Source organism: Thermococcus sp., from assembly GCF_027011145.1.
Classification (GTDB): Archaea; Methanobacteriota_B; Thermococci; order Thermococcales; family Thermococcaceae; genus Thermococcus.
This window is the reverse complement of the sequence record NZ_JALVAO010000042.1, coordinates 1-53,996: the sequence shown is the minus strand read 5'-3', so window position 1 is coordinate 53,996 and position 53,996 is coordinate 1. Positions and strand designations below refer to the sequence as shown.

The 53,996-nt window shown below is 52.3% G+C and carries 62 protein-coding genes and 2 tRNA genes (1 of these 64 running past the window's edge); 26 read left to right on the top strand and 38 right to left on the bottom strand.

Features of this window, described 5'->3' with window-relative positions:
• The 3 genes in view from MVG27_RS05160 to hxlAB are tightly spaced (at most 5 nt apart) and all read right to left on the bottom strand, a layout consistent with a single transcriptional unit that may run on beyond the window.
• Window positions 1-435 carry the 5' portion of a TIGR02253 family HAD-type hydrolase gene (locus tag MVG27_RS05160; RefSeq protein WP_297469227.1) on the bottom strand. Its footprint begins 210 nt before the window's first position, so the window shows 435 of its 645 coding nt (coding positions 1-435); it begins with the start codon at window positions 433-435; its stop codon lies beyond the left edge, outside the window.
• Entirely contained in the window at window positions 416-1,180 is a 765-nt protein-coding gene (locus tag MVG27_RS05155) for a hypothetical protein (protein WP_297550061.1), read from the bottom strand. The genes MVG27_RS05160 and MVG27_RS05155 overlap by 20 nt, the downstream gene beginning before the upstream one ends.
• 5 nt (window positions 1,181-1,185) lie before the next feature.
• On the bottom strand, window positions 1,186-2,406 hold the full coding sequence (gene hxlAB / locus MVG27_RS05150; protein ID WP_297550018.1) for a bifunctional 3-hexulose-6-phosphate synthase/6-phospho-3-hexuloisomerase: 1,221 nt from the start codon (window positions 2,404-2,406) through the stop codon (window positions 1,186-1,188).
• 138 nt (window positions 2,407-2,544) lie between these two features.
• Here hxlAB and MVG27_RS05145 point away from each other — a divergent pair, with 138 nt between their 5' ends.
• Genes MVG27_RS05145 through MVG27_RS05135 form a run of 3 tightly spaced genes read left to right on the top strand, consistent with a single transcriptional unit; the run spans window position 2,545 to window position 3,804 of the window.
• Window positions 2,545-3,270, top strand: coding sequence for an arginase family protein (locus MVG27_RS05145; RefSeq protein WP_297550016.1), 726 nt, complete (start codon window positions 2,545-2,547; stop codon window positions 3,268-3,270).
• A 4-nt stretch (window positions 3,271-3,274) separates the two neighbouring features.
• Window positions 3,275-3,595, top strand: a complete 321-nt coding sequence (locus MVG27_RS05140; protein WP_297550014.1) for an Sjogren's syndrome/scleroderma autoantigen 1 family protein — start codon at window positions 3,275-3,277, stop codon at window positions 3,593-3,595.
• Entirely contained in the window at window positions 3,592-3,804 is a 213-nt protein-coding gene (locus MVG27_RS05135) for a helix-turn-helix domain-containing protein (protein WP_297550012.1), read from the top strand. The genes MVG27_RS05140 and MVG27_RS05135 overlap by 4 nt, the downstream gene beginning before the upstream one ends.
• Before the next feature lie 54 nt (window positions 3,805-3,858).
• On the opposite strand, the gene trmBL2 is transcribed toward MVG27_RS05135, so the two are convergent.
• The 3 genes from trmBL2 to MVG27_RS05120 form a co-directional block, all read right to left on the bottom strand.
• Window positions 3,859-4,653, bottom strand: coding sequence for an HTH-type transcriptional regulator TrmBL2 (gene trmBL2, locus MVG27_RS05130; RefSeq protein ID WP_297062289.1), 795 nt, complete (start codon window positions 4,651-4,653; stop codon window positions 3,859-3,861).
• Between the two features lie 298 nt (window positions 4,654-4,951).
• Window positions 4,952-8,626, bottom strand: coding sequence for a reverse gyrase (gene rgy / locus MVG27_RS05125; protein ID WP_297550010.1), 3,675 nt, complete (start codon window positions 8,624-8,626; stop codon window positions 4,952-4,954).
• Between the two features lie 37 nt (window positions 8,627-8,663).
• On the bottom strand, window positions 8,664-9,164 hold the full coding sequence (locus tag MVG27_RS05120) for a hypothetical protein (RefSeq protein WP_297550059.1): 501 nt from the start codon (window positions 9,162-9,164) through the stop codon (window positions 8,664-8,666).
• 94 nt (window positions 9,165-9,258) lie between these two features.
• Here MVG27_RS05120 and MVG27_RS05115 point away from each other — a divergent pair, with 94 nt between their 5' ends.
• Together MVG27_RS05115 and MVG27_RS05110 are read left to right on the top strand one after the other, a co-directional pair.
• On the top strand, window positions 9,259-9,495 hold the full coding sequence (locus tag MVG27_RS05115; RefSeq protein WP_297550057.1) for a hypothetical protein: 237 nt from the start codon (window positions 9,259-9,261) through the stop codon (window positions 9,493-9,495).
• A 154-nt stretch (window positions 9,496-9,649) separates the two neighbouring features.
• Window positions 9,650-10,348: an acetate--CoA ligase family protein gene (locus MVG27_RS05110; protein WP_297550008.1), complete on the top strand. Its 699-nt coding sequence runs from the start codon at window positions 9,650-9,652 to the stop codon at window positions 10,346-10,348.
• A gap of 86 nt (window positions 10,349-10,434) precedes the next feature.
• Here the strand turns inward: MVG27_RS05110 and MVG27_RS05105 are convergent.
• Both MVG27_RS05105 and MVG27_RS05100 read right to left on the bottom strand, forming a co-directional pair.
• Window positions 10,435-10,509 (bottom strand) — tRNA-Cys (locus MVG27_RS05105).
• Between the two features lie 20 nt (window positions 10,510-10,529).
• Window positions 10,530-10,615: transfer RNA gene (locus MVG27_RS05100), tRNA-Ser, on the bottom strand.
• An 84-nt stretch (window positions 10,616-10,699) separates the two neighbouring features.
• On the opposite strand from MVG27_RS05100, the gene MVG27_RS05095 reads away from it, so the two are divergent.
• From MVG27_RS05095 to MVG27_RS05085, 3 genes are all read left to right on the top strand, one after another.
• Window positions 10,700-11,965: an Nre family DNA repair protein gene (locus tag MVG27_RS05095; protein ID WP_297550006.1), complete on the top strand. Its 1,266-nt coding sequence runs from the start codon at window positions 10,700-10,702 to the stop codon at window positions 11,963-11,965.
• 66 nt (window positions 11,966-12,031) lie between these two features.
• Window positions 12,032-12,211, top strand: coding sequence for a hypothetical protein (locus MVG27_RS05090; RefSeq protein WP_297556302.1), 180 nt, complete (start codon window positions 12,032-12,034; stop codon window positions 12,209-12,211).
• A gap of 18 nt (window positions 12,212-12,229) precedes the next feature.
• On the top strand, window positions 12,230-13,354 hold the full coding sequence (locus tag MVG27_RS05085; protein WP_297556299.1) for an alkaline phosphatase family protein: 1,125 nt from the start codon (window positions 12,230-12,232) through the stop codon (window positions 13,352-13,354).
• 2 nt (window positions 13,355-13,356) lie between these two features.
• Here MVG27_RS05085 and MVG27_RS05080 read toward each other — a convergent pair whose 3' ends face one another.
• Window positions 13,357-13,944, bottom strand: coding sequence for a hypothetical protein (locus MVG27_RS05080; protein ID WP_297548238.1), 588 nt, complete (start codon window positions 13,942-13,944; stop codon window positions 13,357-13,359).
• 105 nt (window positions 13,945-14,049) lie between these two features.
• On the opposite strand from MVG27_RS05080, the gene MVG27_RS05075 reads away from it, so the two are divergent.
• On the top strand, window positions 14,050-14,358 hold the full coding sequence (locus MVG27_RS05075) for a DUF3368 domain-containing protein (protein WP_297548240.1): 309 nt from the start codon (window positions 14,050-14,052) through the stop codon (window positions 14,356-14,358).
• Window positions 14,359-14,369: 11 nt separating this feature from the next.
• Here MVG27_RS05075 and MVG27_RS05070 read toward each other — a convergent pair whose 3' ends face one another.
• The 12 genes from MVG27_RS05070 to MVG27_RS05015 form a co-directional block, all read right to left on the bottom strand.
• The gene (locus tag MVG27_RS05070; RefSeq protein WP_297548242.1) at window positions 14,370-14,825 is read right to left on the bottom strand and encodes a hypothetical protein; all 456 of its coding nucleotides are present in this window, start codon (window positions 14,823-14,825) and stop codon (window positions 14,370-14,372) included.
• A gap of 77 nt (window positions 14,826-14,902) precedes the next feature.
• Window positions 14,903-15,298 (bottom strand): type II toxin-antitoxin system VapC family toxin, encoded by a 396-nt coding sequence (locus tag MVG27_RS05065; protein ID WP_297548244.1) that lies wholly within the window; start codon window positions 15,296-15,298, stop codon window positions 14,903-14,905.
• Entirely contained in the window at window positions 15,295-15,531 is a 237-nt protein-coding gene (locus MVG27_RS05060) for an AbrB/MazE/SpoVT family DNA-binding domain-containing protein (RefSeq protein WP_297548246.1), read from the bottom strand. The genes MVG27_RS05065 and MVG27_RS05060 overlap by 4 nt, the downstream gene beginning before the upstream one ends.
• Window positions 15,532-15,635: 104 nt before the next feature.
• Window positions 15,636-16,283: a 30S ribosomal protein S7 gene (rpsG, locus tag MVG27_RS05055; protein ID WP_297466517.1), complete on the bottom strand. Its 648-nt coding sequence runs from the start codon at window positions 16,281-16,283 to the stop codon at window positions 15,636-15,638.
• A gap of 5 nt (window positions 16,284-16,288) precedes the next feature.
• Entirely contained in the window at window positions 16,289-16,732 is a 444-nt protein-coding gene (locus MVG27_RS05050; RefSeq protein ID WP_042688992.1) for a 30S ribosomal protein S12, read from the bottom strand.
• Window positions 16,733-16,742: 10 nt separating this feature from the next.
• The gene (locus MVG27_RS05045) at window positions 16,743-17,180 is read right to left on the bottom strand and encodes a NusA-like transcription termination signal-binding factor (protein WP_297065070.1); all 438 of its coding nucleotides are present in this window, start codon (window positions 17,178-17,180) and stop codon (window positions 16,743-16,745) included.
• Window positions 17,180-17,488 carry a 50S ribosomal protein L30e gene (locus MVG27_RS05040; RefSeq protein WP_042688989.1) on the bottom strand — a complete coding sequence of 103 codons (309 nt, stop codon included), beginning with the start codon at window positions 17,486-17,488 and terminating at the stop codon, window positions 17,180-17,182. The genes MVG27_RS05045 and MVG27_RS05040 overlap by 1 nt, the downstream gene beginning before the upstream one ends.
• 13 nt (window positions 17,489-17,501) lie before the next feature.
• A complete protein-coding gene (gene rpoA2, locus MVG27_RS05035; RefSeq protein WP_297556311.1) occupies window positions 17,502-18,677 on the bottom strand; it encodes a DNA-directed RNA polymerase subunit A'' in 1,176 nt (391 codons plus the stop codon).
• Window positions 18,678-18,682: 5 nt separating this feature from the next.
• Complete coding sequence (locus tag MVG27_RS05030; protein WP_297548235.1) at window positions 18,683-21,400, bottom strand: DNA-directed RNA polymerase subunit A'; 2,718 nt, start codon at window positions 21,398-21,400, stop codon at window positions 18,683-18,685.
• Between the two features lie 5 nt (window positions 21,401-21,405).
• Entirely contained in the window at window positions 21,406-24,777 is a 3,372-nt protein-coding gene (locus MVG27_RS05025) for a DNA-directed RNA polymerase subunit B (protein ID WP_297556298.1), read from the bottom strand.
• A gap of 18 nt (window positions 24,778-24,795) precedes the next feature.
• Window positions 24,796-25,044, bottom strand: a complete 249-nt coding sequence (locus tag MVG27_RS05020) for a DNA-directed RNA polymerase subunit H (RefSeq protein WP_297065044.1) — start codon at window positions 25,042-25,044, stop codon at window positions 24,796-24,798.
• A 232-nt stretch (window positions 25,045-25,276) separates the two neighbouring features.
• Window positions 25,277-25,957 (bottom strand): thioredoxin family protein, encoded by a 681-nt coding sequence (locus tag MVG27_RS05015; RefSeq protein ID WP_297466532.1) that lies wholly within the window; start codon window positions 25,955-25,957, stop codon window positions 25,277-25,279.
• Between the two features lie 132 nt (window positions 25,958-26,089).
• Here MVG27_RS05015 and MVG27_RS05010 point away from each other — a divergent pair, with 132 nt between their 5' ends.
• From MVG27_RS05010 to MVG27_RS05000, 3 genes are read left to right on the top strand one after another with little or no spacing between them, the layout of a single operon-like run.
• Entirely contained in the window at window positions 26,090-26,782 is a 693-nt protein-coding gene (locus MVG27_RS05010; protein WP_297556297.1) for a transcriptional regulator, read from the top strand.
• Window positions 26,766-26,969 (top strand): 4Fe-4S binding protein, encoded by a 204-nt coding sequence (locus tag MVG27_RS05005; protein ID WP_297548227.1) that lies wholly within the window; start codon window positions 26,766-26,768, stop codon window positions 26,967-26,969. Before MVG27_RS05010 ends, MVG27_RS05005 begins: the two co-directional genes overlap by 17 nt.
• Window positions 26,966-28,153, top strand: a complete 1,188-nt coding sequence (locus MVG27_RS05000) for an NAD(P)/FAD-dependent oxidoreductase (RefSeq protein WP_297548225.1) — start codon at window positions 26,966-26,968, stop codon at window positions 28,151-28,153. The genes MVG27_RS05005 and MVG27_RS05000 overlap by 4 nt, the downstream gene beginning before the upstream one ends.
• On the opposite strand, the gene MVG27_RS04995 is transcribed toward MVG27_RS05000, so the two are convergent.
• Both MVG27_RS04995 and topA read right to left on the bottom strand, forming a co-directional pair.
• Complete coding sequence (locus tag MVG27_RS04995; RefSeq protein WP_297548222.1) at window positions 28,137-28,937, bottom strand: hypothetical protein; 801 nt, start codon at window positions 28,935-28,937, stop codon at window positions 28,137-28,139. The two genes, MVG27_RS05000 and MVG27_RS04995, sit on opposite strands and share 17 nt — an antisense overlap.
• Before the next feature lie 30 nt (window positions 28,938-28,967).
• Window positions 28,968-31,094: a DNA topoisomerase I gene (gene topA, locus MVG27_RS04990; protein WP_297548220.1), complete on the bottom strand. Its 2,127-nt coding sequence runs from the start codon at window positions 31,092-31,094 to the stop codon at window positions 28,968-28,970.
• Between the two features lie 82 nt (window positions 31,095-31,176).
• Here topA and MVG27_RS04985 point away from each other — a divergent pair, with 82 nt between their 5' ends.
• Window positions 31,177-32,088 (top strand): hypothetical protein, encoded by a 912-nt coding sequence (locus MVG27_RS04985; protein ID WP_297556309.1) that lies wholly within the window; start codon window positions 31,177-31,179, stop codon window positions 32,086-32,088.
• Window positions 32,089-32,098: 10 nt separating this feature from the next.
• Window positions 32,099-32,302 carry a MoaD/ThiS family protein gene (locus MVG27_RS04980; RefSeq protein ID WP_297471024.1) on the top strand — a complete coding sequence of 68 codons (204 nt, stop codon included), beginning with the start codon at window positions 32,099-32,101 and terminating at the stop codon, window positions 32,300-32,302.
• Here MVG27_RS04980 and MVG27_RS04975 read toward each other — a convergent pair.
• Window positions 32,291-33,493, bottom strand: coding sequence for a pyridoxal phosphate-dependent aminotransferase (locus tag MVG27_RS04975; RefSeq protein WP_297548231.1), 1,203 nt, complete (start codon window positions 33,491-33,493; stop codon window positions 32,291-32,293). The genes MVG27_RS04980 and MVG27_RS04975 overlap by 12 nt on opposite strands.
• 223 nt (window positions 33,494-33,716) lie before the next feature.
• On the opposite strand from MVG27_RS04975, the gene MVG27_RS04970 reads away from it, so the two are divergent.
• Complete coding sequence (locus tag MVG27_RS04970) at window positions 33,717-33,953, top strand: hypothetical protein (protein WP_297471022.1); 237 nt, start codon at window positions 33,717-33,719, stop codon at window positions 33,951-33,953.
• Window positions 33,950-34,531, top strand: coding sequence for a lysine exporter LysO family protein (locus tag MVG27_RS04965; protein ID WP_297471020.1), 582 nt, complete (start codon window positions 33,950-33,952; stop codon window positions 34,529-34,531). Before MVG27_RS04970 ends, MVG27_RS04965 begins: the two co-directional genes overlap by 4 nt.
• Here the strand turns inward: MVG27_RS04965 and MVG27_RS04960 are convergent.
• Entirely contained in the window at window positions 34,521-35,084 is a 564-nt protein-coding gene (locus MVG27_RS04960; RefSeq protein ID WP_297556295.1) for a hypothetical protein, read from the bottom strand. The two genes, MVG27_RS04965 and MVG27_RS04960, sit on opposite strands and share 11 nt — an antisense overlap.
• Window positions 35,085-35,251: 167 nt before the next feature.
• On the opposite strand from MVG27_RS04960, the gene MVG27_RS04955 reads away from it, so the two are divergent.
• The 9 genes from MVG27_RS04955 (at window position 35,252) to MVG27_RS04915 (ending at window position 40,401) form a co-directional block, all read left to right on the top strand.
• Complete coding sequence (locus tag MVG27_RS04955) at window positions 35,252-35,536, top strand: 50S ribosomal protein L44e (RefSeq protein ID WP_088884972.1); 285 nt, start codon at window positions 35,252-35,254, stop codon at window positions 35,534-35,536.
• Window positions 35,537-35,539: 3 nt separating this feature from the next.
• The gene (locus tag MVG27_RS04950) at window positions 35,540-35,737 is read left to right on the top strand and encodes a 30S ribosomal protein S27e (protein ID WP_088884971.1); all 198 of its coding nucleotides are present in this window, start codon (window positions 35,540-35,542) and stop codon (window positions 35,735-35,737) included.
• 84 nt (window positions 35,738-35,821) lie between these two features.
• Entirely contained in the window at window positions 35,822-36,646 is an 825-nt protein-coding gene (locus MVG27_RS04945; protein WP_297556294.1) for a translation initiation factor IF-2 subunit alpha, read from the top strand.
• Window positions 36,647-36,648: 2 nt separating this feature from the next.
• Window positions 36,649-36,828: an RNA-protein complex protein Nop10 gene (locus MVG27_RS04940; protein ID WP_297064040.1), complete on the top strand. Its 180-nt coding sequence runs from the start codon at window positions 36,649-36,651 to the stop codon at window positions 36,826-36,828.
• Window positions 36,825-37,625: a proteasome assembly chaperone family protein gene (locus MVG27_RS04935; protein ID WP_297556292.1), complete on the top strand. Its 801-nt coding sequence runs from the start codon at window positions 36,825-36,827 to the stop codon at window positions 37,623-37,625. Before MVG27_RS04940 ends, MVG27_RS04935 begins: the two co-directional genes overlap by 4 nt.
• A 118-nt stretch (window positions 37,626-37,743) precedes the next feature.
• Window positions 37,744-38,415 (top strand): cobalt transporter CbiM, encoded by a 672-nt coding sequence (gene cbiM / locus MVG27_RS04930; RefSeq protein WP_297556291.1) that lies wholly within the window; start codon window positions 37,744-37,746, stop codon window positions 38,413-38,415.
• Window positions 38,416-38,419: 4 nt separating this feature from the next.
• Window positions 38,420-38,755 carry a PDGLE domain-containing protein gene (locus MVG27_RS04925; protein ID WP_297549927.1) on the top strand — a complete coding sequence of 112 codons (336 nt, stop codon included), beginning with the start codon at window positions 38,420-38,422 and terminating at the stop codon, window positions 38,753-38,755.
• A gap of 24 nt (window positions 38,756-38,779) precedes the next feature.
• On the top strand, window positions 38,780-39,592 hold the full coding sequence (gene cbiQ / locus MVG27_RS04920) for a cobalt ECF transporter T component CbiQ (protein ID WP_297471000.1): 813 nt from the start codon (window positions 38,780-38,782) through the stop codon (window positions 39,590-39,592).
• On the top strand, window positions 39,589-40,401 hold the full coding sequence (locus MVG27_RS04915; protein ID WP_297556289.1) for an ABC transporter ATP-binding protein: 813 nt from the start codon (window positions 39,589-39,591) through the stop codon (window positions 40,399-40,401). The genes cbiQ and MVG27_RS04915 overlap by 4 nt, the downstream gene beginning before the upstream one ends.
• Here MVG27_RS04915 and glmM read toward each other — a convergent pair.
• The 9 genes from glmM to MVG27_RS04870 all read right to left on the bottom strand — a co-directional run bounded on the left by glmM (window position 40,391) and on the right by MVG27_RS04870 (window position 49,002).
• A complete protein-coding gene (gene glmM / locus MVG27_RS04910) occupies window positions 40,391-41,761 on the bottom strand; it encodes a phosphoglucosamine mutase (protein ID WP_297556286.1) in 1,371 nt (456 codons plus the stop codon). The two genes, MVG27_RS04915 and glmM, sit on opposite strands and share 11 nt — an antisense overlap.
• A gap of 1 nt (window position 41,762) precedes the next feature.
• Window positions 41,763-43,160 (bottom strand): mannose-1-phosphate guanylyltransferase/mannose-6-phosphate isomerase, encoded by a 1,398-nt coding sequence (locus MVG27_RS04905; protein WP_297549917.1) that lies wholly within the window; start codon window positions 43,158-43,160, stop codon window positions 41,763-41,765.
• Window positions 43,157-43,906 (bottom strand): mannosyl-3-phosphoglycerate phosphatase, encoded by a 750-nt coding sequence (mpgP, locus tag MVG27_RS04900; protein ID WP_297549915.1) that lies wholly within the window; start codon window positions 43,904-43,906, stop codon window positions 43,157-43,159. The genes MVG27_RS04905 and mpgP overlap by 4 nt, the downstream gene beginning before the upstream one ends.
• Window positions 43,903-45,078 (bottom strand): mannosyl-3-phosphoglycerate synthase, encoded by a 1,176-nt coding sequence (mpgS, locus tag MVG27_RS04895; protein ID WP_297549913.1) that lies wholly within the window; start codon window positions 45,076-45,078, stop codon window positions 43,903-43,905. The genes mpgP and mpgS overlap by 4 nt, the downstream gene beginning before the upstream one ends.
• Before the next feature lie 58 nt (window positions 45,079-45,136).
• Window positions 45,137-46,501, bottom strand: coding sequence for an ADP-specific glucokinase (locus MVG27_RS04890; RefSeq protein ID WP_297549911.1), 1,365 nt, complete (start codon window positions 46,499-46,501; stop codon window positions 45,137-45,139).
• Window positions 46,502-46,550: 49 nt separating this feature from the next.
• Entirely contained in the window at window positions 46,551-47,114 is a 564-nt protein-coding gene (pgiA, locus tag MVG27_RS04885; protein ID WP_297549931.1) for a glucose-6-phosphate isomerase, read from the bottom strand.
• Window positions 47,115-47,181: 67 nt separating this feature from the next.
• On the bottom strand, window positions 47,182-47,364 hold the full coding sequence (locus MVG27_RS04880) for a KH domain-containing protein (protein WP_297062510.1): 183 nt from the start codon (window positions 47,362-47,364) through the stop codon (window positions 47,182-47,184).
• A gap of 28 nt (window positions 47,365-47,392) precedes the next feature.
• Window positions 47,393-48,061, bottom strand: coding sequence for a TraB/GumN family protein (locus MVG27_RS04875; RefSeq protein ID WP_297549909.1), 669 nt, complete (start codon window positions 48,059-48,061; stop codon window positions 47,393-47,395).
• Window positions 48,058-49,002, bottom strand: coding sequence for a ribonuclease Z (locus tag MVG27_RS04870; protein WP_297556283.1), 945 nt, complete (start codon window positions 49,000-49,002; stop codon window positions 48,058-48,060). The genes MVG27_RS04875 and MVG27_RS04870 overlap by 4 nt, the downstream gene beginning before the upstream one ends.
• Before the next feature lie 81 nt (window positions 49,003-49,083).
• Between MVG27_RS04870 and MVG27_RS04865 the strand changes: the two genes are divergently transcribed.
• Window positions 49,084-50,043 carry a hypothetical protein gene (locus tag MVG27_RS04865; protein ID WP_297550902.1) on the top strand — a complete coding sequence of 320 codons (960 nt, stop codon included), beginning with the start codon at window positions 49,084-49,086 and terminating at the stop codon, window positions 50,041-50,043.
• On the opposite strand, the gene MVG27_RS04860 is transcribed toward MVG27_RS04865, so the two are convergent.
• The 4 genes from MVG27_RS04860 to MVG27_RS04845 form a co-directional block, all read right to left on the bottom strand.
• A complete protein-coding gene (locus MVG27_RS04860; RefSeq protein WP_297550900.1) occupies window positions 50,040-50,780 on the bottom strand; it encodes an ABC transporter ATP-binding protein in 741 nt (246 codons plus the stop codon). The genes MVG27_RS04865 and MVG27_RS04860 overlap by 4 nt on opposite strands.
• On the bottom strand, window positions 50,777-51,811 hold the full coding sequence (locus MVG27_RS04855; protein WP_297550908.1) for an iron ABC transporter permease: 1,035 nt from the start codon (window positions 51,809-51,811) through the stop codon (window positions 50,777-50,779). The genes MVG27_RS04860 and MVG27_RS04855 overlap by 4 nt, the downstream gene beginning before the upstream one ends.
• 5 nt (window positions 51,812-51,816) lie before the next feature.
• Window positions 51,817-52,971, bottom strand: a complete 1,155-nt coding sequence (locus MVG27_RS04850; RefSeq protein WP_297550906.1) for an iron ABC transporter substrate-binding protein — start codon at window positions 52,969-52,971, stop codon at window positions 51,817-51,819.
• Between the two features lie 105 nt (window positions 52,972-53,076).
• Window positions 53,077-53,979: a cation diffusion facilitator family transporter gene (locus MVG27_RS04845; protein ID WP_297550898.1), complete on the bottom strand. Its 903-nt coding sequence runs from the start codon at window positions 53,977-53,979 to the stop codon at window positions 53,077-53,079.
• Between the last annotated feature and the right edge of the window lie 17 nt (window positions 53,980-53,996).

Here is a 53,996-nt window from a genome sequence, read left to right as displayed (position 1 = left end):
CCTAGGCTCGGGTTTGATTGCCTTGACGTCCTCCCTCGTGACGATTGCATCGAAATATCCCTCAAGACCCGTAAGCTGGAGCTTGAGCCTCTGGTAGGAGGGCCCGCTGGTAACCACCGCGAGGCTGTAACCCCTTTCCCTGAGCCACTCCAGGGTTGGACGAACGTCAGGGTATACATGAAGCTTGTGGGGGTATTCCCTAAGGAGGTCCTCGTATTTCAGGTTCACACCGAAGAGCTCGAAGAAAAAGTTCCAGTCGTGCCAGTCATAGGTGTCCTTCCTTGCCATGATTTCGTTCAAAAAGCGGTTTCTCGCTTCCTCCTTTGTGATGCCGAGCCTCTTTGAAAGCTCATCGTAGACCCGGGGAAGGAAGAGCTGAATCAGGGGCATCTCAGTGAGTAGGGTTCCATCGACGTCAAACAGCACCGCCTTCATCGTCCCACCCCTTCACGAGGAGAGCCAGTATCTCGACCCCTCTAACGGTTTCGTCGGTTATTATACCCCATATTACATCTTTCTCGGCTAACAACTCTTGAAAGCGGGACAGAATCTCGTGGGCCCCCCTGAGCGGGAAGTCGTTGCCGACGAGGATTCCTATGAGCCCCCTCTCCCATATCCCCCAGTGCCAGCTGAAATCAACTCTATCTAGGAGGCGCATTATCCCAACGTTCCCTCCGCGAATCATGTTGAACAGGTCGGCGTAGTCAATGTTCACAAGCATCTGGTTTTCAAGGTAGTAGTACAGCCGTGAAAAGAGCTCGGCTATCGAAACAGATGCCCTCTCAAAGGCAATTCCGAGGGGAACGTCCTCGGTAAGGAAGTCCCAGAGGGAGTCGTAGAAGACCGTTTCAAAGTTATCCGCCCAGGGCGGTTTCTCATGCACGAGCTCTCGCCTGGGAGTTAAAACGTAGGCGAGCCTTATGGCATCGGATGGGCTACTCTCAAGAATCAAATCAACCAGTTCAAGGTTCACCGGCTTGTCCTCAAACACAAACCAGAGGAACGTATCCTCTAGGAGGTGAGAAAAAAACTCCCTAATCCTCCCCGTATATCGTTTGGGACGAAGGAGGTAGTGGCCGGGGTTTATCGTTACCTTAACTACTCCATCGGCACTTATCCTGTCAACTATCCTAGCTCCTGCGTTGCCAACTCCAACGAAAAGATGGGTGAAAGAGCGCATAGCTATCATTCGAGGGTCGCGTGCTTCTTCTTCATATCCTTTTCGGTCTTCTGGAACGTCGCCATGAGGAGGGCTATTATTCCATCGAGGAACACCATTGTCGAGTCCTCGAAGAGAGTTCCCATCGGGGCAATCCACTTGTACTTGGTGAGCATCTGCCTAGCTATGTAGTCTGTTGGGATGTTGGCTTTTGTCCTTCCAGGAATCTCGACGACAACATCGGCTAGTTTACCAAGGGTAGAGTTGGCGTAAGACGTTATCGCAACAACTTTTCCACCCTGCTTCTTCGCTATCTTAGCCGCATCGACTATGCTTGTTGTCTCACCTGAACCGCTGATGGCTATGAGCAAGTCCCCCTGCTCGAAGGCAGGAGTTATCGTCTCACCGACGACGTAGACGTTGAAGTCAAGGTGCATGAGCCTCATCGCGAATGCCTTGCCAACGAGACCGCTCCTCCCGGCACCGTAGATGAATATCTTATTCGCCCCAATCATCGCATCCACGAAGCCCCTGACCTGCTCAAGCTTGAGGCTGTCGGCGACGTTATTGACGTGCTCAACAATATCCTTCATAGCTTTTCTAATGGTCTGCATGTATTCGCCCCAGAAGAGGTCGATTATCTGCCTCGTAACTTTCTCGGGGTCCTTTGCCTTAGTTATCGCGCTTCCAACGATTATTATCGTCGCGCCGAGCTCTATGACCTTCGGAATCGTCTCAAGGTTTAGGCCACCTGCAACAGCAACGGGAACTTTAACGGCCTTAACAACCTCCCCAAGGTCCTGGAGAGGACTCTTACCCTGGGCCTGCTCGTCTATACCAGTGTGGACGAGTATATAGTGGACGCCCATCTTCTCGAGCTCTTTTGCCCTCTTGACCTTGTCTTTGACCCCTATAAGGTCAACCATGACCCTGATTCCATACCTCCTCGCAACTTCAACGGCGTCCTTTATCGTCTTGTCGTCCGCAACGCCGAGGATGGAAACGACATCAGCTCCATGCCTCGCCGCCATCTCGACTTCAAGGGCACCGGTGTCCATGGTCTTGAGGTCGGCAACGATTTTCCTGTCCGGGAAGCGCCTCTTGAGAAGCTCAACCGCGCGCATGCCCTCTTTCTTAATGAGGGGCGTTCCTACCTCAAGCCAGTGAGCGCCACCACGAGCGGCCTTCTCGGCTATAGAAATGGCCTGCTCAATGTCAGTTAAATCAAGGGCAACCTGAAGTATCATGGCGAGACCTCCGAAAGGTTTTCGATTTATGGTTTCGGGTCGACTTTTTAAAGTTTGACTATAAAAATGAACAAAAAGATGTTAAAAAATTCCGCCAAGGTTTAAAAAAGAACGACCTAATCCTTTTCGGTGAGTTGAATGGTTACTTTCATCCCCTTTGGTGAGAAGCCAAATCGAGAGGGAGTGCTGTATGCGCTCCAGCTTTTAAAGAGGAACAAGCTGATTGATGATTACGTCATAGTTGAAGCCAGCAGGGTTGAGCTACTTCCGGACAGGGTTCCTCAAGATAGCTCATACATAATCGGCGAACACCTTGCCACATACGGGATAATTGAGAAGTTGAGGCCCAAAGCTCTAATCAGCGTTGATGCCCACACGGATTTGATGCACGACTACCTCGACCACGGTTCCTGGCTTGCTTACGCCCTAGAGCGAAGGCTCGTTGATAGGGCAGTCGTTATGGCGCCAGTCCTTATGATTCCGACAACCGAGAGAACCCAGCTCTGGACGAGGCGTGTCAAAGTCTATCCGGCAACGCTCAGGAGCAGAAAAATGAGAGGTAAGTGGAGGGCATATAAGAACTTCCAGACGAACTCCGTTGAGGAGATAATCGATGAAGCAAAGAAGTATCTCGGCGAGGAGGTTTACTTAACCGTTGATATGGACGTTCTAAGGCCTGAATACAAAATAGCCCGATTCCAGCACGGTGAACTCACCCTTGAACAGCTCCTGGAAATCCTAGAGGCTATAAAAGAGAACTTCCGGATTGTGGCATTTGACATAGCTGAAATCTCGGATAGACTCAGACGCTCAAGGCTCGGAAAGAAGGCCCTCTTCGAGGTATTTCAGCTCCTAGTGGGGTGATTCGATGTCAATCAGCGACGAGGAGATCAGGAAGATTATAATGCCCCTCATGCTCTCTGGCGCCAAGATGCTCGACAGACACTGCCCCAAGTGTGGTTCACCTCTCTTCGAAAAGGACGGAAAAGTCTTCTGTCCCGTTTGCGAGCACAGGAAGAGGCAGAAAGCCAACGAGATGAAGGGAGTAGAAGAGAGGCTGATGGAGAAGCTCACCGAGCTTGCCAACTCACTACCGGATGACATCAACGAGCTTGAGAAACACTTAAGGGTAATGGAGCTCATAATAAACCTGTTGGAACGCTATAAACAGCTGGAGGGAGGGGAATGAAGAACGTGAAGGTTCTCAAGGCCCTCGAAAATGGTCCGAAAACGGTGGAGGAAATAGCCGAAGAGACCGGTATCGGACCGATGGAGGTAAGGCGCTATTTGCTCCGCTTTGCCGAGAGCGGGAAGGTTGAGAGCTACCAGAAGGACGGAAAGCTATACTGGAAGCTGAAGGAGAAGGACGAGCTCGAAGAGGAGTTCAAGTACGTTTGACGCTTTTTTAACACATCTTTCAAAACAAAAGCCAAATTGAAAGAAGAAGGAACGTCAGACCTTCTTGGCCTTCTCCCAGTACTCGTTGAACTTGGCCTCAAAGAGGTCCCTTATCCTGAAGTCCTTAATCCAGACCTGGGTCTCGTAGTTGAAGTACCTTGCCGCCATGTCCTCGAGGGCGAAGAAGACTTCATCGTCGCAGATGAGCATCGGGAGGTCGAACTTGTCGAGAACCCTCAGTTCAAGCTTGCCCTTCTTGGCGTAGTCGAGAATCTTTGAGCCCTCAATCCTCTTGAGGACAGGTTCAGTGACGATTATCTTGGCCTTGGCGCCGTTGTCAATGGCCTTAATGAGGTCGTTTTCAAGGTTGATTGCAATGTATCCATCGTCAGCCAGGAGAATCTTCTCTTTCACGTCCTCAAACATCTCCTTGGTCTTCAGCGTGGCGTTCCTGATTCCGCGGACGACCCATACGCGCTCAACGCCGTACTTCGGAATCTCGGTCTCGATGAGGGGCTTCATGAGCTGGAGGAGCTCCTCCTTGGCCTGCTTCTTGGCCTCAAGCTCTTCCTTAACGCGCTCCTGCCACTCCTCGATGAACTTCTCGAGGATGTTCTCCGGGTGAACGGGCCTGTACTTGTTGACCTTACCCGGCTGGCTTATGGCAAAGCCCTTCTTTTCGAGGCTCCTGAGGACGTCGTAGGTCCTCGGTGCAGGAACTTCGGAGACGCTGGCAAGCTCGGCTGGAGTAAGAACGCCGAAGCCGACGAGAGCCACATACGCCCTAGCTTCGTAGAGGTTCAACTCAAAGTGTTCTTGAAGGAGTTCCACCATCCTGTCCTTGACCATGTTTACCACCACCAAATTTTCTATCTTAGTTTTTGGAAGAATATAGTTATAAACTTTTTCCAAATATTGAAAGTGTTTTATCAAAACATACTTAAATTGCAATTAGTGACTTCAGCAAATGAGATGGAGATTGCATGATTGTGCAACAGTATTACTCCTATCTTGATTTTAAGGTTTTTGGTTTTACAATCAGATAAAACAACAACCATAAAGAAGCGTTCTGCAGAAAGTTCTTATGTTCAGGAAAACAAAACAGGAAAAATCACCAAGAGGCATAGATATAGACTAGGGCTAAATGTTACTCCTCTCCGTACACATAACGCCGAATTTCAAAGTAAAGATCATTTAAGACCCGCATGTAGTCCTCCTTCCCTTCCTCGATGAGGTCCATGATCCTTTCAAGCTCCCTCGTGCGCTCCTCACTGACGAGGTCGCGGTACTTGCTCACAAGATAGTGGTAGACCTTGATTCCCTTCTCCGTCGGAACGAGCTTTTTCCTACCCCTTGTCTCAACAACATAACCGCGTCTTATCAACGTCTCAACGATTTTGGCGTAAGTTGAAGGCCTTCCAATGCCACGCTCCTTCATCAGGGCTATTATGTCACCCTGAGTATAGAGTGAAACTTTTGGAGCTTTCCACTTCTTCGATTCAACGACCTTAAGCTTAGCTCCAGGTTCCAGCTTCGGTAACTGTCTCAGCGGGGGATTCCTCAGCCTCGTCCAGCCATCTCTGATTATCTCAACGTAACCCTCAACCTCAACCTTTCCAACGCCCGCGTTTATAACGGCCCTTTCGTAGAGCACCTTCGCCGGAACCATCTGGCTCGTCATAAAACGTCTGAATATCATGTCATAGAGACGGTAGTGGTCTCTTGTCAGGCCCCGGGGTAGCTGAATTATTCCGTCCCTAATCAGTTGCATTAATCTTCCCGTGTCTATCGGCCTCGTTGGCCTTATGGCCTCGTGGGTTCCCTCTTCACCCCAGTGTCTCGGTTTGAAGTACTCCTCCCCGAGTTCTTGAGTTATGTACTCCTTCGCTATCTCTATTCCAGTGTTGCTAACGTGGGTTGAATCGGTTCTGTGGTATGTGATTAGACCCATCTCAAAGAGGTCTTGAGCCAAGCGCATCGTCTCGGGCGCCGATAACTTTAGAAAGGTAGAAGCATCGCGGAGCATGGCATCGGTCGTGTAGGGCGGAGCCGGATTTAATTCCTTCTCCTCCAGCTGAACCTCCTCAACGGTGACGTATTCAGGTGGCTCGATGTCTTTTCCATCTTTTCCAAGCTCAACAGTAATCTGAAGGCCGTTCTCAAGGGTCAAACCAAGGTAGTAAACCTCGCTCTCGCTGAACTCTTTGTATCTCTCGATAATCCAGCCGAGAACTGGTGTCTGAACCCTTCCGGCGGAGAGGTTCCTATTCTCGAAAACCCTCTGGAGCTCACCGCTCAGCTCGAAGCCAATCCACCTGTCCTCGATTCTCCTTACAATCTGGGCCTCGACGCGGTTCTCGTTGACATCCCTGGCTTCTTCGATGGCCTTCAGTATGGCCGGCCTCGTGACCTCGTGGAACTCCGTCCTCTTGATGTTCGGCGTGTATGGGCTGAGGATGTTCCTGATGTCCCACGCTATTTTCTCACCCTCCGTATCCGGATCCGTAGCTATGAGTATCTCATCAACCTCCTGGGCGATATCCCTCATGGCCATAACGTTCTCCATGGCATCGCGAACGTTCCGGCTTCCACAGCGCGGGCAGACTCCTTTCTTCTCCCAGTCAACGAACTGGTAACCACAGTCGCGACAGCGCTTTATGGTGTCGTAAACGGGGATGAACTTAAGCATGTCTTCGTCGCGTTCAATGAGAACCCCGTGGTAGCCTTCGTTGGTCACGAGGTCGAACATATGCCCACCGCTCGCGAGAATAGTTAGCTGTCTGTTACCTATGCTGACCTCGTAAGCCACCAAATCGCCGATGCGTCTTTTACTCGGCTGACCGAAGAAGTTTGCTATGGTTCTGGCCTTGTTGGGGCTCTCAACAATCATGAGGGCGGATTTGACGAGGTCTTTAACCTTCGAGCTTATCTTGCCCTCCATCACGAGCCTGACCTTTTCCCTGTCCTCGTCTATCTCCCTGAGGATCTCATCGAGGTTAAGCTCCTCAAAGGGGACCATCTTAAACTCCGTGAAGCGCCAGCGCATCTGTCTTACTAAACCGTTGAAGACCTTCTCGTTGTCAACTATAAGGACGCTCAAACCCTTGGTTATTCCACCGGCGAAAAGTCTGCTCGTTCTTCCAGTCGCCTGAATGTACGTCCTGACATCGGGAATCTCAATGAACCACTTGTCACCTTCTTTCACAAGGCTGACGAAGGGGTCCTCGGCGAGCCTCTTAAGTACTTCCTCCTTTCTCAAAACCCCGCGCAGGAACTCAACGAGCTCGCGAAATACGTTGAGAACCGTCTTGTGGAAGTCGTTCTCTATTGGAAGGCCTTCCGCCAGAGCCTCCTCAATCTTCATAAGCTCAAACTGGGGTATGTTCCTTATGAGCCTCCTGAGCCTCGCGTAGAGCCTTTCGGCCTTTCTTCTGTCTTCATCATCGAGGAAGTCCATAACCTCACTGAGCAGACCCAGTGCTCTGTATATGGTTGGCCTCTCGAGATCTATGGAAAATCGGAACTTTGGCACGCCGGTGAAAATGGCATAGCGGATTAGATGGGGCAGGTCGAGGCCCCTAACGATTGAGCCGTAATAGGTTGCGACACCGACGAGATAATCGGCCTCCCCGTTCTCAAACCTCTCCACAGCCTTCTTGTTCTTTGAGCTCGCGAGCTCGACCTTAAACCCGCGCTCCCGGAGATAGTTGACAAGCTCCTCCGCATAGCTCAGCCCCTGGTCTATCGGGACAAAGATTAGACCACCCTTTCCGAGCCTCTTGAGAAGTTCCTCAACGTGCTCCTTAACGTCTTTGCTCGGTTTTAGGTAGCTGTCCACGACGTTTCTGAGGGCGCTTCTCCCAGAGCCAACTTCAAAGCCGAGCAACTCACGGTAGAGCTTTATCCTGTCTCCCCTCGCGCTTCCTGTGGCCGAGGCAATAATCATTATCCCTATTCTGTTTTTTCGCTTGAACTTTTCAATCTCGCGCTGGAGCTTCTCTATTTCTCGGTTAAGCTCCTTCAGCTTCTCTTCCCTGTCTTCGGCTCTACCGTTCAGGTACCTGCTCATCTGCTTCTTCAGTCTAATTATCTCCCATGCCTTGGCTATTATCTCCTCCGTGAAGCCCAGCAGGAGAAGGGAGCGGTCTATGTTCTTGCTCGCCTTGAGGAAGGCATCAACATCGTCAACAAAAATGAAGTCGAAGTGCCTTCCTTTAAGCTTTTCATCGAAGTTCCTAGCGAGCCACTGAGCGCTGGTTACGAGGATGTCGTATTCCCCGGACTCGATAAGTGAAACCATTTCCTCCTTTTCCTTCTTCCTCAGGTTGCCATGGTAATAAGCGAGCCTTACGTTGAGACCGGTCCTCTCTAAAATAGCCTGAATCTTTTTCACGGTCTGGACGACGAGGGGAGTTGTGGGGACAACGATGTAGCTCTTCCTGCCCCTCTTTGCATAATAAACGGACATGAAAGCTCCAAAGGTGCTCTTACCCATTCCCGTCGGCGCTATAATCGAGAAACTCCTCCCCTTCAAGAGCCTTTTGACCCATGTCCTCTGGGCGCTCCAGAAGGTGAATCCAGTGGCTTTTGTGAAGAACTCCTCGACATCTCTAAGGCCCTTCTCGAGGGAGTATATCTCCTCCCACGCCTTGAGTCTCTTTCTTTCCTTCAGAGCTTCCCTCACGGCCCTGACGAGCTCGAAGTAGTTTTCAGCGGTGACGGGATTATCGAGACAGTTCTCACATGGGTTTTTCATCACAAGCCTCTCATCGGAGATTCTACCCGAGCAGTTGGGACAAACTTCCCTGTAAATCGCCTTCATATTCCCACCCTCTAAGTTTATTTCGGCCAGCGAGCCCTTATAAGGGTTCCTTTTCGAGGGTGTTTTTGACTTCTTCGTAAGCCTTCCACAACTTCTCCACAAGGAGATAATCATGAAAAACGGAGGAGTATTCCTCAAGGGCTTCACCGAGGGGGTAAAGATACTCTCTGGCACCCGTCTCGCGAACGAGCCTAAGCGCACGGAGAAAGAGCATGGCACTCTCGCTCCCGCTCTCGTCCCGCTTAAGGGAACTAAAAAGCTCCGCGATAGTGACTTCGAGTGCAAGTCTTGGAACCTGGGAGAGATAGCTCCACGCAACGGCCTCAGAGTTTCTCGGCTCAACATTGCCAGCATCGAAGTAGAGCCCCTTCTCATAGGCGTCTCTAACAGCTGAGACATGCCCGCAGTTTCCCCCGAGGGGACAGGTGCAGAGGCTCTCGTCAGAGAAAAGGTCAGCCTCAACGTAGTAGGGGTAATCGTCAAGGACCTTTGAGTAGAGTTTGTTTCCAGCTTTGAGAACCCAGAGAACCTTCGCCATCGTTACCACTCCCGAGGGTTAGACCGTGTGGATTTAAGCCTTTCGGCGAAAGGGTTTTTAACGTTGGGGAAAAATACTATTCCCGGTGGTTACCATGGAAGACGTTTTCGAGCTGGCCCGGAGGTACCACGATGAACTTGGAATAAAGGAGCCAAGCCTCGCGACTATGGCAGCTGAGTTCTTCGACGACCTCGGCCTCAAGATTGCAGACTTTCTCAAAAAGGAGGGTTATAACATAGTGGGCACTAAGTTTATAGATTATGACAAAAGTCTCGTGATGGACATAACGAAAGGAGACAAGAACTTTGAAATAACGCTGAGAAAGAGCTAAGAAACTCTCCTATTTTCAGTTGTTTTAAATTCTAAAATTCATTAATTTTGGATTGTTGCAGATTCAAAACATGGGAAAATAGAGACTTTGCAAATGGAAACCCTTTTAACCTTTCCCTCTGAGTGATAAACGTCAGGCTTACGGGGTGATTGAGATGAACCGTGTTGAAGAAGCAAAGAAGATAATCGAAAAGGCCAAAGCAGAAAACAGGCCCCTTGTTGAACCCGAAGCGAAGGAAATCCTTCGCCTTTACGGTATTCCTGTCCCAGACTTTAAAGTTGCAACTAACGAAGAAGAAGCCGTTAGGTTTGCCCGTGAAATCGGTTATCCTGTGGTTATGAAAATAGTTTCTCCACAGATTATCCACAAGAGCGACGCCGGTGGAGTTAAGATCAACATAAAGAACGACGAAGAAGCAAGAAAGGCATTCAGAGAGATCATGGAGAACGCCAAGAAGTATAAGCCAGATGCCGACCTCTGGGGAGTCATAATATACAAGATGCTCCCGCTCGGCAAGGAAGTCATCGTCGGTATGATACGCGACCCGCAGTTCGGTCCGGCTGTGATGTTCGGTCTCGGTGGAATATTCGTCGAGATACTCAAGGACGTTTCATTCCGTGTTGCGCCAATAACGAAGGAAGAGGCCCTTGAGATGATAAAGGAGATAAAGGCCTACCCGATTCTCGCCGGAGCACGCGGTGAGAAGCCAGTTGATATAGAGGCCCTTGCCGACATCATCGTCAAGGTTGGCGAACTTGCACTAGAACTTCCAGAGATTAAGGAACTCGACATCAACCCGATTTTCGCCTACGAAGACGGCGCCGTTGCCGTCGATGCCAGAATGCTTCTCTGATTTTTCTTCTCTTTAAATACTGAAACTTACCACACGAACATTCTTTGAAAATGCTTTTTTGGGCATTAACTCCCTGAAAAGTAGGTTGGAGCCGGGACCGGGATTTGAACCCGGGTGGAAGGGATCTGCAGTCCCTCGCCTCGCCTCTAGGCTATCCCGGCACTGAACCAAGAGAAATTAATGGCGCCGCGGCGGGGATTTGAACCCCGGTGGGCACCGCCCACCGGCTTAGCAGGCCGGCGCCCTACCAGGCTAGGCTACCGCGGCACGCCCGAGGTATATGAGCGGAAGAGGGTTTTTAAGTTTTTTGGAGGGACAAAGCTTTTACATTCCCGGAGCGAGTCACCCATAATGGTGGAGCTATTCAACTCAAGACTCTGTGCCATCTGCAAGGGCAGGAAACTGCTCTGTGGCAGGCCAACCTGTCCCATTCTAGAGCGCTTTAGGGTAGCCCGAACCGTTGAGCAGAGGTTAAACAAGCGCCACCTCTTTGGTTCCTCTCCGCCAAGCATCTTCGTAGGCGAGCACGGCTACCCCAAGGTTAGAATCGGCCCACTAGTCCCTCCGATTGAGGGAAATACAAGTTATCTCGACAGCCCCATTAAATGGGAGAACAAGACGATACGCGATATTCTCTACTACCGCTCCCTCCTGGTCATGGGTGAGACAAGGGCGGATGTAAACGTCAGGAAGAGCGGCAGAATACTGAGCGAAGTTCAAGAACTGGCGATGAGCGTTAAGCCCGTTGACAGCGAGGTAATTCTCAAGAAGAAGCCGGTCCTCAAAGTCCTCCCGAGCGAGTTCGCTCCCCCACTGGGTCCCAAGGCGGAACTGTTGGACTTTGAACTAACGGAGAACCCGAGAATTCCAAGAAAAACGGACTACGTGGTTAGCGACGAGCTTAAGGCAGAGGAAGCAATAATGAGACTCTACAACTGGGGCTTCGATGAATACTACATCATAAGGCTTCTCTCCGCAGGCCTTTTAGGCGTCGAGAAAAAGCTCGTCCCGACGAGGTGGAGCATCACAGCTGTCCAGGACACGATTGGGAAGAACCTCAGGCGCGAAATTCTGCATTACCCTGAGATAAACAACTATGAAGTTTACTTCTACCGCTTTCTTGGAAACCGCTATGCTGTTCTTTTGATGCCTGAAACTTACGCCTTCGAGCTTTTAGAGGTCTGGCTTAGGGGTTCCCTCTTCGGGAGCGAGAGGCCGAGCGTTATCCACGACTACGAGGACTTCAGAGGAAGGAAAGAGTACGTGAAAGAAACGGCCGGTGCCTATCACGCGGCGCGTTTAAGCGTTCTCGAAGCTTTGCGCGGGAGAAGGAGACAGGCGAGAGCAGTCGTGTTCAGAGAGGTTACGCCAGAATACTACGCCCCGGTAGGAGTGTGGCAGATAAGGCTCGGTGTGAAGAAGGCCCTTAACAACCCGATAGGTCGCTTTGAGACCCTCAGTGAAGCACTTGAAGCCGTTGGGAGACGCCTTGAACATCCCCTCGAGGAATATCTCAGGAGGAGCTACATACTGGGTAATCTAACGAGGCAGAAGATCCTTGATGAATGGCTCGGAAGGAATATATACCTGCTAAACGGAGAAAATCGCGGTGGATGACGACCACTCCATCCCACTGAAGAGTGATGAGTGCACGTCAGGCTGACACCGATTGGGGGTGATAAAGTGGAAGGGATTGATGTCGTTAGGGAACTCATTAGAATTGAGAGGAAACTTGAGAACATAGAGAAGCTCCTTTACGAGTTACTCGAAGCGGAGGAGAATTACGCTATAATGAAGCTCTCGGAGGAATCCCTAAAAGATTTCCTCGAAGACGAGCCCGACATTTACGGGAGTTTGAATTAAGCCCATGGGGTTTGAACCATGAGAAAGAAGCTCGCCCTTATAAGCCTCGACGGGAACGGGGTTTACAACCTAAAGCACATGCCCTTCCTGAGCGAGTTAGCTGAAAGCGGTGACTTCGCGGTCGTTGATTCCATCTTCCCAACGCTCACAGATTTGGTTCACACGAGCGTAATGACGGGGGTTTGGCCCAGGGACCACGGCGTCGTTGAGAACGGCTACTACGACAGGCTAAGCGACAGAAAGGTTAACTTCTACGATTACGAGATTGCATTCAACCCCCACAAGGTCATAAAGGCTCCGACTGTCGTGGACATACTCCGTCAGAAAGGCATTAGAACGGGCTCGGTCACCGGTTATACTATGCCTCCCTTCAGCGGAACGGACATGAGGATTTTCCCGCCTTTCTTTGCAAGCAACGAGCTGTACAGACAACACGGAAGGGACTGGAGGAAGGACGTTTGGGTTTTGAATTCGGCCCTCTACATCTACGAAGAATGTAAACCTGACCTGCTCCTCGTTCACTTCGCCTCGATTGATGGAATGAGCCACGACCACGGGCCGGAAAGCGAAGGTGCTCTTAAGGCCGTGGAAACCGTTGATACAGCCGTCAGAACCCTGTGGGAGTGCCTCAAAGAGGAGTACGCATTCATAATCTTTGCCGACCACGGGCAGGAGGATGTTCATACTTGGGTGAACCTGAAAACCTACCTCAGGGAGCACGGGGTTGAGACGCTTAGGGTTTCGTCGGGTGGGGGAGTTCACGTCTATTTGAGGAACCCCAACGAGGCCGAGGAAGCCTTTGAGATTCTGAGGAGAGCGCCAGGTGTTGGAGAGGTCTTCTTCCGCGATGAGCTTCCTCACCTGGACACGCCAAACAGTGGCGAGCTGATTGTCTCGGCCAAGCCCGGCTACTGGTTCTGCTCCCACAGGATGTGTAAGGGGGTAAAGGGAGTAAGCCACTGGGTCAGGGGCATGCACGGGTCAATGAACGAGCCCGTCGTTAAAGTTCCGCTCATTCTATGGGGCTTTGAGAGTATAAACCTTGAGAAGGCCTCGCTCATGGACATAGCGCCGACGATACTTGATTTCTTCGGCGTTGAGAAGCCAAACAATATGGTGGGGAGGAGTTTGATAAAAAGATAGAATCAGAGCTTTATCGAAAGCTCTGCCTTGTCAGTCTTCTTGAGCTGGATTGCGAAGAGGGCCTTCTCGATGGAACGCTTGCGGAGGTAGAAGATTATCATCAGGATAAAGCTCACTACGGACAAGAGGGAGGAGAGTCCTATTAACACCCAGAACCTGGTGGAGTCTTTTACCTCAAGGCTTCCCGTTATCACGGCAATCTCTACGAGTGCCGTTATGAATCCGAGGCCAAGCCAGAGTATTAGTGTATCCCTGAACGCCTCTGAAACGTAGTCATGTGCCTTTGAATAAGCCTTCTCCAGAATCTCTATCTCTGAGGTTTGGGCTTCATCTTTCCTGTAAGCTTCGACGAACTTTTGGGGATCAGCTTTTAGCTTGAGAAGGTCATATGCAACAACTACTAATGCTATTGGAACTCCAATGGTACTTACCAATCCTGCTATAATCCCTAAAGTAGATTCTGTGTTCCTGAATGCATCCCAAAAGTAATATATTCCCAAAATTGGAGTGGATATTAACAGGATAAACAAGGTTAAAGGAAGATTACTTCCTTTAAGCTCTTTTTCAAGAGCCTCTACCCTGCTTCCCATTTCCCTTCTCCCTCCGGGTATTTATTGATTTCCCTTCTCCCGAAGGGTATAATACTGGGCGAAGGCGTTAAATATCATGACACCAATCGCTAACCCGGTGGGAAGATGGGAAAGAAAATAGTTGTTGAGCTACCCGGAATGGTGAAGATGAAGTTTCTGCTTGAGATGATTGACCACGGAGAGGCCGAGACGATAGCGTTTGCCCTCGAAAATGAGGTTGATTTGATCGTTCTCGATGACAAGGACGCGAGAAAAGTCGCGAGGGGCTTTGGGGTGAGGATAACGGGAACGCTTGGCTTACTCCTCCTCGCGAAGAGAAGAGGTTTTATATCTCAGATTGCTCCCTACGTGGAAGAGCTGAGAAGAAACGGCTTCAGGATCTCGGATGAGGTTGTAAAAAGAATTCTAAGATAAGCAGGAGAGCTTTAGGCTTTTTTCGCCTTCTTCATGCCGATTTCGACGCCCTTGGCGATGGCTTCTTGGAGGAGGAGCTCCTTGTATCTTTCCCTGTATGCACGCCATTTGTAGAGACCGTACACAGTAAATCCAAATGTCAATAGACCGAGAGCGGTTATGATCGTGGTGCTGTCTTTTTCCGCTTTTGTTATAATTTCGAAGGAAAGTAACCAGAATGAAATAACTGAGAGGATTACCACCTGCAGTCCCTTGTCCATTCCATCTTTCGCGCAGCTCTTAGTTTTGCAGTCCTCAGGATTTATTGTATTGTATAAATCACTGAATCTCAACCAAGCTCCAAACAATGAAAAAAATCCAACAAGACCAAGATTAAATCCGCGTCGCCCATTTCCCTCCTCCCTCCGGGTACTTATAGATTTCCCTCCTCCCGGAGGGTATAATACTGGGAAGAGAGTTGCACACACCTACAACAGCACGGTAAGTGGTAGTAAATCCAGCATTTCCCTTTTGGCTGTAGAAGACCTGAAAAACAATGGGGAACTCAAAGCCATTCTATTTTGACCTTGTCCTCAACGCTCCTAAACTCATCATCTCCGGTTAGGAGAGTTGCGTTCAGGTCTATTGCCGTTGCAACGGCGAAGGCATCGGCGTAGCTGAGCCGGTGGAAGGCTTTTATCCTTCCGGCTATGAGAGCGAGCCTCTCATCGACAACCACGAGTTTGATCGGTTCCCTCCTGATAAGGGCAACTGCAAGATTTGCTATATCCGTTCCCCTCTTTCTTGAGATGACATAGTAAACCTCGCCGAGATTCACCACGTTCATGTAAAGTTCTGCCTTCCCTCTCCTCCCGAGGTTGAGATACTCCTCAACTCTCTCCGCGGCCGCTTCGTCATTTATGTAAGCCAAAACTGCATAGCTATCCAAGACGACCCTCATTCTCTGGCCTCCAGCTCCTCTTCCTCTTTCCGGATTTCTTGGAGTATCTCTCTGACAGGTTTCTCGAACTTTACAAGCCCCCTGAGCTTCAGGTCTTTCTTTACCGGAACGATCACAATCTCGTCTCCAAAGTCAAGAACCTCAAGCTCGTCGCCCTCTTTGATGCCAAACTTCTCGCGAATTGCCTTGGGTAAGACTATCTGGCCCTTTGAGGAAACTTTGACTGTTACCATCTTACATCCACCAAAATTGTCTTACTCAACGAGCATAAAAACGTTTTGGGACAGAAATCTGGAAACGTACAAATGGAGAAATGAATGAGAAAAACTTCCAGCCCTCAGCGTGAGGACTGGGCAATCCTCTCGATTTCTTCCTTCTTGCTGTAGGCGAAGCTCTTCGGGTCCTTGTTGGCAGCAGCTATAATTTCCTCGGCGAGGGCCTGGGCGTAGGTGGTCTTGTTGCGGTAGCACTTTATGCTAGCTCCAAGGGCTATGTTCTTGAGGGCGACGTCAAGCCTCCTGAGGGGAGAAACGTCAACAGCCATGTGGTAGCGGATTCCACCGAAGGCGATGGTGGTTGTGTCCTCCCTCGGGGCGGAGTTCTCGATTGCCCTTATGAGTACCTGAATCGGGTTCTGCTTGGTTCTTCTCTCGATAATCATGAAGGCCTCCTTAACAACTTCGTAGGCCTTCATCTTCTTGCTCATTATCGAGCGGTGCTCCCTCCTCATGAAGTGACCGCCGGCCTTGTAGTGGCTGGCACCGCTCCTCATGACCTTGTTGATGAGCCTTTCAACGATGTGAACGTTGGCCTTGCCAAAGGGCTTCTTGGCGTGCCTGCCGTGGCTGTGCGGGAGGATTCTGGCGTCGAGGTTTATGTAGGGCCTCAGAGAGGGGTCGTTGACAACGACATCCTCAACGCTCCACCTTCCCATGACCTTGAGCTCCTTCGGGATGAAGAAGCGCTCACTGAGTGGCTTGGCCATCCCATTCACCTCCTCGGCTTCTCCTTTCTTCCCTTGACGAGCTCCTTGAGGCTAACGCGGTTCACCTTGACGACCTTGTAGCGGATTCCGGGGATATCACCCATAGAACCACCCTTAGGACCGCCGATTCCCTCGATTATGACCTCATCGTGCTCGTCGATGTGGTTTATGGCACCGTCACCGGGTGTAAAGGCGGTAACGACCTTACCGTTCTTTATGAGCTGAACACGAACTGCCTTACGCATTCCCGAGTTCGGCTGCTTGGCCTCGACCGCTATCTTCTCAAGGACTATTCCCCTGGCCTGCGGAGCGCCTTCAAGCGGGTCGCTCTTCTCCTTAAGCCTGAGGACCCTTCTCTTGTACCTTATGTCGCTCCAGCGGAACTTCTTCCTCTTGAGCTTAAGCTTTCTACCAGCGAATTCACCATACGGAGCCTTCTTTCCGGGCATGAACATCACCTCAAATTATAATCACGTCGTGAATGCCGTGGTGTCTCTCCATCAACTCTTTCACGAGGTTTATATTCTGACCGCCCCTTCCTATTGCGCGAGGCTTGTCGCGCGGGCCGATATCGAGGAGGGCGACCTTCTTACCGTCCTTCTTCTCGGTGATATGAACCTTTTTAACCTTAACTCCGAGGCTCTTATAAATGTTCCTCAGGAACTCCTCAGGATTCTCGGAGTGCTCGATGAGTTCAATTTCCTTGCCGAGCATCCCCTGGACGCGCTTGACGTTCGCACCCTTCTTTCCGAGGGCCAGACCCATCTCGCCCTTCTTGATGACGTAGATGAGCCTGTTCCTGTTGGTGTCTATGAGGCAGTCCAAGACCGTCGCTCCGGTCATGCTCTCGAAGAGGGCTATGTACTTTATCTGGTCTGTGTTGAGCTTGAGCGGCATCACTCCTTACCCCCGGCAAGGGCGAGTATCTTGCTCTCGCCCGGGTCGATTATCGCGAGGGCCGAAACGGTGTGGGGTCTTCCAAGGAGAGTTCCAAGCTCGACGCTCGTTCCCTCAAACTCGTAAACAGGTATTCCACTGAGCTTGGCGTAGTAGTAGATGTCCTCCTTTATGTCAGGCCTCGCGTTCCTGGCCACTATAATCATCTTGGCACCGCCGACCTTTGCGTAGTGTATGCTCTTCTTGGCTCCCATAACTATCTTACCCGTGTCCTGGGCTTTCCTAAGTTCAAAGGCGAAGTCAACCATTAACTACACCTCCCTACTCCCTTTTCGGTCTCAGGGGGAGATTCATTGCCAGCTTGACTATTCCGGTCCCGACTGGAACCGGCTGGCCGATGAGGACGTTCTCAACGACACCGTTGAGCGGGTCAACCTCTCCCCTCTCGGCGGCCTCGAACAGGTGCTGAGTTGTAATCTCAAAGGCCGCCCTCGCTAAGACACTCGCCTTCTCCCCGACGATACCGTGCCTGCCTATCGGCAGGATTACGCCGTCGAGGGTCATCATATCGGCGACGAGCATGATGTGCCTGACGTCAACCTCAAGACCCTGCTCGCGCATCGTGTTGACGATTTCCTCGATGATGGCGTTTCTCGCTGCCTCAATTCCGAGAACTTCTGCAATCTCGTGGATGTTGTTGGTTCTGGTTCTCGTGGGGTCAACGCCCGGAACCTTGAGGACCTGCTTGAAGTTAGAGCCCTCGGTGTAGATTACGTACTCGTCGCCTTCCTTCCTTATGATGGTCTTCCCAACGCCAGAGAGACCCTTAAGACGGTGCTTTTTAACCTTTTCGGCAAGCTTTCTCAAATCTGAAAGCTTCGTTGCCTTCTTTGGCCTCACTATGAGGGTATATCCATCAACCTCGACCTCAGCACTCTTAAAGGAGCTCTCAAGCTTTCTCTTAACCCTATCCATGTCGAGGCCGGCCTTCTCAAGCCTCTCTGGGTCAATCTCGACTATGAACTCAAAGTTGAGGATGTCTATCGTCTCCTCCCTCGCGAGGTTCTCAAGGGTTGTTCCTTCTATCCTCCTCGCGACTTCAAGGGCCTTCTCCCTGTCGTAGCGGTGCTTCTCGTCGAGGTAAACGGTCATAATGGGCGTTGATGGGTTTTTCCTAGCGTCAACAATCTCGATGATTCTCGGCAGACCGAGGGTAACGTTTATCTCAGCGACACCCGCGTAGTGGAAGGTGTTAAGGGTCATCTGGGTTGATGGCTCGCCAATTGACTGGGCCGCGACCGTTCCTATGGCCTCCCCAGGTTCGACCAAGGCGTTCTGGTATTCCTTAACAGTCTCCTCGATTATGGCCTCAACCTCGGCCTTCTTGAGGTCGTACTTCTCATTGTACTTCACAAGCTTCTGGTAAAGCTCCTCCTTAACACTTGGAGGAAGGTCGGCTTTATCAACAAGACTTTTGATAGTCCTCTTGGAAACCATGAGCATCACCCCTTAGCACGGGTCTTCAACAGGGTTCTGATTATAATCCTGTCCACATCAACGGTCTTTCCGCCCCAGCTCTTCATCGGGTCAACGCCGTCCTCTCCATAGCGGAACTGAACGATGATTCCGGTGGGCTCTCTAACGGTTCCATCGTAGTCTACCTTGAGGTCTTGGAGGGCGTTTATCAATCTCCTCTGCATGTAACCGCTCTGGGCAGTTCTTACCGCGGTGTCGACGAGACCTTCCCTACCACCCATCGCGTGGAAGAAGTATTCCTGAGGCGTTAGACCGCTTTTGTAGGAGTTTACTACGAATCCCCTGGCTCTGGCTCCCAAATCCCCGGGCTTGAAGTGAGTCAGAACTCTTCCGCGGTAGCCACGGTAGAGACGCTTTCCTCTAATGGACTGCTGGCCAAGTAAAGCTGCCATCTGGGTGATATTGAGTATCTTACCCCTCGCTCCGGTCTTGGCCATTATCACCGCGTGATTGTTCATACCAAGGTATTTCTCAGCGACCTTACCGGCGTTATCACGCGCTTCAGCGAGAACGGCCATTATCTTGCTCTCAAGGGTCTCCTCCAGGGTCTTACCCGGGAGAGGTTCGAGCTCACCGCGCTTGTAGGCCTCGATGAGCCTGTTAACTCTCTCTTCAGCCTCGCGGATTATCTCCTTAATCCTGTCAAGGGCCTCCTGAGGCAGGTCTTCGTCGTCTATCGCAGTGGTAAAGCCCTTGTGGGTTATTACCCAGATTGTCAACTTGGTAACCTGGTCAAGGAACTGCCTGGCCCTCTCGACGCCGTACTCCCTCACTATGATGTCGAGGAGCTTTCCGTCCTCCCTGCCGTAGGCCTTTTTGTCTATTGCACCGCTGAGGAGCTTTCCGTTCTGTATGTAGACGAAGCCGTCGTAGGCGAGCTTTCTGACTTCCTCCTCGCTGGGAACGAGCTTCTCCTCGATGAGCTTTTCTAGTGCCTCACATCTCTCGGGTTCATCGCAGAGCTTATTGCGGTACCATATGGTCAGGTCATCCGGAAGGAGGAGCGAGAAGATAGTCTTTCCACTCCAGAGTTCAACGCCGTTTTCGACTTTGTCGGGCTTTGGAAGCTCGTCAACATCAACGCCGGCAAACATAAGCATCTGCTCGACTTCACTCCTCGTAAAGTACGCCCCCTCGCGCGTGAGGAGATAACCTCCGGAGATGTGGTCCTGGATTCCAGCTATGAGCGGGCCTCCATACCTCGGCGAGATTATGTGGTTCTGGACTTCCATGAGTATCTTCGCTTCTGCTTGAGCTTCCTCCGTCTGTGGCACGTGGAGGTTCATCTCGTCACCGTCGAAGTCAGCGTTGTAGGGCGGGCAGACTGCCAAGTTAAGGCGGAACGTCCTGTAGGGCATTACCCTAACGCGGTGGGCCATGATACTCATCCTGTGGAGCGATGGCTGTCTGTTGAAGAGAACGATGTCACCATCCTCGAGATGTCTCTCAACCGTCCAGCCGATGTCGAGCTTTTCAGCTATGAGCTCGCGGTTGGTTTCCATGAGGCGAATTCTCCTTCCCTCGGGATCGATAACGTAGTTGGCGCCAGGATACTTATCGGGGCCATTGAGAACCCTCTGCCTGAGCTTCTCGTAGTTGAACTCCGTAACCTTTTCAGGAACGGTTAGCTCCATTGCCACAGGTATAGGAACGCCGACCTCGTTGATGCTTATCATCGGGTCAGGGCTGATGACAGTTCTCGCTGAAAAGTTAACACGCTTACCGCTGAGGTTTCCACGGAAGCGACCCTCTTTACCCTTCAAACGTTGGGCGAGGGTCTTCAGCGGTCTTCCGCTCTTGTGCTTGGCCGGGGGAATTCCAGATGTTTCGTTGTTGATGTAAGTTGTCACGTGGTACTGCAGAAGGTCCCAGAGGTCTTCTATAATCAGCTGTGGCGCTCCGGCCTCGATGTTGGACTTGAGGCGGTTGTTGATACGGATGATATCGACCAGCTTGTGAGTGAGGTCGTCCTCAGCGCGAATACCGCTCTCAAGCGTGATGGATGGCCTCATGGTAACGGGCGGAACTGGAAGGACGGTGAGAACCATCCACTCGGGACGGGCCTTCTCGGGGTGCAGGCCGAGGAGCGGTAGGTCCTTGTCGGGTATCTTCTCAAGCCTGTCTCTAACCTCGCTCGGCATCATCCTGTGCTTGTACTCGTTGCCCTCCTCGTCCTTCCTGAGCTCCCAGTAGATGGTCGGCCTCTCGAACTTAATCGGGAACTGCGGTGCCCCACAGTGCGGGCAGACCATTCTCTCCTTGGCCTTTTTGTGTATCTCCTTGATGAGCCTGTCTTTGGCCTTCTTTCTGTCGCCGACAACTTCGAACTTCTTCATGTATTCCTCAATCTCCTCATCTGTGAGCTTTATCCTTCCGCACTCCCTACATGTACTCTCCAGAACGCGGTGGATGGTCTTGGCAAAGCCCACGTGAATTACCGGCCTGGCAAGCTCGACGTGGCCGAAGTGGCCCGGACACTCTCCTGCTCTTGCACCACAGGTCTCACATCTAAGACCGGGGTCAATGACGCCGAGCCTCTTGTCCATGAGGCCCCCTTCTATTGGATAACCATCGTCGTCGTAGGTGTCTGGAACTGTTATCTCGGCGGCGCTCATCTTTCTGATTTCCTGGGGTGAGAGTATACCAAACTCAATACTTCCGATGACCTTTTTCATCGACTGCATGGCCATCACACCCTATCCTTCAACCTGAGGGAAGGCCTAATCACCATCGCCTTCAGCTCGTCGAGGAGCAACTTAAACGCGTAGCTCATCTCGACCTTGCTTATCCTCTCCTCCTCGCCACAGACCGGACAGTAGACCTTACCGCGACGCTTGTCCTCTAAAGCTAAGTGTCCACAGTTCTCGCAGACCCACACCTCAGTCTTGTCGCTCTCCTCCAGGAGACGCTCTATGAGTAGCATTGCCGCACCGTGACCGATTAAGACATCACGCTCCATCTCACCAAAGCGAAGACCACCTTCCCTGGCCCTTCCCTCGGTTGGCTGTTTGGTGAGGACCTGAACCGGACCTCTGCTTCTCGCGTGCATCTTGTCGGCGACCATGTGGTGCAGTCTCTGGTAGTAGATAACGCCGACGAATATATCCGCCTCAAGTCTTCTGCCGGTTATACCGTCGTACATGATTTCCCTTCCGCTGTGCTTGAAGCCGAGCTCTTCAAGTTCCTTCCTCAGCTTCTCCTCTGGCTCACCGATAAAGGCCGTTCCATCAACGCGCCTGCCCTTGAGAGAAGCCACTTTTCCGCCTATTGCCTCTATGAGCTGTCCAACGGTCATACGGCTTGGAATACCGTGCGGGTTGACGATTAAATCTGGAACGATACCGCTCTCGGTCCAGGGCATATCCTCCTGCGGGACGATTAAACCGATAACACCCTTCTGACCGTGTCTTGAAGCGAACTTGTCTCCCAGCTCAGGAATGCGGAGGTCCCTAACAGTAACCTTAACGAGCTTGGTTCCATCGCCGGTCTCGGTGACGATGACCTTGTCAACTATACCCCTCTCACTCGGCCTTACCGTCACGCTCGTCTCGCGCCTACCCTGGAGGGCGACACCTCCAAGGCCACTCTGCTCCTCAAGGAACCTAGGCGGAGAGGTTCTACCAACGAGGACGTCCTTTCCTTCGACCTTCGATTCGGGGAAGATGAGACCGTCCTCGTCGAGGTGCCTGTAGTATTTTTCACCAAGGTAGCCCTGTATCGTCGGGTCGGGGATTTCGAAGGCGTCCTTCTGACCGCCCAGATACCTCTTCTCCTCAGCTTCGTAGGTTCTGAAGAAGGTTGACCTGGCCAATCCGCGCTCGATTGAGGCCTTGTTGATGATTACGGCATCCTCCATGTTGTAACCGTGGTAGCTGAGGACGGCCACAACGAAGTTCTGACCAGCGGGCCTCTCCTCGAAACCGACTGCTTTCATTATCCTCGAGTTGACGAGCGGAACCTGCGGGTAGTGCATGAGGTGACCTCTGGTATCAACCCTAATCCTGAAGTTTGACCAGCCGAGGCCGAGGCTCTGCTTGGCCATACCGGCACCGTAGGTGTTACGAGGTGCAGCATTGTGCTCCGGGTAAGGAACGAGTGAAGCCGGTATACCGAGTATCGCGGCCGGCATCAGCTCTAGGTGGGTGTGCTCCTCGGTTACTTCCCATGGCCAGGTGGCAACGTAGGCGTTCTCCTCTTCTTCGGCATCGAGGTATTCGATGACGCCCATCTTGATGAGGTCGCTCCAGGTAAGGGTTCCGTTCTTTATACCCTCAATGTGCTCGCGGGTGAGCTTGGGCTTTCCGTTCTCGACTATTATGAGGGGCCTCCTAACCCTACCGTCATCGCTGTTGACGTAGATTTCCTTAACTTCCTCGTCCTCGTAGATGGCCACGTTTATGACGTCGCTTATCTTACCGCTCCTCCTGTCGGTTCTTATTCTCTTCACGAGACCCCGTCCATCCTCGATTGTTCCGATAAGGACACCGTTGAGGTAAACGCGGTAGAGACCCGGAGCTGGCCTTCTCTCCTCAATCGGGACTATGCCGAGCTTCATGAGGTACTCGCGGACTTCCTCCTCCGGAACGCCGGTGGTTATCTGGGACATCAAAGCTAAGTTCTTAACCAGACCACAGTTGGGACCTTCGGGCGTCTCGGTGGGACAGATTCTACCCCAGTGGGTTCCGTGTAAATCACGCGCCTCGAAGTGGGGCTGGTCCCTGCTGAGCGGGGAAGTCACGCGCCTGAGGTGGGAGAGCGTTGAGATGTAGTTAGTTCTGTCAAGGAGCTGGCTCACACCGGTTCTTCCACCGGGCCAGGCACCGGTAGCTAGGGCATGCTCAATCCTCTCGCTCAGGACGTCGGGCCTTATCGAGTTTCTAACAAAGCGCTGGACGTTCTCGAAGGTGTATCTCTCACCCTTCCTCTGGTAGGTCTTGGTCATCTGGTATTGCATGTCCTTGACGAGCTGACCGAAGGCTATTCTGAAGAGATCCTTGAGAAGGTCTCCGGCCAGCTTGAGCCTCTTGTTGGCGTAGTGGTCCTTATCGTCTTCACCACGAAGGCCGAGCGAAAGTTCGAGGACCTTCAGGGCCATCATGCCAAGGTAGTAGGCCTTAGCCTTCCTCCTCCCGGGCTCGACTCCCATGTGGGGGAGGAGGTTGTTGTCTATGATGTGCTCCGCCCTCTTGAGCCTGTACTCCTTCGGCTGGCCCGGAAGGGAGAGCCTTCCTATGAGGTCAAGTGCCTCCTCCTGGCTTCTTATGTCGCTTGCATCCTCGAGGTTGTCGAAGAGAATCTGCTGAATCCTCGGGTCGTCGCTGACGGCTTCAACTATCTCCTTATCGCTGAGAAGGCCGAGTGCGCGCATTACGTAGACGAACTTGACGGGCTTGGGGACGTTCGGAATGGACACGTAGAGGATTCCGTCCTTCTTCCTCTCAACGGTAATCAGAGCCCTGTAACCGTGCCTGTAGGAGAAGACCTTGGCAATAACGCGGTTCTGCCTCTCGTCCCTCTCCACGAGTGTCTTGTTTGGAGCGAGGTCTTCGATAGAGACTATAACCCTCTCGGAGCCGTTTATGATGAAGTATCCTCCCGGGTCCTTCGGGTCCTCGCCGAGCTTTATGAGCTCCTCATCGCTGAGACCGTAGAGACGGCAGGCCTTGGATTTGAGCATTATCGGTAACTCACCGATGCGAACCTCGACGGGTTCTTGCTCGATGCCGTTGACGACAGGAATCATTTCGAGGTAAAGGGGAGCAGAATAGGTCAGGTTTCTAATTCTCGCGTCCATTGGATAGAGGGGTCTTCTCTGCCCCTGGGCTTCCTGAAACTCGGGCTCACCGAGCCTAATCCTCCCAAACTTGACTTCCAAACCGGGGATGTCCGGTTTAACGCCACCGAACTCATTGACGACCTCCTGAAGGCCATGCTCAATGAAGGCGTTGTAAGAATCGAGGTGCTGTCTCACAAGGCCTTTCTCCTTCCAGTATGACTCCATAACAAGCCAGAGCTCGTCAGGAGTTAGAGTGGGCTCGTTAACGGTAACTCCTCTGCTCATAAACTCTCACCCCTAAAATCAGTCCTCCACAACGAGGCGGTAATAGTAGTAGTAACCCGCCGTGGGGCTCTTCCTCTTTATCTCGATAACATCGCCGGGTTTTGCTCCGAGAGCAACAACGGCAGGGTCAGAAGCCTTAATCTGTGGAAGCTGGGAAATCTTAATCCTGTACTTCTTGAGGAGTTCCTCCTTCTCCTCCTCACTAAGGATTCTGTGCTCGGGAACCAGCACGTGAGTGAATATATTAAATTCTTTTTTCGCCGCCACCGAGAATTGCCCCCTTAACGTTTTTTATAGAACGATATCACTACCCCCACCTGCGGGTTCCGGTATATAAGCTTTTCGAGTGGTAGCTCGGTGGAAAGGCTTTATATCGGTTGCGTAAAGTTTAAGAACCGATTTCCAGCCCTTTTTGGTTCTTTGATGTATGAAGTTGTTCATTCAAACTTCGGAAGTTTTAAAAACACCGACAAGAGCCGGACAGAAAAGAAAGGAAAGGTCACTCCAGGGCCTGGAGGAGCTTCTCCATAAACATTTTCTCAGGATAAGCACCTTCAAACTGGACCTTGTCCTCGCCGTCCACCTGGATGACTATCTTCGGCACCGCCATGACGCTGTACTGGTCGGCCCACTCAGGGTACTCAATGGCTTCGACCATGTCTCCAAGAATCTTGCCCTTACCTGCCTTGGTGTTCTCGATGGCGAACTTGTGGGCCATTCTAACTGCGAGCGGGCAGTACGGGCATGTCGGAGTGACAAAGACGAGTATTCTAACGTTCCTGTCAATCTTGGCGAGCTCCTCCTTGCTCTCGGGCATCAAGTCCGTGCTCATGTTGCTGACGTCAACTATGTCCTCAAGGAAGGCACCGAACTCGTGGCCGGCGGGAAGGCCGAAGAAGCGAACCCCAACGTCCTGACCGTTTCTGGTTATGCTGACTGCCGGAGCGCGGTCAATCCTGTACTCCTCGGCCTTCTTCTTGCCCTCCTCTGTGTCGAAGTCTATGAACTCATAGCTCAGCTTGTCGCTGAGTTCGGCAAGCTCCTGGACGAGCTGTTTGAGCTGGTCACAGTACTGGCAGTGGTCCTTTCCGGTGAAGACCATGAGCTTAACCGGCTCGGTGAGCTTGGAGAAGAACTCCTCCTTTATTACCTTCTTGTCGGCGTCGCTAATCAGTCCCATCAATCACACCCCCATCTAAAGGTTTATAATCATCACAAACCATCTTCTCTGGGTGAAAATCCCCAGGTTTGCAACCTTAAGTTTAATGTCCAATATATAAGCTTTACGTCACAGGTTTGGGTGGTGTGGGCCATGGATGAACCAGACATTTTTTACATCCTTGGAAACAAGGTGAGGCGCGATTTGCTGAGTCACCTCACCTGCACCGAATGCTACTTCAGTTTTCTGAGCAGTAAGGTTAGTGTCTCCTCAACGGCCGTGGCAAAGCACCTTAAAATAATGGAACGAGAGGGAATCCTGAAATCCTACGAGAGGGAGGGGCCCTTCATAGGACCCGCGAGAAAGTACTACGACATAAACATCGCCAAGACATATGTGGTAACTATCACTCCGAACATCTTCTGGTATCGCGGGCTTGACCTTAGAGCTAACTCGGAGAGTTCAGACCATCTGGAGGAGCAGAAAACCCTGGGAGAGATGATTCTGACCTTCAGAACCCTGAGTGAAGAACTTGAAAACGTCCTCAGAACCCTGCAGAGCATAGAAAACAAGAGAGACAGGCTCATGGCTATGATTAAGGAAAAATATCTAAAGGAAATCGGCGACATGACGCAGTTAGCCATTCTACATTACGTCCTCCTCAACGGAAAAGCCACGGTTGAAGAACTGAGCGACAGGCTCAACCTTAAGGAGAGGGAAGTGCTCGCGAAAGTTAGTGAGCTGGACAAGTTCGTTCCGTTAAGGATAAAAGACGACACCATAACGATAGATGACGAAAGACTGAAGGCAAAGCTCGGCGGTGACGACCATGCCGGAGAAGATTAAAATCGTCGTTAACGAGGACAGGTGCTACCTCTGCGGTGGCTGTGCTGGAGTGTGCCCGACCCTCGCCATAGAGGTCCACTCCACGGGCTGGGAGTTTCTCCAGGACAAGTGCATCAGCTGTAAGATATGCATTAACGCCTGCCCGGTTGGAGCGCTGAGCGCTGAACCCCTGGAGGTGAGCGAATGAGCTGGAAGTACGACGTTGTCGTCGTTGGTTCCGGAATAGCCGGGCCTATAATAGCGAGAAACGTTGCCAAGGCCGGTTTTTCGGTTCTGCTCATTGATAAGAAATGGGCAATTGGAACGCCGAAACAGTGCGCCGAGGGGATAAGCATAAAGGTCTTCGATAAGTACGACATCCCCTATGATAAAAGATTCATCAACCGCGAGATTTACGGTGCAAAGCTCTATTCTCCAAGCGGTTACGAGCTCGAGCTCCGCTATAAGGAGGTCAGCGGTGTAATCCTCGAGAGGAAGGTCTTCGACAAGATGCTGGCCTACTACGCGGCCAAGGCCGGGGCGGACGTTTTAGCTAGAACGGAGGCTTTGGACGTCATAAGGAAGGACGGCAAGGTGGCCGGAATAAAGGCCAAGCACGAGGACGAGCCTGTTGAGATATACGCGGACATAATCGTTGCGGCAGATGGAGTCGAAAGCACGATAGCAAGAAAGGCCGGCATAAACACATACGCTCCGCCACACGAGTTCGACTCGAGCTATGAATACGAGATGCTCATAGAGGGGTTTGACCCAGATTTAATCCACCTCTGGTTCGGCAACGAGGTAGCGCCAAGGGGCTACGTCTGGGTCTTCCCGAAGGACGAGGATAGAGCTAATGTGGGAATAGGCATAGCCTCCGACCACCCGGAGACGGCAAAGTACTACCTCGACAAGTGGCTGAAGGAGAACAACATACCCATGAGGAAAATCCTTGAGGTAAACGTTGGAGTGGTTCCGGTTGGAGGCTTCGTGAAGGAGCTTGTCAAGGACAACGTTTTGGTTGTCGGCGATGCAGCTAGACAGGTAAACCCGATGCACGGCGGTGGAATGGCAGAAGCGATGGAGGCAGGAACCATAGCGAGCAAGTGGATTGTAAAGGCCCTGGAAGAGGAAAACCTCTCACTCCTCCAGAACTACACAAAGGAGTGGTGGGAGACCGACGGAAAGAGGCTTGAGAAGGTTCTTAAGGTTAGGCGCGTTACGGAAAAGCTCACCGATGAAGACCTCGACCTGTTCATCCAGATACTCAGAGGTGCAGACGCCGAGAAAATTGCCTCTGGAGACTACACCGAGGTCATAAAGGCCCTCCTCAAGCACCCGAAGGTCCTTATGAGCAAGAGGAGACTCAGCCTTCTCAAGGAACTTCTCTGAGCCTGAATCCCTTTCCCTTCTTCCTTGAGAACACGACTATCTCCCTCGCCCTTCCAACGCTCAGGCTTCCCCAGGGAGAGCTTATACCCTTGGAGTTCTCGATGAGGTAGTAGAGCTCAACTTCTCCGGAAACAGTTTTTCTGAAACCTGAAACGTCTGGGAGCTCGGTTATCTCGTCGCAGGTTCCGTCCGAGCACTCCAGAGGTCTCTCGTCTAGTCCAGCGCTGAGCTCAAGGGTGAGTAATCTGGCAACTTCCTCCATTGGAGCGGGGTAGAGCCTGTAAAGCCTCCTAACGGCCTTTAAAAGGACTGGAAAGCGTCTGTCCTCCTCGCCTATCCCGTAACCGATGTTCCTCAAGGGGTCCCTAACGGGCCTTCCATGGAGTGCATTCCTGAGCTGGACTATCCTGTTGGCCCACACCATGGTTGGCTTAGGCTCACCGAGGAGGGAGAACCTTCTGTCGAGGGAAAACCCCCTTTCGGGGTTTAGTCCCCTCAACGGGGAAAGCCACAGGTCAAGTTCCGGTTCGCTGATAAACAGATGGCCGGCTTTGAGCACGTCGAGACCTTCAAGGAAGAGCCTGTAGGAGAGCTCAACGTCGTCATCGTTGCATAAAGAAAAGGCATACAGGCTCGCGTCAGCCAGGCCGAGGACGAAGGTTGACTGAACCTCAAGGAGGGTCGCCAGCGTCACCTCGTTTAACCTGACCTCGTCCCTCAGCCTCTCAAGAAACTCGCGGGCGTTGTCGATAAGAACCTTTGAGGCCCTTTCCCAGTCGTCCATGTTTAAAGTTGGGGAGGAAAGCAAATAAGACTATCGCTTCCAGTTCTTGCAGTTCATGTCAAGGCATATCTCGTACTCCCTGCCCTTCTCGCGAATCTTCACAACGGGAGCACCGTTACAGCAGGTCTTTCCGGTCGGGATGACCTCCCCGCGCTGGAGGATTGGGTAAGTTACGTCACACTTCGGCCAGTTGGAGCAACCCACGAACCTCTTTCCAGTTTTCCTGTTGTATTTGAGCACTAAATCGCCACCGCACTTCGGACACTTTCCGAGGACGAGCTTTTCCCTCGATTGGACCTTTTTGTTTTCAGTGGCTTTTGAAGAACCCCCGGACTTTTCAACCTTCGCGGACTCCTTTGAAGTTGTAACTCCCGTTCCGGTCGTCTCAAGGAGCATCTTCCCTATGTCGAGCTCCTTCTCCTTGAAGACCTTGAGGATTTTTATCAACTGCTCTTTGCTCTCCTCGATGACCTCATCCTTCTTGGCTTTTCCCGCCATTATCTCCTCCATCTTCTCCTCGAAGGCCCTCGTCAGTTCAACGCTCACTATGTCGGGCACGTTTTTCTCGAGGGCCTCCACGACCTTCATTCCGAGGGGGGTCACCTTTATCTTCTTCTTGCCCTCTATGTAGCCCCTCTGGTATAGGGTTTCAAGTATCTGGGCACGCGTTGCCTTCGTTCCAATTCCCAAGTCCTCCATTTTCTTGATGACCGATGCAGGCGAATACCTAGCTGGGGGTTTCGTCTTCTTCTTCTCGCGCTTTATCTGGAGAACCTTTACGGGCTCACCCTCCCTGAAAGGCGGGAGAATAACCTCGTCGAACTTGACGTATTTGCCGTAAACCTTCAGCCAGCCTTCCTTGACCGTTCTCGAGCCACTGAGGATGAAGCGGTGGTTGTTGGAGTTTATCACAACCCTCATGCTCTCCCTAACTGCCGGTTCCATGAACAGAGCTAAAAAGCGTCTGACTATCAAATCGTAGAGGTTCTGCTCGTCCTTGGTAAGCTCCCCCGGCTTGGGAAGTTCGCCCGTAGGATATATTGCAGGGTGTGCCGGGTCCTCCTTCTTGCCCTCGACGGGTTTGAGTTTTTCTTTGCCCAGAAGCTCGTGTGCAAAGGGCTTGTATTGGGGAAGTTTGGCGAGGTTTTGAATTATCGAGCGGAAGTTAAGGTTCTTGGGAAGCTTCTGCGATGAGGTGCGGGGGTATGAGGATAGGCCTCGCTCATACAGGCGCTGTGCAAGCTCCAATGTCTTCTTCGGGCTATAGCCGAAAGCTGAGTATGCCTCTCTCTGCAGGGTTCCGAGGTCGAAGGGAACGGGGGGATTCCTCTTCTGCTGTTTAACCTCGACTTTCTCAACGAAGGCAGGCCCCTTCTTGGCTTCCTGAACTATTCTCTTGGCCTCTTCCTCGTCCCAGATTTTGTCCTTCTCATAGCTGGCCGTGTATTTCTCACCGTTCTTCTCAAGGAGCATCTTGATGACCCAGTATGGTTTGGGCTGGAAGTTCTGGATTTCCCTCTCGCGTTCAACGAGGAACTTTAGCGTTGGCCCCTGAACCCTACCTGTCGAGAGAACCATCCACTTACCGCTGGCCCTTTTTATGGCCGAGGTAAGTGCCCTCGAAAGGTTTACGCCCCAGTACCAGTCCAAAACGTGGCGCGCTATTCCAGCGTCCGCCATGCCGAAGTTTATGGTCGGCTCGAGGTTGTACCAGGCCTTTAGGAGGTCCTTCTTGGTTAAGGCCGAGAACTTCATGCGCTTTGCCTTGGAGGGGTCAACGCCACAGGCGTATTTGAGGGCGGTATAGCCTATTACCTCTCCTTCCGTGTCGTAGTCACAGGCGACGATGAACTCATCCGCTTTCTTCGCCAGCGTGGCTAAGGCCTTTATGTAGTCCTTCGCGTAGCTTTTCCCCTTCTCGGCGACATAAACCGGCACCCACTCGATGTCGAAAACTGGATAACCGTAGGTTTTTGTCTTTGGCGCAAGGGAAAACAGGTGCCCAACTGCGGGTGCAACTATAACCTTCTTCCCGTCGCGGGTGAACTCGTAATAACTTACCTTTCCTATGGTTTTCCTAACGGGTTTACCCTCGGCCAGGGCATAGGCGATTTTTCTGGCGACGTTGGGCTTCTCCGCTATTATTAGCGTTACCATAGGCCTCAAGTTGTCTTTGAGAGTGGATATAAAAACCCTGCGAAGGGTTTATAACGGTCTAACAAAACCGTCGTTGATGACGATGCTGAGCGTCGGAGGTGTCGGTGTTCTCTTCAGTGGCGAACTAAACGACGGCTTCGTCGAGGGTTTTAGAAACCTCTTTGCCCGACGCTATCTTCCGGACGTCCTCAGAGCCGAGATAAAGCCCGACGTTTTGATAGAGCGCTTTAAAGGGGACTCCTTCAGGGTATTCAGCGCCATGTACGACGTGAACGGGAAGGACCGTTACAAGCTCGAGTCGGCCGTCCCATCGGCATATAAGAACGAGGCACCGGTTTTCTTCCTCCTACAGGCAACTGCGAGGGCCGGTGCAAGGAAGGGCAGGATTTTCGTGACGGATTCGGTGAGCGTCGTCAACCTTGAGGGGAGGGCCGTTCTCTTCGTTGGTTATCCCCACACGGGAAAGAGCACGATGTCAGCTCTGGCAGTCTCGGAGGGGATGGACGTTTTGAGCACGGAAAACACAGTTCTCGACGTCAGGGACGATAGGCTGTACGTCATCGGCGGAACCGAGGTTCTGGTCTACGACCCGAAAATTGAAGAGATTTACGGGGTTTCCATTGACTACGACGAAACGACGAGGAGCGGGTACAGGATAGTGGATTTGGAAAGCACCGAGAGGAGGAGACTTCTCAAAAAGGGTGTGGAAGTTGAGAAGATTGTCGTCCTCCATGCGTCTTTTGGGGGTGGAAATGCGAGCTTTTCACCCCTTAGGGGAAGGAAAATCAAGAAGACGCTCTGGTACTTCGCAACGTCCCTCCTCAAGGGAATGGACTACTACGAGCCGGCCCCGCTTTACATGCCGATGAGCGACGAGATAAACTACAACCTCAACAAACTCCTCGATTCTGCTGTAAAACACTACTCGGGAAGGATGTTCGAGGCCTTCGGAAACCACAGGGACGTCTTTAGGAGGACAGTTCTCTTCAGGTGAGGTGATTGGGATGATTAGGGTAAAGGTCCTTGGAAGGGGAATCGAGAAGGAAGTGGAATGGAGGAAAGGGATAACCGTTAAGGACATCCTAAGGGAAGTTGGCTTCAACACTGAGAGCGCGATAGCGAGAATCAACGGAAGGGTCGTTTTGGAAGACGAAAAAGTGGAAGATGGAACGGAAGTTGAGGTCATCCCGGTGGTCTCAGGTGGATGAGAGCCTCGCCTTCATGAACGCCTCAAACCTGTCCATGGCCTCTTCAAGTACTTCAACCGGCGGGAGGAACACTATCCTGAAGTGCCAGTCCCCGGCCCTGCCGAAGCCAGAACCGTGGACGAAGAGCACGTGGGCATTGTGGAGAACGTCCAGAACGAACTCCTTGTCGTTCTTCCACTTTGACCTCTCCTCTATGCGGGGGAAGATGTAGAAAGCTCCCTGAGGCTTGACGGCGCTTACACCGGGTATCTCGTTGATGCGCTTGTAGATGTAGTCCCTCCTCTCGCGTAGCTTTGCCATGTACTCTTCAAGGTAGTTCATCGGCCCGGTTAGACCTGCTATCGCCGCGAACTGAGCTGGTGTATTCGGGCAGATTCTTATGCGCATGAGCTTGTCTATTGCCTCCCTGACTTCGGCGAGCTTGTTCTCTGGGTCGACGTAGTAGAAATAGCCCAGACGCCAGCCGGTGGCAAAGTAAACCTTCGAGAGGCCGTTCATGACTATAACTGGAACGTCCTTTGTGAGCGAGCCCGGAGAAACGTGCTTACCCTCGTAGGTCATCAGGTCGTATATCTCGTCGCTTATGACTGGCAAATCGTATTCTCCCGCCAAGTCGAGAATTGCCTTTACCGTTTTCTTCTCGTAGAGTGCCCCCGTCGGGTTGTTGGGGTTTATAACCGCTATGGCTTTAGTTCTCTCGTCAATCAGCTTCCTCATGTCGTCCAAATCAGGTTGCCAGCCGTTTTCCTCAATCGTCAGATACTCCCTTGGCTCGGCACCGTAGAACTTGACGAGGCCCGTGTAGGGCGGATAACTGGGACTTGGAACGAGTATGTTGTCGCCGGGGTTCAGGAGTGCACCGAAAATCAACTGGAGAGCCTCGGTAACGGCGGTAGTAACGCGGACGTCATCTGGTGTTATATCAACCCCGTTCTTCCATTTCTCCCTCCTAACAACCGCTTCCCTCATCTCGGGGAGACCCTCACTGGGACCGTAGTAGTTGTGGCCCTCCCTTATTGCACGACAGTAAGCCTCCTTCATGTGCTCCGGCGGTTGAAAGTCGTATTTTCCGGGGTCACCTATGTTGAGCCTGATGACCTTTATCCCCCTCTTTTCAAGTTCTCTGGCGGGAAGAACAACGTCCCTGATGGCGTACTCCACGCCCATGGCCCTTTCAGATGCCCTAATCATGACAACCACCACCCCAAAGCTTGGGCGTTCACAATAAAAACCTTGAGCCGAGAGGTTTCATGAAAAGCCGTTGAAATCCAGTATATTTTCGGAAACGTTTAAAACCGACCGTCCAAATCTCCACCGGGCGATGAAGAATAGCAAGCACGCTGAGATGTGATGACGTGAACACCCTCCGAGCCCCTTCGATACTTTTATTAACCTTCAGAGTGGAATCTCGGGCATGAACGTCTTCATACCCCTAACCCTCGGCCTTCTTCTTGGCTACCTGCTCCGGCGAAGTGGGAAAAAGCCCAGTCTTGAGGCCCCGGTTAGCGTTGCCCTCTTAGCTATGATATTCTTCCTGGGAGTGAAAACCGGGGAAGTCCAGGTAAACGGCCTCTGGCTCCTCCTTGCCTCTACGGTTTTTGCAGTTTTGACGATAGCGGGAAGCCTTCTCCTCGCGGAGGTGGTTGGGTGAGGTTCCTCTACCTCGTTCTTACCTCCCTCACATTGGGTGTACTCGTCGGGCGTTTCCTCTCCCCGAACTTTGGGAACGCCTATGAAGTTATGCTCTACGTCCTGATATTCCTAATCGGAATGGACCTCGGTTTGAGTTTCAGGAAGGAAGAGCTCATGAAGGTTGGCAGAAAAGCCCTCCTCCTGCCGTTTTTGACCTTGATTGGCTCAATCCTTGGAGGTCTTATTGCTTCGCTCCTCCTCGGCATAGAACCGAAGTGGGGTCTGGCAATCGGGGCCGGATGTGGGTGGTATTCCCTCACAGGGCCGTTGATAGCGCAGTATTCCCCGCTCTACGGTGCCGTTGGATTCCTTGGGAACCTTATGAGGGAAATCCTGACTATTCTGATATATCCAATCGCAACAAAAAGGATTGACCCCAAAAAAGCCGTCGCCATGGGAGGGGCAACAACTATGGACACGACCCTGCCGATAATAACCAAATTTGGAGGAAGGGAAGTCGCGCTCGTTGCTTTTGTCCACGGGTTCGTCCTTACAGCTTTGGTTCCCTTCCTCCTTCCCCTGATACTCACTCTTTAGCGTACTTCTCAATGAGGCCCTTAATGAAGCTCTCGTGCTGTTCCTCGTTTCTCCTCAGCTCTCTGACGAGTTCCCTGACGACCGGGTGGAATGCCCGCTTTGAGAGTTCCTCGTAGAGCTCCCTCATCTTGGCCTCCTCCTCGGCGTACTTCCTGAGCAGTTCGACCAGCTTCTTGCCGTCCTCAGGAAGAACGACCTCCGTCGGGAAGTCCTTGAGGAACTCCTCTATTACCTCCTCCGGCGGAATTCTGGCTCCCACCGGCCCAAAACCGAGGGGCATGACCATCGTTGGAACGCCCGGGATTAGTGCGTAGTCCTCGTTGGGCTTCTCGATGGAATACTCCTCGACGAGCTTAACGGCGTCATCGTAGGCCTTCTCAAGGGCCTCCATCAGTCTCTTGTGGAAGGCCGTATCAATCGCAATCCTAAGAATCAGTCCCCTCAAATCCGCGTACTCGGGCTTGTCGAGCTTTTTGAGTAGCTTTTTGTAGTCCTTCTCGGCCTTTCCTTCGACCTTCTTTGCCTCCTTGACGATGTCAATCATCCTCTTCATTTCCCATCACCGGGACTTTTTAGTAACATTTAGTATTTAAAAGTTTCGGGAAATGGGAAAAAGCTTTTTAAATATCCCCACAAACGGGAAACCCGAGCTGTCATCGGCTCATGGCTCGGGGGTATCCGGAAAGGAGCCCACCGGGCTTTTCGCTGGGGGTGAGTGAGATGAAGTACCCGAAGCAGATAAGAACATACTGTCCGTTTTGTAAAAAGCACACCATCCACAAGGTCGAGAAGGTCAAGAAGAGGCCGAGGAGCGAGCTCAGCCAGGGCCAGAGGAGATTCCGCAGAATAATGAAGGGTTACCACGGATTCCCGAGGCCGAACCCAGCCGGAAGGGAGAAGCCTGTCAAGAAGCTCGACCTCAGGTTTAGGTGTACGGTCTGCGGTAAGGCCCACACCAGAGGAAAGGGCTTCCGCGTTAAGAAGTTTGAGCTGGTGGAGGTGTGACGCATGGCGCTCCCGAAGAACCTGATTCCAATGCCACGCTCAAGGTTCCTCCGCGTTAAGTGCATAGACTGCGGAAACGAGCAGATAGTCTTCAGCCACCCGGCCACTCCGGTTCGCTGTCTCGTCTGCGGTGCAACTCTGGTCGAACCAACCGGCGGTAAGGGAATCGTCAAGGCCAAAATCCTTGAGGTTCTTGAGTGATTCCCTTCCTTTTTCCATCCCGCCAAACTTTTAAAAACCTCTTCTCGTAAACCTTTCGGAGAGAAAAATTTAGAGGTGGTTGAAATGCCGAGGAAGGCCAAGGAGTTCCCCGAGGAAGGTGAATTCGTCGTTGCTACCGTCAAGAACATTCACCCCTATGGAGCGTTCCTCACCCTTGACGAGTATCCCGGAAAGGAGGGCTTCATGCACATAAGCGAGGTTGCTCCCACGTGGGTCAAGAACATCAGGGACTACGTGAAAGAGGGTCAAAAGGTTGTCGTCAAGGTAATCAGGGTTGACCCGGAGAAGGGGCACATAGACTTGAGCCTCAAGCGCGTCAATCAGCAACAGAGAAAGGCGAAGCTCCAGGAGTACAAGCGCGCCCAGAAGGCCGAGAACCTCCTCAAAATGGCCGCGGAGAGGATTGGCAAGGACTTTGAGACTGCCTGGCGAGAGGTCTGGGTTCCTCTGGAGGAGGAGTACGGGGAGGTTTACGCCGCCTTTGAAGACGCCGCCCAGAACGGCATCGAGGTTCTGAAGGGCCTCATTCCCGACGAGTGGCTCGAAGCTCTCAAGCCAATCATAGAAGCCTACGTCGAGATTCCGACGGTGACGATAGATGCCGAGTTCGAGATAACTGTTCCAAAGCCGAATGGTATCGAAATAATAAAGGAGGCCCTCATAAGAGCCCGCGACAGGGCAAACAAGGAAAAGGACATAGAGGTAAAATTCACATATCAAGGGGCACCGAGGTATAGAATTGACATAACGGCCCCGGACTACTACAAGGCCGAAGAAGTCCTCGAAAGCATAGCCGAGGAGATTCTCAGGGTAATTAAAGAAGCCGGCGGAGAGGCCACGCTGATTAGAAAAGAGAAACGCATAAAGAAGATTAAGAAGAGGAGGTAACGATGAAGTTCCGTATAAGGAAGTGCCCCAACTGTGGCAGGTACACCCTCAAGGAGACCTGTCCGGTCTGTGGCACGAAGACCAAGGTGGCCCACCCACCGCGCTTTTCACCCGAGGACCCCTACGGCGAGTACAGGCGCAGGTGGAAGAGGGAAGTCCTTGGGATAGGGGTGAGAAAATGAAGGAAACAACCATTTATCTCCTTGAGAGGCCCAAGCTGAGGGATCCAGTCTTTATAGAGGGCCTCCCCGGAATTGGGCTGGTTGGAAAGCTCGCCGCCGAGCACCTCATTCAGGAACTCAACGCCGTTAAGTTCGCGGAGCTTTATTCGCCACACTTCATGCATCAGGTTATCATAAAGAAAGGCTCAATCGTTGAGCTCATGAAGAACGAGTTCTACTACTGGATAAACCCTGACGAGGATGGAAGGGACCTAATCATAATCACCGGCGACCAGCAGGTTCCTCCGACCGACAGCCCCGGCCACTACGAGGTGGTTGGTAAGATGCTCGACCTCGTCCAGGAGCTCGGCGTCAGGGAGATAATAACCATGGGTGGCTATCAGGTTCCAGAATTGCAGGGCGAACCGAGGGTTTTAGCGGCCGTAACCCATGAGGAGCTAGTGGACTACTACAAGGAGAAGCTCAAGGACTGTTCCGTTGAAGTCATCTGGAGGGAAGACGAGGGAGGGGCGATAGTCGGAGCGGCCGGACTGCTCCTCGGCATGGGCAAGCTCCGCTCGATGTACGGCATAAGTCTGCTCGGCGAGAGTCTCGGGTACATAGTCGATGCAAAGGCCGCGAAGGCCGTTTTAACCGCCGTTACGAAGATACTCGGAATTGAGCTCGACATGAGAGCACTTGAGGAGCGCGCAAAGGAAACCGAGGAGATACTCCGGAAGGTTCAGGAGATGCAGAGGGCAATGCTTGAACAGCAGATGCCCCCGGCCCCGGAGGAAGAGGACAGGGGTTACCTCTGATTCCCCCTTTTCTTTGGGACTTGGTTGGGAACCAAAGGTTTGTAACACTGTTTTTAGAAAATTTTTTATAGAATAGCACTATTCATAGTTCTGATAACACCAACCGATGAAAGAGGTGGTGAAATTGCACATTCCAGACGGCTACCTCGGTCCGTACACCTGTGCGTTTTTCTACCTGATAATGATACCGATATGGTACAAGGCCTTCAGGTGGCTCAAGAACCTGAAGCCAAGCCAGGTGCCCCTCCTGGGAGTTCTGACGGCCTTTTCGTTCCTTGTGATGATGTACAACATGCCAGTTCCCGGGGGAACGACAGCCCACATCGTTGGAGGGACGATAATAGCGATACTAATCAGCCCATGGGCGGCAACGGTCTCCCTGACAATAGTGCTCCTGATACAGGCCCTCTTCTTTGGCGATGGTGGGATAACGACCTACGCCGCAAACGTCTTCAACATGGGCGTTGTCCTGCCCTTCGTCGGCTACTACACCTACCGCTTCCTTACACAGAGGCTGAAACTCAACGAGATTGTATCCGCTGGAATAGGGGCCTACGTGGGAATAGTGACTGCGGCGATTATGGCGGGAATTGAACTCGGAATTCAGCCCTATCTACAGCCCGGCTACTGCCCGTATCCACTGAGAGTTTCCGTTCCCGCGATGGCAATAGCGCACCTCGTTACCGCTGGTCCAGCGGCGGCTGTCGTCACCGCGGCAGTTGTGTGGTACGTCAAGAAGAGCAGACCCGACCTTTTTGCCATGAGGACAATAACCAAGACGAGGGGGTGATTGAATGGACAGGGTCACAAAAACGTTGCTCGCCATTGTCGGCGTCATGATAATCCTCTCCCCCATAGGAATACTCCTCGTCTGGAACTACAGTGACGCGTGGGGTGAATGGGACGTCAACACCGTCGAGCAGATGGTCGGCCACAAGCTTCCGGGAATGGAAAAGCTGGCAGACATCTGGAACCACGCGGTTCTTCCGGATTACAACGTCCCCGGCTGGGAAGACAAACTGCACGCATCCATTGGATACATCATCTCAGCAGTGGTCGGGACTGCACTTGTGATGCTCCTCTACTATGCCCTGGTAAAGTTCACGGTCGGGAAGGGCACTTCTTCCTGATTTCTTTCAATTTTGGTGAGGGCAATGGGGTTCCTGGAGGATACAGCAAGGGAAGTTCTGGAGTTCACAACGGAGGCCGTGTTTTCGGAGAGACACGCCCGGAAGAACGGCCTCCTTCAACGCCTCGACCCACGGCTTAAAACGGTCTCCCTTGTGGTCCTCGTGGCAACCGTTGTTTCCCTTCAGGACATCAGGGTTGTGGTTGCGTTCTACTTCCTGGCCCTCGTTCTTGCAGTCATGTCAAAGCTCCCTGTGGTTGAGTTCACAAAAAGGGTCTGGATTTTCATTCCGGTATTCACCGGGATAATTGCCGTCCCATCGATTTTTATGGTTCCCGGTGATACTGCTTTCAAAGTTCTTGGCCTTACCGCGACATGGGAGGGAATCCGCTGGGCGGTTCTGTTCACGCTGAGGGTTGCAACGGCCGTTTCCTATGCAATACTGTTCACAATGACGAGCAGGTGGAACGAGATAGTTTCGGCCCTGGCCTCGTTCAGGGTTCCCGGAATGGTGATAACGATAGCCACCCTCACCTACAGGTACGTATTCCTTCTCGCGAAGCTCCTCCTTGATGCCATGCACTCCCGGCGGGCAAGACTCGCGGGGGAGCTCGGCATGGTGGAGAGCTGGAAGGAGGCAGGAAAGCACATAGGTGCAACTTTCATAAAGGCAAACGCCCTTGGAGAAGACATTTACTACGCCATGCTTTCGAGGGGCTATACCAACGAAGTCCAGCCCATAAGGGAGTTCCGGCTTGGAAAGGTGGACTACGCCTTCTCAATCGTAACAGCGCTTGTTGTCCTTCTTACGCTGGCCTTCACGAGGGGGTTACTATGAAGATTTACGAGCTTAGAAACGTCTCATACCGATACCCAACCGGGGAATGGGCGCTGAGAAACATCAACATGGAGATAGAGAAGGGGGAAACCGTGGCGATAGTTGGCCCCAACGGCGCGGGAAAAACGACTCTGCTGAAGCTGATGGACGCACTTGTATTACCGAGTGAGGGTGAGATACTCTTCGAGGGAAAGCCGATAACGGAGGAAACCATGACAGACCCGGAGTTTCGGCGGAAGGTTGGATTCCTGTTCCAGAACCCGGACGTCATGCTTTTCAGCGCGACCGTTCTGGAGGATGTGGCCTTCGGTCCAGTCCACCTGTGGGGGAAGGAGGAAGGACTGAAACGGGCCCGGGAAGAGCTCAGAAAACTCGGAATAGAAAGGCTTGCCGAGAGGCACCCCTACAGCCTCAGCGGAGGGGAGAAGAAGAAGGCCTCTATAGCATGCGTGACGAGCATGGAACCCGAAGTCCTGCTCCTCGACGAGCCGACCAGAGACCTAGACCTGAGAAACAGGAACTTCGTCCTTGACATGATTGGGAAGTGGAAGGCCGAGGGAAGAACAGTAGTGGTGGTAACCCACGACCTCAGGCTGATTCGCCTGGCCGACAGGGTTTACGTGCTCAAAGAAGAAGTCCTTTTTGAGGGAACACCAAGAGAGCTTTTCTCAAGACCGGAACTGATAGAGAGTGCTAACCTTGACGTCCCGGAGATTGTGAAACTTTTCCACATGCTGGGACTGAAGGAAACACCGCTCAGCGTTGAGGAGGCCGTTGAGATACTAAAGAAAAAAAGACTCAGCCCCTGAGGGCCTCTTCCAACAGCTTAAGTCCCAGTTCGAGGTATTCCCTTGCCTTCTCCTCGCTCTTGGCTTCGCTGAAGACCCTGATTATTGGCTCCGTCCCGCTGGCCCTCACGAGAACCCAGCCGTCGGGAAAGATTATCTTCGTCCCGTCGGTGGTGTCAATGGTATATCCCCTTGCCCTGGCAAGCTCCGCGACCTTCTCCACTATCGCTTTCCTGTCGCCTTCCACTTTCCTCTTCGTCTTGAACTGATAGTACTTCGGCAGTTCATCGATAAGCTCGCTGAACTTTTTGCCGGATTTCGCAAAGATTTCGACTATTTTTGCCGTCGTCATTGCCCCGTCCCTGCCTAGGACGAAGTCAGGGAAGATAACTCCCCCGTTCTCCTCACCACCGATTGTCCCGTTGTGCTCAAGCAAAGCTCTTGCAACTATCAAATCGCCGACCTTTGTGCGCATGACTTTGGCATTGTTCCTCTTCGCTATATCGTCGAGAAGGTTGGATGTTGCTATCGTCGTTACGAGGAGCCCGCCACCCTTCTCCCTCAGCACGGCATCGGCAACCAAAGCGAATGTCTTGTCGCCCTGTATGAAGCGTCCGTTTTCGTCTATGAATACTGCCCTGTCTGCATCCCCATCCTGTGCAACGCCAAAGTCCGCTCCAAGGGCCTTCACTATCTCCTTGAACTCCTTCAGGTTCTCCTCGTTCGGCTCGGGATTTCTCGCTGGAAAGTGACCGTCGGGATGGGCGTTAACGCTCACGACCTTACACCCGAGCTCCCTGAGGAGGTAGGGGAGGGTTAGTGAGCCAGCACCGTTGGAAGTATCAACTACAACGAAGGGTCTTCTCTTCTTTATCGCCTCAACGTCCACCCTGGCCTTTATCGCCTCGATGTAGGGCTTTATGATGTCCTCCTCGCGGACCTCGCCTATCTCATCCCATTTAGCCCTGTCGAAGTCCTCGTTGAAGAAGACCTCCTCAACGACGGCTTCACGTTCCTTCTTGAGACCCATGCCGTTCGGCTCGAGGAGCTTTATGCCGTTGTATTCTGGCGGGTTGTGGCTGGCGGTAATCACCGCCCCACCGTCAGCGTTGAAGTGAGCGGTGGCCCACTGTATAGCGGGCGTTGGGGCGATGCCAACGTCTATAACGTCACAGCCCACACTAAGCAAACCGCTGATTAAAGCATCTTTGAGCATCTCACCGCTGACGCGCGTATCCCTGCCGACAACGACGAGGGGCTTTTCCCTTCCCTCCCTTTTGAGCATCGTTCCGAAGGCCATTCCCATTTTCAGGGCGAACTCAGGAGTTATCTTCTCGTTCGCTATGCCGCGGACCCCAAAGGTCCCGAAAAGCCTCCCCATATCAGACCCTCCCGAACTCGTCGTCGAACCTTACGATGTCGTCCTCACCGAGGTACTCACCAATCTGGGTCTCTATAACTTCCAGCACAACTTTCCCAGGATTTTCGAGGCGGTGCTTGACTCCAGCCGGAATGAAAGTGCTCTCACCGGGCCTGAGGAGTATCTCCTTGTCCCCAACGATTACCTTCGCAGTACCCCTGACAACGACCCAGTGCTCCGAGCGGTGGTAGTGCATCTGGAGCGACAGTTTCTTGCCCGGCAGAACCGTCAGGCGCTTTATCTTGTAACGGTCGCCCTCTTCAAGGACAGTGTAGCTACCCCAGGGCCTGTAGGCCGTTCTGTGGACAACGACACGCTCGTCGCCGAGTTCTTTGAGTGCCTTGTAAACCTCCTTGACTCTCTGGCTCTCTCCCTTTTTGGCAACGAGAAGGGCATCGCCGGTGTCTATGATTATCAGATCCTCAACTCCAACCGTCGCGGTAAGTCTCTCCGTCATTATGAGGTTGTTCCTTGAGTTCACACCGACGTGGTAGCCGTTCTTTCCGCGAATCCTGATGGCATTCCCTTCGGCGTCCTTTTCGAGAACTTCGTAGATGGCATCGAAGCTCCCCAGGTCGCTCCACCTCGTGTTGAGTGGAACCACTGCCGCTTTGTCGGTCTTCTCCATGACGCCGTAGTCTATGCTTATCTCGGGAACGCGGTTGTAAACCTCCTCGATGTCACCGCTCTCCTCAAAGGCTTCCCACACCTGAGGCGCGTGCTTCTGAACTTCCTCGATGAAGAGGGAACTCGAAAACGCGAACATTCCGCTGTTCCAGTAGTAACCGCTTTCAACGTACCTCTTTGCCGTTTCAAAGTCCGGTTTTTCCTTGAACTCGGCAACGGTGTAACCAATGACCGTTCCGTCCTCAGCTATCTTCTCCCCGGGTTTTATGTAGCCATAGCCCGTGTGGGGTCGGGTCGGCTTTATTCCAAAGGTCACCAGATAGCTCTTAGCCAGCTTTTCGGCGTTCTCAAAGGCCCTCTCGTAAGCCTCATTGACTTCAATTAAGTGGTCGCTGGGCAGAACGGCAACGACGGAATCCCCGAATTCCTCCTCTATTCGGAGCGTCGCCCAGAGGATTGCGGGTAAAGTGTTCTTTCCAGCGGGTTCAAGGAGTAGATTTTCCTCGGGGATTTCAACTCCCAGCTCCCTCAAATCGTCAAGAACCCTAAACCTGTAGTTCCTGTTGGTCACAATGAATATCTCGCCGGGCTTTGAGAACATCAAGGCCCTCTCAACAGTCTTCTGGAAGAGGCTTTTCTCGTCGAGGAATCGGACGAACTGCTTGGGCATCAGTTCCCTGCTCAGGGGCCAGAGCCTCGTCCCCTTTCCGCCGGCAAGGATAACGGTCTTCACGGTATCACCTCCAGCAATTCATCAATCGAGCTTATATGAGTAGCCTTGGGATGGGATAGGTTTCCAACGATGAAGGCTTTATCAACGACATCGAAGAGTGGAAAGTCGTTTTCTCCGTCTCCCACAGCGTAACTTTCAACCTTTTCAAGGCTGGAATAAAGTGAAAGAAGGGCTTTTGCACCCCTTCCCTTGTCGGTGTTTCCAGTTACCCCTATGAACCTGGTCCCCCTCGTTGTTTTGAGGCCGTTTTTCGAGAGTTCCCTCTCGAACCCCTGTTTTTTCCAGCGGAATATTGTTTCACTGTATTCCCTCATCATCGCGAGCCTCGCCAGTTTCTCCGGAAGACCCGTGAAAGCCATTACTTCCCCTATAGTCGAGTTGCCGTAGTATTTTAGCCCATAATCTCCAGCTATGACATCGAGGACGGCCCTGATTTCTATGTAGGATTTTCCAAGCTCCATTACCCAGTAGTTCTCCCTGTGAAGATTGGTAACGTCCCTGATAATATCTCCCAGGAAGTGGCCTTCGGGAACGTAAACAGCGCTTCCGTTTTCAACAACAAAGGGCTTTTCAAGTCGCCAAGCCGAGAGGTAGTATTCGACTTCAAACCGTGTTTTTGAGGTGTTTATAATGACCTCATAACCCCTTTTTACGAGCTCATCAACTATGGGTTTGGCCTTCTCCGGGGAATAGTCGTCTCCAAGGAGCGTTCCATCGAGGTCGAGGAAAATGACCCGGGTGGTCATACTTCGAACCTCAGCAGAGTTTCTGTCTCATCTTCAAGGACCTTCATCCACTCCCCCACGTCTATTCCCTCTACAGGCGGCATCACGCGGGGCTTAGGGGGTTCCTGCCCTTCTTCAAGGAGACCGTGGAGCTTCAGCTCGTAGAGTATTCTTTCCTTCAGGTCCTTTGTGGCTAGTTTGGAGTGATATATCGTTCCAAGGGAGCTCAAAAGCATGTTCCTGACGTGCTCCTTGCCCTTGTCTTCATGGAGATGCGGATTCAGGGTTTCTATCTGGAAAACCTCAATTCCCTGCTCATATACGTCTTCTCTCTTGCTCTCCCATCTGCCGAAGGTTTCGAAGAGGTAAACGAGCTCATAGGGTTCTATAGCATAACCTGTGGCAAAGGGCATTATCTCTGCGAGCTTTATGCTCATTGCGTGCTCGCCGGCGTTTCCGGTCGCTATTATGTTGGTCTCGAAGTTAGTTGCAACTCCGAAGAGGGCGTTCATGTAGCGGTTGGTAATCTCGCTCACACGACCCCACTTCTTGAAATACAGCCCTCTAGTAGTTACTTTCGGCTTATGGCGCCAGCTCAATCTCACCATAGTATATTCGCTCTCGCTCATGAGAAAACCTGCGGCGTAATCCTTAACGTACTCATTCACAGAACCGGGGATGTAGTTGTCGGCATCAACAAAACCGACGTACTTTGCCCCAATGGCCTTCGCGAGAAGAAGACCTATGAGCATGCCCTCTCCCTTACCGCTCCTCACTGAATCACCGTCAAGTATGTTGGTATAACCTACCTTCCTGAAGGCCTCTGCCAGACCCGGGTCCTTCTGGTGGACCATGATTATCCTCGAGCGCGTTAGGTTGTAGAAGTGCTTAACGAGGTCGACCTCCTGCTTGAAGAGGTTCGGGCCTTCTCTCTTGCTGTTTGAGACTATTATTATGGGGCACTGGTGGGGAATCGCCTTAAGGACGCCATCAACGAGCTGAAGCTTCTCGTTCTTCATAGGGACAACTATGGCTATATCCTCAAGGATTCTGTAGATTTCTTCCCTTGGGACGTTTTTAACGGTAAAGGTTCCAACGTCCCTCGTCTCGCTGTCTAGTTTTATTACCTTTTGAACCTCATAGACTTCAACTGCCCCGAAGAGCTCCTTATAAACCGGTGCCTCTAGTAGCAAGGCATCACCTCCAAAATCGACTTTTCAAGAACCAAATAAGGTGAAGAAAATTAAAAGGTTACCCCATCTTCAATGCAAACTCCCCAACGAAGGCCGAGCTTGAAATCGTGTCGCCGATTCCGACGGTTGACTTGGGCTTCTCCACGATTTTCGTCGGGACGAAGGCGAGCTGATAGTCATCAACTTCGGCCAGTCCTTTCTCCATTCCATACTCCTTGGCGAGGGCCTCTTCAACCGGTTTGGCCCTCTCGTTGACCGGAACTTTCATGGCCTTCACGATGTCGTCCATCGAGTGAACGTCACCGAGCTTCGCCTTTGCGGCAGCGGCTAAAGCCGCGAAGAGGAGTGCATCTCTGACGAACTCGCCTTTGTAGTCGGTCAACGCAAGGTAGTAGCCATAGGTATGGAAGTGTATTCTTTTAACGCCGGCCCTCTCAGCGAGCTTGAGCATGGCCTCTGTGACCGCTATCGGGTCAACGGGGTCATTGGCGAGGAGCTTTTCAGCGAGCCTCTTCTCGCCAATAACCTCCATGATCGAGGCCAGCTCGACCTCGTTTAAACCGACGCTCCAGAAGTTGCCGAGAAAGTCAAGGATAGCTTTCCTGACGGTCTCATCGGGGGTGAAAGCGAACTCGAGGTGAGCGGGAACGTTCCTATCGTTGAGAACCTCAAGGTGTCCCCTTATCGTTTCGAAGGGCTCGCGGTAGTTATCCTTAGTCAACGCCTGAAGACCACTTACTATAGCGAGGTCCACATTTTTAGCTATTTCATCAAAATTCTTCCTAAACTCAGTCCTTATGAAAAGATTTGGATTGTAGTCGTCTGCCGAGCCTATGAAGCGGTTTTCCCTTGGCGCTTCGAAGTCGAAAACTGTAAAGCCCCTCGGGAACTCGTAAATGAAGTGTATGCAACTCTCCTCATCAGCGTTGAATTCCTTCGGATGAACCAGCCTGAGCTGACCGTTTTCAATCTTCGGAACATAAATCGGTCCGTCCTTGAACAGACCGGCCTGGAGCCTCGAAATCTGGGGGACGTGAGCTATTACCGGAATGCCGTAAACACCGCCGAGGAGATTGGCCATGATTCCCACCTGACCCCCCATCCTGAGCTCGTCCCAGCCCCAAAGCTTCATATAAAATCTTGTAGAACAGCTCTCGACGAAGAGCTCAGCCGCTTTTCCGAGCTTGACGCTCCACAGAATTGAGCCGAGCAGTTGTTGAACGCTCATTATCTTTTCCGGGAGCTCTTCTGAATAGCGGAGAACCTCTTCCTTCCCGGCCCTGTTCACTCTCTCCTCAAGGTCCCGCGAGTTCAGATATTTTATGGCATCTATGTTGGTGTTGTAGGCAAGCAAAACCCTTCCGATGTTTCCAAGCCTATTAATGACTTTCTCGAAGGCAGAAGCGTAAAGCCTGTCCCACATAATGTATCACCGAGAGTGAAAAGTAAGAGGGAACTAATAAGGGTTTCGCTCACTTCCAGCGCGGGTTGTCAACGAGCTTGACTTCCCCGTCTTCCTCAACGACGAGCTTGGCGAAGCCCTTCTCCTTTATCGAGCCGTAGTCGTGGCCCGCATCTGCCGGATACACGGCGAGGAATATGAAGGGCTCGTCGCCGGTGTTAACCGTCCTGTGGGCCCAGTAGGGCGGGACGTAGACAACCGTTCCCGGCTCCATCGGAACCCATTCCACATCTCCCTCCGGCGTCTGGAGGAGCATTCCACCCCTGCCCTTCAGGGCATAGTAGATTTCCGCCCTGTCCGGCTTGGCGTGATAGTGACCCTTCGTGAAGAAGAACTCCTTTCCGACCTTGCCCGGGTAGAGAACCGTCGTGGCGAAGTTGAGGTCGCCTTCCTTTTCCTCCTGCTCGATGGCGTAGACCTCGTAAACTATCGGGTCCTCCTTCAGGAGTTCCCTGTAGGCCTCTTCATCATAAAAGTAGCCCTCCATGTCGCTGAGCCTTCTAACGAGCTTCTTTGCTCCCGGAATGACACCATTCTCCTCTATTCTAACACCAAAAGGTTTCTTGTACTCCATGGCAACCACCAAAGAAAATCCACCTTAGATTATTTAACCTTTCCCCGGGTTATCACCGGGAGTGATGTCACTCCTTGGGGCGAACCTCAATCTTCTTCCCTATCACGAGCTCCGCCGCTTTTACTGCGGAACCACCGCTTCCCACGGCAATCCTCACCTTGTCGGCCGGAACGTAAACGATAATCTTGTCGTCGGTTTCCTCGATGTCGAGTATTTCCACGTTCAGCATCTTTTCAAGCCTGTCCCTCATAGCCAATCCCCACGGACTTTTCGCACTTTTACATATAAAAGTAACGTCCGTTGAGGAGCCTCTCTATTCCCGGCTTGTGGCCGAGGCCGACAACGGCCACAACCCTCGGCTTTTTGACCCCAGCTGAGAGAAGGGAATCAACTATCGCCATCAGGTTCCTCGCCATTATCTCGTTTCTTTCCTCAACCAGGACGCGGTAGAGGTATGGATACCTGTGCTTAAATTCAACCATCATGGCCCGGTACTCCTCCAGCGGGTCGCCCAGCTCTGCCCTTCCCAGCGGAAGGAAAACGCTCAGCCCTTCGAGGGCCATGAGGAGCTTCTCCCTCAGCGGAGCCGAGGCTATTTTGGCGAGGATTAGGTTAATGTCCTCGTCGATGAGGTAAAGCGGAATCCCCAGAGAGCGAGAGACCTCTATGGCAGTTCTCATTTCCTCCCCGGGGGACATTCCAAAGGCTTCTCCCAGTTTCTCCTCGACCTTCGCAAGGGCGTAGTTTATAACCCCCCTCCTCCCGAGCCTGAGGGAATCCTGGAGCGTCAGCTCGACGTTCGTTTCCATCGCCAGAAACCGGGCCCTGTCAAGTTCGATGGCAACGGCGTGGGGCCTTTCGTTGATTATAATCCTCGCAACCTCCTCCCTGCTTTTTGGGGAGACGTGCATCGTGCCCACGATTTTGACGTAGCGGAGGTAGTTCATGACCCCTCACCTAGAGCGTTTCCAAGTTGCCATTTTCCCGATTTGAAGGTTAGGACGTCAAAGTCCCTTGGGACAATGAAGTTCACGCCAAGCTTTCCGCATGTCTCCGCCGATGCTCCGAGGTATTCCTCGTAAGTGTAGCGAAATGCCCTGTGAAAGAGCGCGAGGAGTTTCACTTTGGCCTTTCTCGCTGTCTCGCAGGCCTCCTCGACGGTGGAGTGGTAACTCTCGCCCCTGTCCTCGGGAGAAATGTATGTGGCGTCATGGATTAGCAAATCTGCCCTTTCGGAGAAGAGCTTCACCCTATTGGACGGCTCGGTATCGCCGGTGTAGACCACCTTGAGTCCCTTCCTCTTCGGTCCCGTAACGTCCTCGAGGCGGATGACCCTTCCATTAACCTCAACCCTACCTTCCCTCTCAAGCCTCCCCAGTATCGGCCCGGGCTTGAGTCCGAACTCTGCCAGCTTCTCAGGGAGGAACTTCCCGCGCTTGTCCCTCTCCTTGAAGACGTAGCCAAGGGCCGGAATCCCGTGTTCGACCTTGAAGCTCCAGATTTCATAATCCCCGAACTTTAGCCTCGCCTCCCCGAGCTCGTGGACGTGTATGTCAAAGCCCGGCCTGAAGAACCCGCTGTTGAGGAAATTCTGGAGGAACTCAAAGGTGTACTTCGGCCCGTAGATGTGGAGGGGCCTTTCCCTGTTCCAGAGGTTCATCGTCTGAATCAGACCGCCGAGGCCGAGGTAGTGGTCACCGTGGAAGTGGGTTATGAATATCTTGTCAACCTTCATCGGACTGAGCTTCGCGGTGTTCATCTGCCGTATCGTGCCTTCTCCAGCGTCAAAGAGGATTATCTCACCCCTATAGCGGAGCGCTATCGCTGGCACGTTCCGTTCACGGGTTGGCATTATACCCCCGGTTCCGAGGAAAAAGACTTCAAGCATGTTTTGGAACTCTCATTTGGAGGTTAAAAATGTAGCCAAACGGTTAAATACTCCGGCGCGTTAGAGACGGGGGGTGAAAACATGGAGGAGATTTTGAAGGCCATCGAGGAGAAGAACTGCGAAAAGCTCAGGAGGCTTCTCTACTACAGGGTTGACGAACTCAGCGATGAAGAGCTGAAAGAAGTCCTTGAGAAGGCCGAAAAGCTGGCAAAGGAATGCAAGGACTGGGAACTTTACAAGCTCGTGCTCTACTACTACCACGAAATACTCAACGAGGACAGGATTTCAGAGTTTGAGAAACTCGCAAAGGAGAGCGACGACTTCGAGCTCAAGTTCCACCTGGCTGACCTTTACTACCTCATCGGCGAACTCGAAAAGAGCCTCGAACTGTTCAGGGCACTCCTGGAGGAGGAAGTAGCAAAGGGCAACGTCGAGCACGCCGCGAAGATATACTACAGCATGGCGATGATTCACGAGGAACTTCAGGAGTACGAGAAGGCCCTCGAGCTAATCGAGAAGGCCAAAGAACTCTACGAAAAGCTTGGAGACGAGAGGGAACTCCTGAGGATTGAGATTTACAGGGGCTACATAACCTTCGAGGCGGGAGACACCTACAAGGGCAAGGCAATAATAGCCGGAGTCCTGCCAAAGGCCCTCAACGACAACGAGCTTCTGGTTGAGGCCCACTTGAGCTTTGAGGAAATCTTCGAGGAGGAAGAGAACTACGATGCCGCCCTGCAGGAGTGCCTTTACGCCCTCATAAGGGCGAAGGGAACAGACTACGAGGACATAGCCTTCGGCTCCCTGATGGACGTCCTGTGGCAACTCTTCCTCGACGATGACTTCGAGACGGTTTACCTGAACGTTGATATGTTCATCAACGCATTCCCGGACATGAAGGAATTCTTTGAGGCGGTCAAAGCTCTAGCACTCTTCAAGGACGGCAAGATTGAAGAGGAAGAGGCCAAGAAGGCCATTGAAAAGGTCAAGGACCCGAGACTTCTCGAGATGCTCGAATTACTCGGGGAGGCCGAGCTCTAAAGGGGAACTATAACGGGGACTCCCCTTATTTCTCCCATCTCAACCTTAACTCCGTAAACCTCCTCGAACAGTTCCTCACTCAGAACTTCAAGACCACCGTCGGCAACAATCCTTCCGTTTTTCATGAATACGAACCTTTTAGCGAAGCGCAGGGCAAGGTTAACGTCGTGCATGACCATTACAACCGCCTTCCCCTCCCTTGAGAACTCCCTCGCGAGTCTCATAACTTCGAGCTGGCTCCTTAAGTCGAGGTTGTTGGTGGGCTCGTCCATGAGCAGAACCTGGGGTTCCTGAGCCAGTGCCCTCGCTATGCTGACCTTCTGGAGTTCCCCACCGCTGATTTCGTTCGTCCTTTTGAGGGCCAGCTCCTCGATGCCGAGCCTTTTCAGGGCTTCCCCCACAATCCTCAGGTCTTTCTCGGAGGGCGTCAGTCCCATGTAGGGCCTCCTGCCGAGAAGAACCGTGTCAAAGACCGTCAGAAAACCCGGCTCCGTCCGCTGGGGAACGTACGCGAGAATTCTGGAAAGTTCGCGCTGTGAGTAATCGTGAAGAGGCCTATCCTTGATAAAGACTCCACCGCATCTCAGAATTCCCGCCAGACAGCGCAAAAGGGTGCTCTTCCCGGCGCCGTTTGGACCGAGGATTGCGACAAATTCACTTTCCCCAATCTCAAGGTCTATCCCCCTGAGGACTTCCCGCTCGCCGTAGGAGAAGCGAAGGTTCTCCCCTTTAATCATCTCCTTCCCTCCATCCTCACGAGGAGGTATATAAACGTCGGTGCGCCGAGGAAAGACGTTATAACGCCCACAGGGAGGTTCATCGGTGAAACTATAAGCCTCGCAACGGTATCAGCCGAAACCAGGAGAAGGGCCCCAGCTAAGGCTGAGAGCGGAATCAGCGAGCGGTAGTCGCCTCCTGCTATTAGCCTCATCGAATGGGGTGCTATGAGCCCGATAAAGCCGATGACGCCTACAAACGCCACCGTTACAGAGGTTATGAATGCCGAAAGGAGCGTTCCAATCAACCGCTCCCTCTCGATGTTCACCCCGATGCTCTTCGCGACGTCATCGCCGAGTGTTGATGCGTTTAAATCCCATCTCTTGAGCAGGAAGTAGGCAAAAACGAAGGCGAATGCGACGGCCATTATGAGGTTCTCTCCCCACGTTGCTCTCGCGAGGTTTCCAAAGCTCCAGTAGACCATTGCCGAAAGCTGAAGCTCGTTGGCGAAGTACTGGACGAGGGTCGTCAAGGCCACGAACAGAGAACTCATCGCGACGCCAGCTAGGACTATCGCCTCCGGTGAGAGCCCCTTAAGCCTTGCAAGGGCGAGAATTACGAGGGTTGCACTTATGGCACCGAGAAAAGCGAAGAGAACGACAACGTAGGGGTTGTTGAGAAAGACCTGACCGGAGTTGAGGGAATAACCAGCACCAAGGAGTATTGCCAGAGACGCGCCGAACATGGCACCGTTTGAGACCCCCATCGTGAAAGGCGTGGCCAGTGGGTTTCTGAGATAGCCCTGAAGAACCGCTCCAGCAATGCCCATTGAAGCCCCCACAAGGATTCCGGCGACGATTCGGGGGAGTCTTATGCCCAGAACAACGAGCCTGTCATCCTCAGTTCCACCTCCAAAGAAGACTGCAAGGACATCTTTAACCGGGACGTGGTAGGGCCCGCTTGAGAGCGAGAAAATGGAGACCCCTAACAGGGAAAGGAAAAGGGCGAGACCTATGAGGACTTTCCTCCTGAGGTAGGCATTGTAGTCCATCTGCATCACGGGTTCGTCGGTAGTCCGTAGGTAACGTTTCCGCTGGCAAGGTTTATCTTACCGAACCCTCCGAACTCCTTGGCAAGCTCGTTGTATACCGGCTTTCCGACAAGGAAGGTGAATATCTCGTTGGCCTTCTCAACGGGGTCTATGTTCTTGAAGCGCTCCGGGTAGATAACCTTTCCGATGTAATAGGCGTCGGCAATCGCTATCCCGATGTTGGTGTTGTAGAAGTTATACGGCAAAACCCCGTAAACGTGGCCCTCTTTAACGGCCTTCAGAGAGTTGTAGAAATCCGGATTGCTCTTGTAGTCGTCGAGGATTATCTTCAATCCGCCTTCGTCTATGAAGATGTAGTCAGGGTTCACCTTGAGGAGCCACTCCTTGTCAACCTGCACCCAGCCGTTTTTAGAACTCAGGTTTGAAGCGACGTTGTCAAGGTTCAGAACCGTGAAGGGAGCGTAGTCTGTGAAGGTGCTCGTTATCCCGTGGGCGCCCTTGAAGCCTATTCCCCCAACGTAAACGCTCGGGCTCTTCAAACCCTTCGTGAGGTTCTCAAGGTAGCTCTGCTGTTCCTCTATGAACTTAATGATCTCCTCAGCGCGCTTCTCCTTCCCGAGGATTTTTCCGGCCAGGAGAAGGGACTTGAAGAAAACGGGGTCTGTAAAGTTCTTCAGCGTCCCGTAGCTGAGAACGACTACTGGAATTCCTGTCTTTTTCTGGACCTCATCGGCCTCGCTTTTGCTCACGAATGACATGAATATGACCTGCGGGTGAACCTTGATAATGGCCTCCATGTCGGGGAGCTTTCCGGGGCCACCGGGCCCGATAACGGGCAGTTTGAGAAGCTCGGGATGAGCGAGGATGTAGGGCCTTCCGAAGGGATACTTCTTTTCGAACTCCTCGATTCCGACGACGTTACTGGTCGCGTTGAGGTAAACGATAATCCTCAGCGCTCCTGGGCCGACCGCGACGACACGGGTAACGTTTCTCGGAACCTTTACGGTTCTTCCAAGGGCATCGGTGACCGTGATGTATACCGAACTTGAACTCGTCATTGTCGGGGATGGAGTGGTTGTCCCCGTTGAGTTGGAAGTCCCTATACAGCCCGCGACCGAGACCACAAGGAGAATCACAAGGAGCGCGAGGACCTTCCTCACTCGTATCACCAAAAGCAAGAAAGGTAGCACGCTTTTAACGGTTTTGGTACATTGATGTTATCAACCATCTGTTGAAGACCTTAGAGAACTTACCTACCAAGGGATTCAGAGCACTTGGAAATACTCACATATCACGTTCTTGCTGGCGCACCTGTCCGCTTCCAGCTGAACCGTCACGTGGGTTACCCCGTACCTCTTCAGCCTTTTCTCGACTTCGTCTATTATCCACTGCGCCTCGCTTATAGGCATGTCGTCAACCTCAACGTGGCACTCGAAGTGGATTTCCTTCTCCCCTATGCGCCAGGCGTGGAAGTGGTGGGCGTTCTTAACGCCGGGAATGGATTCTATTTCTGCCTTTATCGCCTCAAGGTCAAGCTCCGGTGAGGCCTCCATGAGGACCTCAGCGCTCTCCTTCAGTATCTCGTAGCCCTCCCTGAGGATGTAGAGCGAGATCAGAACTGTTACGAGCGGGTCAACCCATGTGATGTTCCACTTGATTATCAGGATTCCGCCGATGACGACCGCCACGGAAGAGAGGGTGTCGCTCATGAGGTGCAGATAGGCGGAGCGGACGTTAATGCTCTCGTGTGCATGACTGTGGAGGAGGAGAACCGAGAGGAGGTTGGCGGCTAGGCCTATCAACGCGACCCCGAGCATCAGCGGGCCGTCTATCGGCTCAGGGTTTTTGAAGCGCCTGTAAGCCTCAACCAGGAGGAAGAGGGAAACGCCAACGAGAACGGCGGAGTTTATGAAAGCCACGAGGATTTCAGCCCTCTTGTAGCCAAAGGTGTACTTCTCGTTGGCCTTCCGCTCACCGATTTTTATCGCGAAGTAGCTCGCGAGTAAGCTCATGCTGTCGCTGAAGTTGTGGAGGGAGTCGCTGAGCAAAGCCAAGCTTCCCGAGAGGATTCCGCCGATTACCTCGGCAATCGTGATGACCAGGTTGAGAACTATCGAGAAGGCCATCCTGCCCTTAAGCTCGCCGTGGTGATGGTGATGATGTCCCATTCTTCACCCACCGATTC

Bases quoted from the DNA above. Each gene is read 5' to 3' on its own strand.
- MVG27_RS05155 (WP_297550061.1), bottom strand. From the start codon at position 1,180: ATGCGCTCTTTCACCCATCTTTTCGTTGGAGTTGGCAACGCAGGAGCT.
- hxlAB (WP_297550018.1), bottom strand. From the start codon at position 2,406: ATGATACTTCAGGTTGCCCTTGATTTAACTGACATTGAGCAGGCCATT.
- MVG27_RS05145 (WP_297550016.1), top strand. From the start codon at position 2,545: ATGGTTACTTTCATCCCCTTTGGTGAGAAGCCAAATCGAGAGGGAGTG.
- MVG27_RS05140 (WP_297550014.1), top strand. From the start codon at position 3,275: ATGTCAATCAGCGACGAGGAGATCAGGAAGATTATAATGCCCCTCATG.
- MVG27_RS05135 (WP_297550012.1), top strand. From the start codon at position 3,592: ATGAAGAACGTGAAGGTTCTCAAGGCCCTCGAAAATGGTCCGAAAACG.
- trmBL2 (WP_297062289.1), bottom strand. From the start codon at position 4,653: ATGGTCAAGGACAGGATGGTGGAACTCCTTCAAGAACACTTTGAGTTG.
- rgy (WP_297550010.1), bottom strand. From the start codon at position 8,626: ATGAAGGCGATTTACAGGGAAGTTTGTCCCAACTGCTCGGGTAGAATC.
- MVG27_RS05120 (WP_297550059.1), bottom strand. From the start codon at position 9,164: ATGGCGAAGGTTCTCTGGGTTCTCAAAGCTGGAAACAAACTCTACTCA.
- MVG27_RS05115 (WP_297550057.1), top strand. From the start codon at position 9,259: ATGGAAGACGTTTTCGAGCTGGCCCGGAGGTACCACGATGAACTTGGA.
- MVG27_RS05110 (WP_297550008.1), top strand. From the start codon at position 9,650: ATGAACCGTGTTGAAGAAGCAAAGAAGATAATCGAAAAGGCCAAAGCA.
- MVG27_RS05095 (WP_297550006.1), top strand. From the start codon at position 10,700: ATGGTGGAGCTATTCAACTCAAGACTCTGTGCCATCTGCAAGGGCAGG.
- MVG27_RS05085 (WP_297556299.1), top strand. From the start codon at position 12,230: ATGAGAAAGAAGCTCGCCCTTATAAGCCTCGACGGGAACGGGGTTTAC.
- MVG27_RS05080 (WP_297548238.1), bottom strand. From the start codon at position 13,944: ATGGGAAGCAGGGTAGAGGCTCTTGAAAAAGAGCTTAAAGGAAGTAAT.
- MVG27_RS05075 (WP_297548240.1), top strand. From the start codon at position 14,050: ATGGGAAAGAAAATAGTTGTTGAGCTACCCGGAATGGTGAAGATGAAG.
- MVG27_RS05065 (WP_297548244.1), bottom strand. From the start codon at position 15,298: ATGAGGGTCGTCTTGGATAGCTATGCAGTTTTGGCTTACATAAATGAC.
- MVG27_RS05060 (WP_297548246.1), bottom strand. From the start codon at position 15,531: ATGGTAACAGTCAAAGTTTCCTCAAAGGGCCAGATAGTCTTACCCAAG.
- rpsG (WP_297466517.1), bottom strand. From the start codon at position 16,283: ATGGCCAAGCCACTCAGTGAGCGCTTCTTCATCCCGAAGGAGCTCAAG.
- MVG27_RS05050 (WP_042688992.1), bottom strand. From the start codon at position 16,732: ATGCCCGGAAAGAAGGCTCCGTATGGTGAATTCGCTGGTAGAAAGCTT.
- MVG27_RS05045 (WP_297065070.1), bottom strand. From the start codon at position 17,180: ATGCCGCTCAAGCTCAACACAGACCAGATAAAGTACATAGCCCTCTTC.
- MVG27_RS05040 (WP_042688989.1), bottom strand. From the start codon at position 17,488: ATGGTTGACTTCGCCTTTGAACTTAGGAAAGCCCAGGACACGGGTAAG.
- rpoA2 (WP_297556311.1), bottom strand. From the start codon at position 18,677: ATGGTTTCCAAGAGGACTATCAAAAGTCTTGTTGATAAAGCCGACCTT.
- MVG27_RS05030 (WP_297548235.1), bottom strand. From the start codon at position 21,400: ATGCAGTCGATGAAAAAGGTCATCGGAAGTATTGAGTTTGGTATACTC.
- MVG27_RS05025 (WP_297556298.1), bottom strand. From the start codon at position 24,777: ATGAGCAGAGGAGTTACCGTTAACGAGCCCACTCTAACTCCTGACGAG.
- MVG27_RS05015 (WP_297466532.1), bottom strand. From the start codon at position 25,957: ATGGGACTGATTAGCGACGCCGACAAGAAGGTAATAAAGGAGGAGTTC.
- MVG27_RS05010 (WP_297556297.1), top strand. From the start codon at position 26,090: ATGGATGAACCAGACATTTTTTACATCCTTGGAAACAAGGTGAGGCGC.
- MVG27_RS05005 (WP_297548227.1), top strand. From the start codon at position 26,766: ATGCCGGAGAAGATTAAAATCGTCGTTAACGAGGACAGGTGCTACCTC.
- MVG27_RS05000 (WP_297548225.1), top strand. From the start codon at position 26,966: ATGAGCTGGAAGTACGACGTTGTCGTCGTTGGTTCCGGAATAGCCGGG.
- MVG27_RS04995 (WP_297548222.1), bottom strand. From the start codon at position 28,937: ATGGACGACTGGGAAAGGGCCTCAAAGGTTCTTATCGACAACGCCCGC.
- topA (WP_297548220.1), bottom strand. From the start codon at position 31,094: ATGGTAACGCTAATAATAGCGGAGAAGCCCAACGTCGCCAGAAAAATC.
- MVG27_RS04985 (WP_297556309.1), top strand. From the start codon at position 31,177: ATGCTGAGCGTCGGAGGTGTCGGTGTTCTCTTCAGTGGCGAACTAAAC.
- MVG27_RS04980 (WP_297471024.1), top strand. From the start codon at position 32,099: ATGATTAGGGTAAAGGTCCTTGGAAGGGGAATCGAGAAGGAAGTGGAA.
- MVG27_RS04975 (WP_297548231.1), bottom strand. From the start codon at position 33,493: ATGATTAGGGCATCTGAAAGGGCCATGGGCGTGGAGTACGCCATCAGG.
- MVG27_RS04970 (WP_297471022.1), top strand. From the start codon at position 33,717: ATGAACGTCTTCATACCCCTAACCCTCGGCCTTCTTCTTGGCTACCTG.
- MVG27_RS04960 (WP_297556295.1), bottom strand. From the start codon at position 35,084: ATGAAGAGGATGATTGACATCGTCAAGGAGGCAAAGAAGGTCGAAGGA.
- MVG27_RS04955 (WP_088884972.1), top strand. From the start codon at position 35,252: ATGAAGTACCCGAAGCAGATAAGAACATACTGTCCGTTTTGTAAAAAG.
- MVG27_RS04950 (WP_088884971.1), top strand. From the start codon at position 35,540: ATGGCGCTCCCGAAGAACCTGATTCCAATGCCACGCTCAAGGTTCCTC.
- MVG27_RS04945 (WP_297556294.1), top strand. From the start codon at position 35,822: ATGCCGAGGAAGGCCAAGGAGTTCCCCGAGGAAGGTGAATTCGTCGTT.
- MVG27_RS04940 (WP_297064040.1), top strand. From the start codon at position 36,649: ATGAAGTTCCGTATAAGGAAGTGCCCCAACTGTGGCAGGTACACCCTC.
- MVG27_RS04935 (WP_297556292.1), top strand. From the start codon at position 36,825: ATGAAGGAAACAACCATTTATCTCCTTGAGAGGCCCAAGCTGAGGGAT.
- MVG27_RS04925 (WP_297549927.1), top strand. From the start codon at position 38,420: ATGGACAGGGTCACAAAAACGTTGCTCGCCATTGTCGGCGTCATGATA.
- cbiQ (WP_297471000.1), top strand. From the start codon at position 38,780: ATGGGGTTCCTGGAGGATACAGCAAGGGAAGTTCTGGAGTTCACAACG.
- MVG27_RS04915 (WP_297556289.1), top strand. From the start codon at position 39,589: ATGAAGATTTACGAGCTTAGAAACGTCTCATACCGATACCCAACCGGG.
- glmM (WP_297556286.1), bottom strand. From the start codon at position 41,761: ATGGGGAGGCTTTTCGGGACCTTTGGGGTCCGCGGCATAGCGAACGAG.
- mpgP (WP_297549915.1), bottom strand. From the start codon at position 43,906: ATGACCACCCGGGTCATTTTCCTCGACCTCGATGGAACGCTCCTTGGA.
- MVG27_RS04890 (WP_297549911.1), bottom strand. From the start codon at position 46,501: ATGTGGGACAGGCTTTACGCTTCTGCCTTCGAGAAAGTCATTAATAGG.
- pgiA (WP_297549931.1), bottom strand. From the start codon at position 47,114: ATGGAGTACAAGAAACCTTTTGGTGTTAGAATAGAGGAGAATGGTGTC.
- MVG27_RS04880 (WP_297062510.1), bottom strand. From the start codon at position 47,364: ATGAGGGACAGGCTTGAAAAGATGCTGAACGTGGAAATACTCGACATC.
- MVG27_RS04875 (WP_297549909.1), bottom strand. From the start codon at position 48,061: ATGAACTACCTCCGCTACGTCAAAATCGTGGGCACGATGCACGTCTCC.
- MVG27_RS04870 (WP_297556283.1), bottom strand. From the start codon at position 49,002: ATGCTTGAAGTCTTTTTCCTCGGAACCGGGGGTATAATGCCAACCCGT.
- MVG27_RS04865 (WP_297550902.1), top strand. From the start codon at position 49,084: ATGGAGGAGATTTTGAAGGCCATCGAGGAGAAGAACTGCGAAAAGCTC.
- MVG27_RS04860 (WP_297550900.1), bottom strand. From the start codon at position 50,780: ATGATTAAAGGGGAGAACCTTCGCTTCTCCTACGGCGAGCGGGAAGTC.
- MVG27_RS04855 (WP_297550908.1), bottom strand. From the start codon at position 51,811: ATGGACTACAATGCCTACCTCAGGAGGAAAGTCCTCATAGGTCTCGCC.
- MVG27_RS04845 (WP_297550898.1), bottom strand. From the start codon at position 53,979: ATGGGACATCATCACCATCACCACGGCGAGCTTAAGGGCAGGATGGCC.